41 protein-coding genes (2 of these 41 running past the window's edge) are annotated in these 57,671 nt (G+C 72.8%); 23 read left to right on the top strand and 18 right to left on the bottom strand.

Translation table 11 applies throughout. The features are described from left to right. Nucleotides 1-1,614, bottom strand: partial view of a phosphate acetyltransferase gene (pta, locus tag ACH4UK_RS08570; protein WP_398355284.1) — the 5' portion only. The gene continues 468 nt to the left of window position 1, outside the view; 1,614 of the gene's 2,082 nt are visible here — the first part of the coding sequence; it begins with the start codon at nucleotides 1,612-1,614; its stop codon lies beyond the left edge, outside the window. Between the two features lie 340 nt (nucleotides 1,615-1,954). Between pta and ACH4UK_RS08565 the strand changes: the two genes are divergently transcribed. Then, nucleotides 1,955-2,980 carry an ATP-dependent 6-phosphofructokinase gene (locus ACH4UK_RS08565; RefSeq protein WP_398355283.1) on the top strand — a complete coding sequence of 342 codons (1,026 nt, stop codon included), beginning with the start codon at nucleotides 1,955-1,957 and terminating at the stop codon, nucleotides 2,978-2,980. A 16-nt stretch (nucleotides 2,981-2,996) separates the two neighbouring features. On the opposite strand, the gene ACH4UK_RS08560 is transcribed toward ACH4UK_RS08565, so the two are convergent. The 3 genes from ACH4UK_RS08560 to ACH4UK_RS08550 all read right to left on the bottom strand — a co-directional run bounded on the left by ACH4UK_RS08560 (nucleotide 2,997) and on the right by ACH4UK_RS08550 (nucleotide 6,268). Continuing rightward, nucleotides 2,997-3,701, bottom strand: coding sequence for a helix-turn-helix domain-containing protein (locus ACH4UK_RS08560; protein ID WP_398355281.1), 705 nt, complete (start codon nucleotides 3,699-3,701; stop codon nucleotides 2,997-2,999). Between the two features lie 180 nt (nucleotides 3,702-3,881). Next, nucleotides 3,882-4,556, bottom strand: coding sequence for a response regulator (locus ACH4UK_RS08555; protein WP_398355279.1), 675 nt, complete (start codon nucleotides 4,554-4,556; stop codon nucleotides 3,882-3,884). After that, nucleotides 4,553-6,268 carry an ATP-binding protein gene (locus ACH4UK_RS08550; protein WP_398355277.1) on the bottom strand — a complete coding sequence of 572 codons (1,716 nt, stop codon included), beginning with the start codon at nucleotides 6,266-6,268 and terminating at the stop codon, nucleotides 4,553-4,555. The genes ACH4UK_RS08555 and ACH4UK_RS08550 overlap by 4 nt, the downstream gene beginning before the upstream one ends. Nucleotides 6,269-6,423: 155 nt before the next feature. Between ACH4UK_RS08550 and ACH4UK_RS08545 the strand changes: the two genes are divergently transcribed. From ACH4UK_RS08545 to ACH4UK_RS08525, 5 genes are all read left to right on the top strand, one after another. Next, the gene (locus ACH4UK_RS08545; RefSeq protein WP_398355276.1) at nucleotides 6,424-7,791 is read left to right on the top strand and encodes a cation:dicarboxylate symporter family transporter; all 1,368 of its coding nucleotides are present in this window, start codon (nucleotides 6,424-6,426) and stop codon (nucleotides 7,789-7,791) included. A 251-nt stretch (nucleotides 7,792-8,042) separates the two neighbouring features. Next, complete coding sequence (locus ACH4UK_RS08540) at nucleotides 8,043-9,329, top strand: LAETG motif-containing sortase-dependent surface protein (RefSeq protein WP_398355274.1); 1,287 nt, start codon at nucleotides 8,043-8,045, stop codon at nucleotides 9,327-9,329. Nucleotides 9,330-9,458: 129 nt separating this feature from the next. Further along, the gene (locus ACH4UK_RS08535) at nucleotides 9,459-9,869 is read left to right on the top strand and encodes a MerR family transcriptional regulator (RefSeq protein ID WP_398355272.1); all 411 of its coding nucleotides are present in this window, start codon (nucleotides 9,459-9,461) and stop codon (nucleotides 9,867-9,869) included. After that, nucleotides 9,866-10,207, top strand: coding sequence for a thioredoxin (trxA, locus tag ACH4UK_RS08530; protein WP_398355271.1), 342 nt, complete (start codon nucleotides 9,866-9,868; stop codon nucleotides 10,205-10,207). Before ACH4UK_RS08535 ends, trxA begins: the two co-directional genes overlap by 4 nt. Nucleotides 10,208-10,355: 148 nt before the next feature. Beyond that, nucleotides 10,356-11,246: an NAD(P)-dependent oxidoreductase gene (locus tag ACH4UK_RS08525; protein ID WP_398355269.1), complete on the top strand. Its 891-nt coding sequence runs from the start codon at nucleotides 10,356-10,358 to the stop codon at nucleotides 11,244-11,246. 94 nt (nucleotides 11,247-11,340) lie between these two features. Here the strand turns inward: ACH4UK_RS08525 and glgB are convergent, their stop codons facing one another. From glgB to ACH4UK_RS08505, 4 genes are all read right to left on the bottom strand, one after another. Further along, complete coding sequence (gene glgB, locus ACH4UK_RS08520) at nucleotides 11,341-13,740, bottom strand: 1,4-alpha-glucan branching enzyme (RefSeq protein WP_398355267.1); 2,400 nt, start codon at nucleotides 13,738-13,740, stop codon at nucleotides 11,341-11,343. Nucleotides 13,741-13,852: 112 nt separating this feature from the next. After that, nucleotides 13,853-15,274 carry a phosphotransferase gene (locus ACH4UK_RS08515; protein WP_398355265.1) on the bottom strand — a complete coding sequence of 474 codons (1,422 nt, stop codon included), beginning with the start codon at nucleotides 15,272-15,274 and terminating at the stop codon, nucleotides 13,853-13,855. Between the two features lie 230 nt (nucleotides 15,275-15,504). Then, complete coding sequence (gene treS, locus ACH4UK_RS08510; protein WP_398355264.1) at nucleotides 15,505-17,211, bottom strand: maltose alpha-D-glucosyltransferase; 1,707 nt, start codon at nucleotides 17,209-17,211, stop codon at nucleotides 15,505-15,507. Further along, complete coding sequence (locus tag ACH4UK_RS08505) at nucleotides 17,208-19,226, bottom strand: alpha-1,4-glucan--maltose-1-phosphate maltosyltransferase (RefSeq protein WP_398355262.1); 2,019 nt, start codon at nucleotides 19,224-19,226, stop codon at nucleotides 17,208-17,210. Before ACH4UK_RS08505 ends, treS begins: the two co-directional genes overlap by 4 nt. Before the next feature lie 685 nt (nucleotides 19,227-19,911). On the opposite strand from ACH4UK_RS08505, the gene glgP reads away from it, so the two are divergent. After that, entirely contained in the window at nucleotides 19,912-22,581 is a 2,670-nt protein-coding gene (gene glgP / locus ACH4UK_RS08500) for an alpha-glucan family phosphorylase (RefSeq protein ID WP_398355260.1), read from the top strand. Nucleotides 22,582-22,811: 230 nt separating this feature from the next. Beyond that, entirely contained in the window at nucleotides 22,812-24,032 is a 1,221-nt protein-coding gene (locus tag ACH4UK_RS08495) for an alginate lyase family protein (protein ID WP_398355259.1), read from the top strand. A 75-nt stretch (nucleotides 24,033-24,107) separates the two neighbouring features. On the opposite strand, the gene ACH4UK_RS08490 is transcribed toward ACH4UK_RS08495, so the two are convergent. Continuing rightward, complete coding sequence (locus tag ACH4UK_RS08490; RefSeq protein ID WP_398355257.1) at nucleotides 24,108-26,153, bottom strand: M4 family metallopeptidase; 2,046 nt, start codon at nucleotides 26,151-26,153, stop codon at nucleotides 24,108-24,110. Nucleotides 26,154-26,560: 407 nt separating this feature from the next. Further along, nucleotides 26,561-27,151 carry a TetR/AcrR family transcriptional regulator gene (locus ACH4UK_RS08485; protein WP_398355256.1) on the bottom strand — a complete coding sequence of 197 codons (591 nt, stop codon included), beginning with the start codon at nucleotides 27,149-27,151 and terminating at the stop codon, nucleotides 26,561-26,563. 135 nt (nucleotides 27,152-27,286) lie between these two features. On the opposite strand from ACH4UK_RS08485, the gene ACH4UK_RS08480 reads away from it, so the two are divergent. The 4 genes from ACH4UK_RS08480 to ACH4UK_RS08465 all read left to right on the top strand — a co-directional run bounded on the left by ACH4UK_RS08480 (nucleotide 27,287) and on the right by ACH4UK_RS08465 (nucleotide 33,823). Continuing rightward, complete coding sequence (locus tag ACH4UK_RS08480; RefSeq protein ID WP_398355255.1) at nucleotides 27,287-28,378, top strand: FAD-dependent oxidoreductase; 1,092 nt, start codon at nucleotides 27,287-27,289, stop codon at nucleotides 28,376-28,378. Between the two features lie 121 nt (nucleotides 28,379-28,499). Further along, the gene (locus tag ACH4UK_RS08475) at nucleotides 28,500-32,414 is read left to right on the top strand and encodes a CHAT domain-containing protein (RefSeq protein ID WP_398355254.1); all 3,915 of its coding nucleotides are present in this window, start codon (nucleotides 28,500-28,502) and stop codon (nucleotides 32,412-32,414) included. A 42-nt stretch (nucleotides 32,415-32,456) separates the two neighbouring features. Beyond that, nucleotides 32,457-32,870: a hypothetical protein gene (locus tag ACH4UK_RS08470; protein WP_398355253.1), complete on the top strand. Its 414-nt coding sequence runs from the start codon at nucleotides 32,457-32,459 to the stop codon at nucleotides 32,868-32,870. Further along, nucleotides 32,867-33,823 carry a hypothetical protein gene (locus tag ACH4UK_RS08465; RefSeq protein WP_398355251.1) on the top strand — a complete coding sequence of 319 codons (957 nt, stop codon included), beginning with the start codon at nucleotides 32,867-32,869 and terminating at the stop codon, nucleotides 33,821-33,823. Before ACH4UK_RS08470 ends, ACH4UK_RS08465 begins: the two co-directional genes overlap by 4 nt. Nucleotides 33,824-33,879: 56 nt before the next feature. On the opposite strand, the gene ACH4UK_RS08460 is transcribed toward ACH4UK_RS08465, so the two are convergent. Both ACH4UK_RS08460 and ACH4UK_RS08455 read right to left on the bottom strand, forming a co-directional pair. After that, nucleotides 33,880-35,760: an ABC transporter ATP-binding protein gene (locus ACH4UK_RS08460; protein ID WP_398355250.1), complete on the bottom strand. Its 1,881-nt coding sequence runs from the start codon at nucleotides 35,758-35,760 to the stop codon at nucleotides 33,880-33,882. Continuing rightward, the gene (locus ACH4UK_RS08455; protein WP_398355248.1) at nucleotides 35,757-37,607 is read right to left on the bottom strand and encodes an ABC transporter ATP-binding protein; all 1,851 of its coding nucleotides are present in this window, start codon (nucleotides 37,605-37,607) and stop codon (nucleotides 35,757-35,759) included. The genes ACH4UK_RS08460 and ACH4UK_RS08455 overlap by 4 nt, the downstream gene beginning before the upstream one ends. A 172-nt stretch (nucleotides 37,608-37,779) precedes the next feature. Here ACH4UK_RS08455 and ACH4UK_RS08450 point away from each other — a divergent pair, with 172 nt between their 5' ends. The 4 genes from ACH4UK_RS08450 to ACH4UK_RS08435 are packed head-to-tail and all read left to right on the top strand — an operon-like array spanning nucleotide 37,780 to nucleotide 41,518. After that, nucleotides 37,780-38,697 carry an ABC transporter ATP-binding protein gene (locus tag ACH4UK_RS08450; RefSeq protein WP_398355247.1) on the top strand — a complete coding sequence of 306 codons (918 nt, stop codon included), beginning with the start codon at nucleotides 37,780-37,782 and terminating at the stop codon, nucleotides 38,695-38,697. 1 nt (nucleotide 38,698) lies between these two features. Beyond that, the gene (locus ACH4UK_RS08445; protein ID WP_398355246.1) at nucleotides 38,699-39,505 is read left to right on the top strand and encodes an ABC transporter permease; all 807 of its coding nucleotides are present in this window, start codon (nucleotides 38,699-38,701) and stop codon (nucleotides 39,503-39,505) included. 14 nt (nucleotides 39,506-39,519) lie between these two features. Further along, complete coding sequence (locus ACH4UK_RS08440; RefSeq protein WP_398355245.1) at nucleotides 39,520-40,809, top strand: histidine kinase; 1,290 nt, start codon at nucleotides 39,520-39,522, stop codon at nucleotides 40,807-40,809. 55 nt (nucleotides 40,810-40,864) lie between these two features. After that, a complete protein-coding gene (locus ACH4UK_RS08435; RefSeq protein ID WP_398355244.1) occupies nucleotides 40,865-41,518 on the top strand; it encodes a response regulator in 654 nt (217 codons plus the stop codon). A 15-nt stretch (nucleotides 41,519-41,533) separates the two neighbouring features. Here the strand turns inward: ACH4UK_RS08435 and glgX are convergent, their stop codons facing one another. Continuing rightward, complete coding sequence (gene glgX / locus ACH4UK_RS08430) at nucleotides 41,534-43,852, bottom strand: glycogen debranching protein GlgX (protein WP_398355243.1); 2,319 nt, start codon at nucleotides 43,850-43,852, stop codon at nucleotides 41,534-41,536. 153 nt (nucleotides 43,853-44,005) lie between these two features. On the opposite strand from glgX, the gene ACH4UK_RS08425 reads away from it, so the two are divergent. From ACH4UK_RS08425 to ACH4UK_RS08395, 7 genes are all read left to right on the top strand, one after another. Continuing rightward, nucleotides 44,006-45,247 carry an Ig-like domain-containing protein gene (locus ACH4UK_RS08425; protein WP_398355242.1) on the top strand — a complete coding sequence of 414 codons (1,242 nt, stop codon included), beginning with the start codon at nucleotides 44,006-44,008 and terminating at the stop codon, nucleotides 45,245-45,247. A 205-nt stretch (nucleotides 45,248-45,452) separates the two neighbouring features. Beyond that, on the top strand, nucleotides 45,453-46,700 hold the full coding sequence (locus tag ACH4UK_RS08420; protein ID WP_398355241.1) for an Ig-like domain-containing protein: 1,248 nt from the start codon (nucleotides 45,453-45,455) through the stop codon (nucleotides 46,698-46,700). 95 nt (nucleotides 46,701-46,795) lie between these two features. After that, nucleotides 46,796-47,563: an enoyl-CoA hydratase/isomerase family protein gene (locus ACH4UK_RS08415; protein ID WP_398355240.1), complete on the top strand. Its 768-nt coding sequence runs from the start codon at nucleotides 46,796-46,798 to the stop codon at nucleotides 47,561-47,563. Nucleotides 47,564-47,837: 274 nt separating this feature from the next. Next, nucleotides 47,838-48,353 carry an ATP-binding protein gene (locus ACH4UK_RS08410; RefSeq protein WP_398355238.1) on the top strand — a complete coding sequence of 172 codons (516 nt, stop codon included), beginning with the start codon at nucleotides 47,838-47,840 and terminating at the stop codon, nucleotides 48,351-48,353. Nucleotides 48,354-48,734: 381 nt separating this feature from the next. Next, nucleotides 48,735-49,517 (top strand): polysaccharide deacetylase family protein, encoded by a 783-nt coding sequence (locus ACH4UK_RS08405; protein WP_398355237.1) that lies wholly within the window; start codon nucleotides 48,735-48,737, stop codon nucleotides 49,515-49,517. A 113-nt stretch (nucleotides 49,518-49,630) separates the two neighbouring features. Beyond that, on the top strand, nucleotides 49,631-49,846 hold the full coding sequence (locus ACH4UK_RS08400) for an EF-hand domain-containing protein (protein ID WP_398355236.1): 216 nt from the start codon (nucleotides 49,631-49,633) through the stop codon (nucleotides 49,844-49,846). Between the two features lie 165 nt (nucleotides 49,847-50,011). Further along, nucleotides 50,012-51,079, top strand: coding sequence for a CopD family protein (locus tag ACH4UK_RS08395; protein WP_398355235.1), 1,068 nt, complete (start codon nucleotides 50,012-50,014; stop codon nucleotides 51,077-51,079). On the opposite strand, the gene ACH4UK_RS08390 is transcribed toward ACH4UK_RS08395, so the two are convergent. The 5 genes from ACH4UK_RS08390 to ACH4UK_RS08370 all read right to left on the bottom strand — a co-directional run. Then, nucleotides 51,076-52,557, bottom strand: coding sequence for a carboxylesterase/lipase family protein (locus ACH4UK_RS08390; protein WP_398355233.1), 1,482 nt, complete (start codon nucleotides 52,555-52,557; stop codon nucleotides 51,076-51,078). The genes ACH4UK_RS08395 and ACH4UK_RS08390 overlap by 4 nt on opposite strands. A 177-nt stretch (nucleotides 52,558-52,734) precedes the next feature. Beyond that, on the bottom strand, nucleotides 52,735-53,712 hold the full coding sequence (locus tag ACH4UK_RS08385) for a terpene synthase family protein (RefSeq protein WP_398355231.1): 978 nt from the start codon (nucleotides 53,710-53,712) through the stop codon (nucleotides 52,735-52,737). A gap of 444 nt (nucleotides 53,713-54,156) precedes the next feature. After that, complete coding sequence (locus ACH4UK_RS08380; RefSeq protein WP_398355230.1) at nucleotides 54,157-55,566, bottom strand: NADase-type glycan-binding domain-containing protein; 1,410 nt, start codon at nucleotides 55,564-55,566, stop codon at nucleotides 54,157-54,159. 4 nt (nucleotides 55,567-55,570) lie between these two features. Continuing rightward, nucleotides 55,571-56,164 (bottom strand): phage tail protein I, encoded by a 594-nt coding sequence (locus ACH4UK_RS08375; RefSeq protein ID WP_398355229.1) that lies wholly within the window; start codon nucleotides 56,162-56,164, stop codon nucleotides 55,571-55,573. Beyond that, a protein-coding gene (locus ACH4UK_RS08370; protein ID WP_398355228.1) for a putative baseplate assembly protein crosses the window boundary here: on the bottom strand, nucleotides 56,161-57,671 show its 3' portion. The gene runs 451 nt beyond the window's last position; only the last 1,511 of its 1,962 coding nucleotides appear in the window; the start codon falls outside the window, past its right edge; its stop codon occupies nucleotides 56,161-56,163. Before ACH4UK_RS08370 ends, ACH4UK_RS08375 begins: the two co-directional genes overlap by 4 nt.

The following is a 57,671-nucleotide window of genomic DNA, read 5'->3' as shown; positions in this document are numbered from 1 at the left end:
GTTCGGGTCCGGGTTGACCGCGCAGTCCCCGTACACGAGCACCTTGTCGGCCAGGCACATGAAGAAGACCGACGAGACGATGGCGGCGTCCGGCTTGGTCTTGATGATCTCGAAGGCCGGGCGGATGGTGGCGGCGGTGGAGTGGACCGACCCGGACACCATCCCGTCGGCCAGCCCCTCCTGCACCATCAGCGTGCCGAAGTAGTTCACGTCCGCCACCACGTCGTGCGCCAGCTCCACCGTCACCCCGCGGTGCGCGCGCAGTTCGGCGTACCGCTCGGCGAAGGCCTGGCGCAGCTCCGAGGTGTGCGGGTCGATCAGCTGGGTGTCCGCGAGGTCGATGCCGAGGTCGGCGGCCTTCTTGCGGATCACGTCCACGTCGCCGAGCAGCGTGAGGTCGCAGACGTCCCGGCGCAGCAGCACGTCGGCGGCGCGCAGCACCCGCTCCTCGGCGCCCTCAGGCAGCACCACGCGCTTGCGGTCGGAGCGGGCCTGCTCCAGCAGCTCGTGCTCGAACATCATCGGCGTCACCCGTCCGCTGCGGGCCACCGAGATCCGCTCCAGCAGCGCGCCGGTGTCGACATGACGCTCGAACAGGCCGAGGGCGGTCTCCGCCTTACGGGGTGTGGCGGCGTTCAACTTGCCTTCGAGGGTCAGGAGTTCGGTCGCGGTGGGGAAGGAGCCGCCGGCCACCGACACCACCGGGGTCCCCGGTGCGAGCCGCGCGGCCAGCGTGAGTATCTCCTCGCCGGGGCGCTCGTTCAGGGTCAGCAGCACACCGGCGATCGGCGGGGTGCCCGCGCTGTGCGCGGCGAGGGAGCCCACCACCAGGTCGGCCCGGTCCCCGGGGGTGACGACCATGCAGCCGGGGGTCAGCGCGTTCAGGAGGTTCGGCAGCATCGCCCCGCCGAACACGAAGTCCAGCGCGTCGCGCGCGAGCCCCGAGTCGTCGCCGAGCAGCACCGTGCCGTCCAGCGCCGCGGTGATCTGGGCGACCGTGGGGGCCGAGAGCGCCGGGTCGTCCGGCAGCACCGAGACGGGGACCGGCAGCCGGGCCGAGAGCCGCTCCGCGATCACCGCGCGGTCCTCGGACGCCACCCGGTTCACCACCATGGCCAGCACGTCGCAGCCGAGGCCCGCGTAGGCGCGGTAGGCGTTACGGGTCTCGGCGCGCACGGACTCCGCGGTCTGGCCCTTGCCGCCGACCACCGCGATCACCGAGGCCCCGAACTCGTTGGCCAGCCGGGCGTTCAGCGCCAGCTCGTCGGGGAGCTGGGTGGCGGCGAAGTCGCTCCCGAGGACGAGCACCACCTCGTACTCCCTGGCCACCTGATGGAAGCGCTCGACGAGCCGCGAGACCAGCTCGTCGGTACCCTTCTCCGCCTGCACGGCGGAGGCCTCGTGGTAGTCCAGGCCGTAGACGGAGGCCGGGCTCTGGGAGAGCCGGTAGCGGGCCCGCAGCAGCTCGTAGAGCCGGTCGGGTCCGTCATGGACCAGCGGGCGGAAGACGCCGACCCGGTCCACCTGACGCGTCAGTAGCTCCATGACTCCCAGCTCGACGACCTGTCGGCCGTCCCCCCGGTCGATCCCGGTCACGTACACGCTGCGCGCCACGCGTGGTCTCCCGTCCATGTTCGGTGCCGCGACCCGCGGGGCGTCCGGACGTACGGTGATGCCCCCGTGCCCGCCCGGTGTTCGCCGGTTGCGGCGTTGGCCTGCATTGCCTCTTGACGATACCTGCGGGGGCCGCTATACCGCCCGCCGGAGGTCCCGTCGGGACCGGGCGGAAGGCCCCCGATCCCCGGGGCCTTCCGCCCGCCCGCACCCCCCGGGCCCGGCCGAAAGCGCGGGGTCGGCGCCGGGCGTGGGACAATCGTCCTGGTTCAGGGCACGGGGACCGCCTCGGTCGGTCCCCCGGAAAGCGCGGTTACTCACGAGCAGGAGACACACCTCGATGCGCATCGGAATTCTCACCGCGGGCGGCGACTGCCCCGGCCTGAACGCAGTGATCCGGTCGGTCGTGCACCGGGCCGTCGTCGGCCACGGCGACGAGGTCATCGGCTTCGAGGACGGCTTCAAGGGGCTGCTCGACGGCCACTTCCGCCCCCTGGACCTCAACGCGGTCAGCGGCATCCTCGCCCGCGGCGGCACCATCCTCGGCTCGGCCCGCCTGGAGCGCGACCGGCTGCGCGAGGCCGCCGAGAACTGCGAGGAGCTGGCCCGCCGTTACGGCATCGACGCGCTCATCCCGATCGGCGGCGAGGGCACGCTCACCGCGGCCCGGATGCTCTCCGACGCGGGCATGCCGGTCGTCGGCGTCCCGAAGACCATCGACAACGACATCTCCGCCACCGACCGGACCTTCGGGTTCGACACGGCGGTGGGCGTCGCGACCGAGGCCATAGACCGCCTCAAGACCACCGCCGAGTCCCACCAGCGCGTGATGGTCGTCGAGGTCATGGGCCGGCACGCGGGCTGGATCGCGCTGGAGTCCGGGATGGCCGGCGGCGCCCACGGCATCTGCCTGCCCGAGCGCCCCTTCGAGGTCGACGACCTCGTCAAGATGGTCGAGGAGCGCTTCGCCCGCGGCAAGAAGTTCGCCGTCATCTGCGTCGCCGAGGGCGCGCACCCGGCCGAGGGCTCCATGCCGTACGCCAAGGGCGCGATCGACCAGTTCGGCCACGAGCGCTTCCAGGGCATCGGCAACCGCCTGGCCGTCGAGCTGGAGACCCGGCTCGGCAAGGAGGCCAGGCCCGTCATCCTCGGCCACGTCCAGCGCGGCGGCACGCCGACCGCCTACGACCGGGTGCTCGCCACCCGCTTCGGCTGGAACGCCGTGGAGGCCGTGCACCGCGGCGACTTCGGCCGGATGACCGCGCTGCGCGGCAACGACATCGCCATGGTCCCGCTCGCCGACGCCGTCACCCAGCTGAAGAGGGTGCCCACCGAGCGGATGTACGAGGCCGAGTCGGTCTTCTAGGGCCGGTCGCGGGGGTTCACACCCCGGCGGTCCGCCAGAACTGCTCCACCACCCGGGCCAGGAACGCCCGGCCCGCGTCGCCCGTCGACCCGGAGCGTTCCTGGCCCGTGCTGCTCCAGCTCAGGGTGGAGACCATCAGGGCCTGGTAGTCGGTGTGCAGCTGTTCCAGCACGTCCTGGATCAGCACCCGGTCCAGCGGGACGATCTTGGCCACCGGGCGGACGTACGCCTGCCAGCGCGTGGTGACCGCGCTGCTCAGCAGCTCCGCCAGCTCCTCGTCGCGCCCCGTCGCGGTGAGGAACTGCGCCGCCGACAGATCCAGCGCCCGGCACAGCGCCGCCGACTGCCTCTCGTTGCCCCGCCAGCGCCCCGACTCCTCCATCCGGAGGTACGAGGCGCCGGTCATCCCCAGCAGCCGGGCCAGGTCGTCCACGGCCACATCCCGGGTCATCCGGTGCTCGCGCAAGGTGGCGGCAGCCGCCAGCAGCTCTCCCGGGGCGCACCAGAGGACGCCGGCGAGGGCGGTCAGCTCACGCTCCCCGGGCGTCGCGAGGCCGCGCTCCCAGGCGATGACGGTCTCTGCGCTGATCCGGAGTCCGTACTGGGCGGCGAGCCCGTAGGCGACATGGCCGGGAGCCATCCCCAGAGCCTCGCGGAGACGGCGCGCGGCAGGGGCGTTGAATGGCGGGGTGGGGTGCACGGGCCCACCGTAGAAGTCCATTTCGGCCCTGGCTACGGTACGTTCCCCAAAGAACACGCTTCGTAGGAACCTCCAGCTGCGAACCGCGCGGGCGGTACGCGAACACCGTCCCACCAGCGCTTTCTTTTCCACCTCCGCCGGACCCCGCCGAGGCCCCGAAACCGACCGGCAAGCGCTTGTCGGCCCACCGGCCCCATCCGGTCAGCGCCCCGCGGCCCGCCAGCTGTAGTGCAGCTCCGGTCGGCCGACCTGCCCATAATGCGGACGCCGCGCGGCGCTGCCCACGGTCACCAGATGCTCCAGGTACCGCCGGGCCGTGATCCGCGAGATGCCCAGCCGCTCCCCGGCGGCGGCCGCCGTCACCCCCTCCGGCGACTCCTTCAGGACCCGGGTCACCCCCTCCAGCGTCGGGCCGCTCAGCCCCTTGGGCAGCGCGGCCGGATGCGCGACCCGCAGCGCGCCCAGCGCCCGGTCCACCTCCTCCTGCCCGCTCGCCTCCCCGGCGGCGCCCCGGAACTCCGCGTACCGCACCAGCCGGTCCCGCAGCGTCGGGTAGGTGAACGGCTTCAGCACGTACTGCACGACGCCGAGCGACACCCCTTCCCGCACCACCGCGAGATCCCGAGCCGAGGTCACCGCGATCACGTCCGCCCCGTGCCCGGACGCCCGCAGCGAGCGCAGCAGCCCGAGCCCGTGCCCGTCCGGCAGGTAGAGATCGAGGAGCAGCAGATCCACCGGCGTCCGCTCCAGCGCCCGCACCGCCGCCGCGCGGGTGTGCGCCACCGCCGTCACCGTGAAGCCCTCCACCCGCTCCACGTACATCTGGTGGGCGTCGGCGGCCACCGGATCGTCCTCCACCACCAGCACCCGGATCATGCCGTGACCTCCTCGGACGCGGACGCGGACGCGGACCCGGACGGCGAACCGGCCGTCCGGGCGGGGAGCGGCAGCCGTACGGTGAACCGCGCGCCGCTGTCCGGACCCGTGTCCAGCTCCACCGTGCCCCCGTTGCGGTGGGCGGCCTGCCGCACCAGCGCCAGACCGAGGCCGCGCCCCGCCCCGTGCGTCGACCAGCCGCGCCGGAACACCTCGTCCGCCGCCTCGGGGCCGATGCCCGCCCCGGTGTCCGCGACCCGCAGCAGCAGTTCCCGCTCGTCCGCGAGCGCGGTGACCGTGACCACCCTGGCACGCCCGGCCGGGCCCCCGGCCGTACGGGGCGCGGGCATGACCGCCCCGGCGTCCTCCGCGTCCCCGGGGCTCTCCGAGGCGGCGTCCACCGCGTTGTCGATCAGATTGCCCAGGATCGTCACCAGGTCGCGCTGGGCCAGCGAGGGCGGCAGCGCCCCGTCGTCGATCAGGCTGTCCTCCGCGAGCACCAGCTCCACGCCCCGCTCGTTGGCCTGGGCCGCCTTGCCGAGCAGCAGAGCGGCCAGCACCGGTTCCTCCACCGCCCCCACCACCCGGTCGGTCAGCACCTGGGCCAGCTCCAGTTCCGCCGTCGCGAAGTCCACCGCCTCCTCCACCCGGCCCAGCTCGATCAGCGACACCACGGTGTGCAGCCGGTTCGCCGCCTCGTGGGCCTGCGAACGCAGCGCCTGCGTGAAACCGCGCTCGGAGTCGAGCTCACCGGAGAGCGCCTGGAGCTCGGTGTGGTCCCGCAGGGTCACCACCGTGCCGCGCTGCTCACCGCCCACCACCGGACGGGTGTTGACCACGACGACCCGCTCCGCCGTCAGGTGCAGCTCGTCCACCCGCGCCTCCGACGCCAGCAGCGCGCCGGTCAGCGGCGCGGGCAGGGCCAGCTCGGCGACCGTGCGGCCGACCGCCTCCGCGGCCGGGTCCAGGCCCAGCAGCTCCCGCCCCGCGTCGTTGATCAGCGCGATCCGCCGCCGCCCGTCCAGCATCAGCAGCCCCTCGCGCACCGCGTGCAGGGTGGCCTGGTGGTAGTCGTGCAGCCGGCTCAGCTCGGCCGCGTTCATCCCGTGGGTGTGCCGCCGCAGCCGGGCGTTGACCACGTACGTGCCGATCCCGCCGAGCGCCAGCGCCCCGCCCGCCGCGAGCGCGAGGGCGCCGAGCTGCTCCCGCACCTGCGAGGAGACCCGGTCCACGGTGATGCCCGCGCTGACCAGGCCGACGATCCGCCCGTCGTCGTGGATCGGGGTCACCACCCGTATCGAGGGGCCCAGCGTGCCGGTGTACGTCTCGGTGAAGGTCTGCCCGAGCAGGGCCTTCGCGGTGTTCCCGAGGAAGGTGTCCCCGATCTGCGCCGTGTCCGGGTGCGTCCAGCGGACCCGCTCGGTGTTCATGATCGTGACGAAGGCGATCCCGGTGTCCTCGCGCACCCGCTCCGCGTACGGCTGGAGTACGGCGGACGGGTCCGGGGTACGGATGGCCTCCCGTACGGAGGGGGAATCGGCCACGGCGAGGGCCGCGACCCGCACCTGCCGGGCGGCCGTCTCCTCGGCCTGCGCGCTGCCCGAGACATACGCGAAGACGGCGCACCCGGCCACCACCGCGGCGATGAGCACGACCTGCATGGCGAAGAGCTGGCCCGCCAGGCTGCGAGGAAGGGTACGGGGGAGGCGCATACCTCACAGTCTGCCTGGCCCGGCCGGGCATCTCCCGGATGGCCGGAATACGACCGTGAACGATATGAACGCAAGGGTGACCGGGGTCACAGGGCGGTGGATAGTCGCCGGAGCCCCCAGGGACGGGGGCGCATGACCGAGCCGAGGAGCCAGCCGTGGCAGTGGCAGCCAAACAGCGGGACCGAACCCACTATCTGTACATCGCCGTCATCGGTGCCGTCGCGCTCGGCATCCTCGTCGGCTTCGCCGCCCCCGGGGTGGCCGTCGAGCTGAAGCCCATCGGCGCCGGCTTCGTGAACCTGATCAAGATGATGATCTCGCCGATCATCTTCTGCACGATCGTCCTGGGCGTCGGCTCGGTGCGCAAGGCCGCGAAGGTCGGTGCGGTCGGCGGTCTGGCGCTCGGCTACTTCCTGGTCATGTCGACGGTGGCCCTCGCCATCGGCCTGCTGGTCGGCAACGTCCTGGAGCCCGGCTCCACCCTCCACATCACCGAGCAGGCGCGGGCCGCCGGCGAGGCGCAGGCTTCGGGTGCGAGCGAGTCCACCGCGGACTTCCTCCTCGGCATCATCCCGACCACGATCGTCTCCGCGTTCACCGCGGGCGAGGTCCTCCAGACCCTGCTCGTCGCGCTGCTCGCGGGCTTCGCGCTCCAGGCGATGGGGTCCACCGGTGAGCCGATCATCCGTGGCATCACCCACATCCAGCGCCTCGTCTTCCGCATCCTCGCCATGATCATGTGGGCCGCCCCGGTCGGCGCGTTCGGCGCGATCGCCGCGGTGGTCGGGGAGACGGGCCTCGACGCCCTGAAGTCCCTGGCGATCATCATGATCGGGTTCTACGTCACCTGCGCGTTGTTCGTCTTCGTGGTGCTCGGCGCGATCCTGCGGCTGGTCGCCGGGGTGAACCTGTTCTCGCTGCTGAAGTACCTGGGCCGCGAGTTCCTGCTCATCCTGTCCACCTCCTCCTCCGAGTCGGCCCTGCCGCGGCTGATCGCGAAGATGGAGCACCTGGGCGTCAGCAAGCCCGTCGTCGGCATCACCGTGCCGACCGGCTACTCCTTCAACCTCGACGGCACCGCGATCTACCTCACGATGTCCTCGCTGTTCATCGCCAACGCGATGGGTGACCCGCTGAGCGCGAGCGAGCAGATCTCGCTGCTGGTCTTCATGATCATCGCCTCGAAGGGCGCGGCCGGCGTGACCGGCGCGGGCCTGGCGACCCTGGCCGGCGGACTCCAGTCGCACCGCCCCGAACTCGTCGACGGCGTCGGCCTGATCGTCGGCATCGACCGCTTCATGAGCGAGGCCCGCGCACTCACCAACTTCGCCGGCAACGCGGTCGCCACGGTCCTGGTCGGCCACTGGACCAAGGAGATCGACAAGGACCGGGTGAACGAGGTGCTGGCCGGCCGGGTCCCGTTCGACGAGAAGACCCTCGTGGACGACCACGCCCCGGCAGGCGGCTCCGGCGAGGTCCCCGAGCAGCGGGAGACCGCCGACGAGCAGCCCGCCAAGGTCTGATCCGCGCCACCCTCCAGGACCGTCGCGGCACCCCCCACGGCCGCCGCGGACCCCCAAGGACACCCGTATCCCACGGTACGGGTGTCCTTGCGTTGCCTGTGCCCCTTCCTCACCCTTGTGGTCTTCGGACGGTCGTCGTGCACCCCGTGGCAGAGATCCGGGCGGCCGGTGCAACCCTCCTTGCCCGGCAAGGGTCTTGAGTGGTGAAGGACCGCAGTCCGCCCCACGCGCCCCACAACCGAAGGACTTCCATGCGCATCACCCCCTCCCGCCGCCGGACCCTCCGCGGCGGGACCGCCGCCATAGCCGCCGCCGCACTGGTGGCGCTGGGCGCCGCGCCGGCGCTCGCCGCCGAACCGGAGCCGGACCTCGGCGTCGGGACGATCGCGCCGATCAAGGGGGTTCAGCCCGGAGCCGCGTTCTCCACGCCCCTCACCTTCCTCAACAAGGGGACGGAGGCGGTCCCCGTCTCCTACGTGACGTACGCCGTCTCGCCCGGCCTGAAGGCGGACGAGATGCACAAGAACTGCAGCTACTACACGATCCCCTCCTACGACGAGATGCCCGACGCGCATGTCGCCGCCTGCCGGATCGACCAGCCGCTGGCGCCGGGCGTCGTCTACAGGACGGAGAAGCCCCTCTCCCTGAAGGCGCTCGACTCCGCGCTCTACGACAACCTGCGGGTGACGATCGGCGTCACCGAGCCGGACCCGGACGCGGGCGACAGCGGCTCCACGGACCCGGTGCAGGGCACCGGCGACCCGCTCACGCTGGTCGAGGGGGACCCGGCCACCGACGCCGACCGCGAGAACCACCCGGAGTCCGACGCCTCGGCCGACGTCACCGCGGCGAACACCGCCGACTTCGCGCTGACCGGCGCCGAGCTGAAGGGCGAGGTCGGCGACAAGGTCACTGCGACGGTGAAGTTCGCCAACAAGGGCCCCGCCCGGGTGCAGGGGACGATCGACCAGAGCGTGGCCACCGTCGACGTCCACATCCCCAAGGGCACGTCCGTCGTCAAGGCGCACGGATACTGCGACGCGGTCACCAAGACGCACTACCGCTGCGGAACCTCGCAGTCCTGGGTCGACGTGGACGGCGGCGAGAGCTACCCGTTCGTCCTGCGCATCGACAAGGCGGTGGGCCCCACCACGGGTGAGGTCTCCTTCGGCGGCGCCGACCGTCCCTTCGACCGGAACGCGGCCAACGACACCGCGCAGATCGTGCTCGACACCGGCAAGGGCTCGGACACCTCCGGATCCTCCGGCTCCACGGGCGGTTCCTCGTCCACCGGAGGCGGCTCCGGCACCACCGGTTCCACGGGCGGCACCGGCGGCTCGGGCGCCTCGGGCGGCTCCGCCGACACGGGCGGCTCGGCGACCGGCGGCGTCACCCCGCAGACGGCCGGCAGCGGAAACCTCGCGGCGACCGGCTCGGACTCCACCGTCCCGCTCGCGGGCATGGCCGCCGCGGCCGTGGCGGCGGGCGGCGGCATCGTCTGGGCCATGCGCCGGAGGTCGGCGGCCCGCGCGAGCTGACGGCGCGAGCCGGCGGCGCGGATCCCGGTGTGACGCCCGCGCCCAGGCCCACGCCCCTGCTCTGCCCTGCCTTGACGCCGACGCCGACGCCCTTGCCTTGACGTCGGCGTCAAGGAATACCGTCGTCCCATGCGAATCGGGGAGCTGGCCCAGCGGGCCGGGACGACGACGCGGACGCTCCGCTACTACGAGTCGCGCGGGCTGCTGCCCGCGCGGCGCGCGGAGAACGGCTACCGCAGCTACGACGAGGGGGACCTGGGTCTCCTCCAGCAGATCCGGACCCTGCAGGACTTCGGGTTCGACCTGGAGGAGACGAGGCCCTTCGTCGACTGCCTGCGCGCCGGCCACCCGGCCGGCGACTCCTGTCCCGCCTCGCTCGCCGTCTACCGGCGCAAGCTCGACGAGCTGGACGCGCTGATCGGTCAGCTCGCATCGGTGCGCGCCGAGGTCGGCGCGCAGCTCGCCCGAGCCGAACTGGAGGCGTCGGCCGACCTGCCCGGTGGTCCGGCGCCCCGCTGCGAACTGGGAGGACCATCATGATCCGGATCGAAGGCGTCACCGACGTCACCGAGGAGACCTTCGCGTCGGAGGTGCTGGAATCCGCACGGCCCGTGCTGGTCCAGTTCACCGCCGACTGGTGCGGCCCCTGCCGCCAACTGGCCCCGGTCCTGGGGGAGATCGCCCGCCAGGAGGCCGACCGGATGCGGATCGTCCAGCTCGACGTCGACCGCCAGACCGCGATCGCCGTCCGGTACGGCGTGCTGGCGACGCCGACCCTGATGGTCTTCCGGGCGGGCGAGCCGGTGAAGTCGATCGTCGGCGCGCGACCGAAGCGGAAACTGCTCCAGGAGCTGGCGGACGTCCTCGTCACGGACTGACGGACTGACGGGCCGGAGGGCTGCCGGGATGCGGCGAACCGATCCTGACCAGGCAGAACGCCCTGAGCTGGATCCTTTCCCGAAAGTGCGTATCTGACAGTCAAGTGGGTTCTGGGCAAGCCGCCTCCGCCCGCCCAGCATGGTCCCCATGACGCAAGCGAACACACCGAATCCCGCACCTGTCACCGTTCTCGGCCTCGGCGACATGGGCCGCGCCCTGGCCGGAGCCTTCCTGGCCGCCGGCCACCCCACCACCGTCTGGAACCGTTCCCCCGGCAAGGGCGAGGACCTCGTCGCCCGGGGCGCGGTGCGGGCCGCGTCCGCCGAGGAGGCCGTGCGGGCGAGCGGACTCGTCGTGGTCTGCCTCGTCGACTACGACGCATCCGACGCGGTCCTGGAGCCGCTGGCCGGGGCCCTGGAGGGGCGGGTCCTGGTCAACCTCACCTCGGACACCCCGGCGCGCTCGCGGCAGGCCGCCGCCTGGGCCGAGAAGCACTCCCTGGCCTACCTCGACGGGGCGATCATGGTGCCGGTCGACGTGGTCGGATCGGCGCAGGCGCTGGTGTTCCACTCCGGCGACCGGGCCGCGTTCGAGGCCCACGAGCCGGCCCTCAAGGCGCTCGGCGCGCCCGCCACCTTCCTCGGTGCGGACCACGGGCTGGCCGCCGCCTACGACATGGCGATGCTGGACTTCTTCTACGGGGCCATGGGCGGCCTCGTCCACGCCTTCGCGCTGGCCCGCGCGGAGGGCATCGACGGCGCGTCGCTCGCCCCGTACCTCAACACGATCGCGGGCATCCTGCCGCCGATCGCCGCGTACACGGCGACCGACATCGACACCCGCAGCTACGTCGGCGAGGGCGCGAACCTCGCCATGATGGCGGCGAGCGTCGAGCACATCCTGCACACCGCGAAGGACCGGGGCCTGGACGTCTCGCAGCTGGCGGGGCTCAAGTCCGTGACCGACCGGGCGATCGCCCGGGGGCACGGCGCCGCGTCCTGGTCGAGCATCGTCGAGGTGATCGCCGCCGGACACTGAGGCACGCCAGGAGCAGGGCCTGAACGGGGGAGGGGCCGGCGCCGCGTCAGGGGAGACGCGGCGCCGGCCCCGGCCGTTCACCGGCCCGTCCGGGCTACGCCGGACGGAACCACACCGTCGCCAGCGGCGGCAGCGTCAGCGAGATGCTGGAGGGCCGGCCGTGCGCGGGGACCGCCTCCGCCTTCAGCGGCTCCTCGTTGCGCACGTCGCCGCCGCCGTAGCGGGCCGCGTCGGTGTTCAGGACCTCCACCCAGCCCTCCGTGCCGGTCTCCGGCACCCCGAGGCGGTAGTCGCTCCGGACCGCCGGGGAGAAGTGCGAGACCGCCAGCAGCGGGGAGCCGTCCGCGTCGTACCGCAGGAACGCGAACACGTTGTCCTCGGCCGCGCCGCCGTCCACCCAGCTGAACCCCTCCGGCACGGTGTCCCGCTGCCACAGCGCGGGCACCGCCCCGTACACCGCGTTCAGGTCGCCGACCAGGGTCCGCACCCCGCGGTGGTCGTCGGACGCCCCGTAGGAGGGGTCCAGCAGCCACCAGTCCGGCCCGTGCCCCTCGGACCACTCCGCTCCCTGGGCGAACTCCTGCCCCATGAAGAGGAGTTGCTTGCCGGGGTGGGCCCACATGAAGCCCAGGTAGGCGCGGTGGTTGGCACGCTGCTGCCACCAGTCGCCGGGCATCTTCGACACCAGCGCCTGCTTGCCGTGCACCACCTCGTCGTGCGAGATCGGCAGCACGTAGTTCTCGCTGTAGGCGTACACCATCGAGAACGTCATCTCGTTGTGGTGGTACTTGCGGTGCACCGGCTCCTTCGCCACGTACTGCAGCGAGTCGTGCATCCAGCCCATGTTCCACTTCAGTCCGAAGCCCAGGCCGCCGCCGTCGGTGGGCCGGGTGACCCCGTCCCAGGCGGTGGACTCCTCGGCGATGGTGACGACGCCGGGGTTGCGGCGGTAGACGGTCGCGTTCATCTCCTGGAGGAACGCGACCGCGTCCAGGTTCTCCCGCCCGCCGGACTCGTTGGGCGACCACTGGCCGTCCTCGCGGGAGTAGTCGAGGTAGAGCATCGAGGCCACCGCGTCGACCCGCAGCCCGTCGATGTGGAACTCCTCGCACCAGTACGTGGCGTTGGCGACGAGGAAGTTGCGGACCTCGGTGCGGCCGTAGTCGAACTCCAGCGTCCCCCAGTCCGGGTGCGCGGCGCGCTGCGGGTCGGAGTGCTCGTACAGCGGCCGTCCGTCGAACTCCGCCAACGCCCAGTCGTCGCGCGGGAAGTGGGCCGGAACCCAGTCCATGATCACGCCGATGCCCGCCCGGTGCAGGGCGTCCACCAGGAAGCGGAAGTCGTCCGGGGTGCCCATCCGCGAGGTCGGTGCGTAGAACCCGGTGACCTGATAGCCCCAGGAGCCGCCGAAGGGATGCTCCGACACCGGCATCAGCTCGACATGCGTGAAGCCCAGATCCTTGACGTACGCCGGGAGCTGCTCCGCCAGTTGACGGTACGTCAAGCCCGGTCGCCAGGAAGCGAGATGGATCTCGTACACCGAGAACGGCGCCTCGTGGACCGGTCGGTCGCCGCGGTGCGCCATCCAGTCCGCGTCCTGCCACTCGTGGTGCGCGGCGGTGACGATCGAGGCGGTCGCGGGCGGGACCTCGGCGCGCCGGGCCATCGGGTCGGCCCGCACCGTGTGCGAACCGTCCGGGCGGCAGATGTCGTACTTGTACAGGGCGCCCTCGCCGACCCCGGGCACGAACAGCTCCCACACCCCGGTCGAGCCGAGCGAACGCATCGGGAAGCCCGTGCCGTCCCAGTAGTTGAAGTCACCGGTGATCCGCACGCCCCGCGCGTTCGGCGCCCACAGGGTGAACCGGGTGCCGGCCACTCCCTGGTGCTCCATCGGCTCCGTGCCGAGCGCCCGCCACAGCTCCTCGTGGCGGCCCTCGCCGATCAGATGCAGATCGAGTTCGCCGATCGCGGGCCAGAAGCGGTACGGGTCCTCCGCCTCGACGGTGTTGTCGTCGTAGACCACTTCGAACCGGTACGCGGGCGCCTCCGGCACCGGCAGCACGCCGGAGAAGAAGCCGTCGCCGTCGTCGTGCAGCTCGGCCCGCAGCCCGGTCGCCAGCACCGTGACGGACCGCGCGAACGGCCGCAGCGCCCGGACCAGCACCCCGCCCGGGACCGGGTGCGCGCCGAGCACGTCGTGCGGCGCGTGGTGGTCGCCGGCCAGCAGCCGGCCGCGGTCCGCGCCGTCCAGGGCCGGGGCGGGCCGTGCGCCCTGGCCGTCGCCGGCCTGCCGGGGGCGCGGCGGGCCCGCGTCCGCCCGCCGGGGCCGGACGCGCTTGGCCGGTGCGGCCTTCGTGGTGGTGGGAGCGGGCGCGGGCGTCGGCGCGGCCGCTACGTCCACGGCGGCTTCGACGGCGGCTTCGACGACGGTCTCGGCGGGGACTTCGGCGGTCTTGCGGGATGCCTTGCGGGACGGCTTGCGGGCGGTCACAGGGACTGCCTCCTCGGAGGGTGAGAGGGAAGCGCGGGCGGAGGGGAGCGGCGAGAGGAGAGGAGAGAGGGGAGAGCGGGGAGAGAAGGGAGGAGCGAGAAAGGAGCCCGGCTCAGGCGGCTGCGGACTGGGCCAGCCGTTGGATGGCCGCCATCGGAACCGGCAGCCAGTCGGGGCGGTGCCGGGCCTCGTACAGCACCTCGTACACGGCCTTGTCGGTCTCGTGGGCGCGCAGCAGCTCCGGTTCGCCGCGCGGATCGCTGCCCGACGCCTGTGCGTAGCCCTCGCAGTAGGCGGCACGGCAGCGGGCCGCCCACTCCGGGTTCCACGGGCGGTGCGAGCGGGCCGCGTAGTCGAAGGACCGCAGCATGCCCGCGACATCGCGCACCGGAGGCGCGGGCCTGCGGCGCTCGGGCAGCGGGCGGGCCGGTTCGCCCTCGAAGTCGATCAGCGACCAGAACCCGTCGGCGGAGCGCAGCGTCTGTCCGAGGTGGAGATCGCCGTGCACCCGCTGCTGGGCCCAGCCGCTGCCCCGGACCCCGAGATCCGTCACCGCCTCGAACGCGGCGCGCAGCCCGGGGACGTACGGCACGAGTGCCGGGACGGCCTGGGCGGCGGCCTCCAGACGCTGGGTCATCTGGGAGACGAGCTGCCGGGTCTGGGTGCCGCGCAGCGCCGGGGTCGGCAGTGCGGCGGCGAGCGCGGTGTGCACCTCGGCGGTGGCCCGGCCCAGCGCCCGCGCCTCCGGCAGGAAGTCGCGGCCCGCGGCGAGGGCTGCCAGCGCGAGCTGCCAGCCGTCGCGCGCTCCGTGCAGGAACGGCTGGAGGACTCCGAGGGTGAGCGGTTCGGCGCCCGGGGCCTCGAACCAGGCGACCGGGGCCGGTACCCGCTCGCACCCCTCGCCGGTGAGCGCGAGGGGCAGCTCCAGGTCCGGGTTGGTGCCCGGGAAGACGCGCCGGAAGATCTTGAGGATGAACGCGTCCCCGTAGACGAGCGAGGAGTTGGACTGCTCGGCGTCCAGCACCCGGGGCGCGAGACCGGCCGGGAGCGCGCCGGTCCGCTCGAAGCGCAGCGAGCCGAGGCTCCCGGGGCGGCGGAAGCGCTCCAGCAGCAGATCGGCCAGCCGCGGGTCGTGCAGCGCGTCGTAGACGGTCCGTCCGGCGAGCGGCCCCCGCTCCACCCGGCCGATCAGAGCTCCCGCGAGCAGCGGCGGCAGTGACGTTCTTGCACCCAGGAGCAGTTGGTAGCAGTCCTCGGCCGGATGCACCGGCACGGTGGACTGCTGGACGCGCAGCAGGAGATGGAGCAGTCCCGGACCCGCCGCGCCGTCCAGCGGCAGCATCTCGGTGGCCGAGACCAGGGAGAAGCCGGTGACCGGCCGGCCCTTGCCGGCGAACCACCGCTGTCGGGGCAGCCATTCATGGAGCAGCGGGGCGAGGGACGGGAGCAGGGCCCCGTCCGGCGTACCGCTGTGCGTTGCGCTGTTCCTCGTGCTCTTCGCCAGGGCGACGTGAGTGGATGCAGCCTCCGACATGGCATCGCGTCCTTTCCCCGGGCACACCACAGGATGCGAAGAGTGTCCCGGATTGCGGCAATGGCTGTCCGGCTGTGCGGGACGTGTCGGGAGAGGAAGGTCCGTACGGACTCGAACGGCGGAACCGTGACGGCCGAAGGCGCCGGAGCCGTGAAGGCCCGAGGCCTTTCTGGGGTCAGGGTGCCCCGTGCGGGACGGCGGAAACCGTCCCGCACGGGGCCGGCCGGGCATCAGGCCGGCGGCGCGTCCTTGCGCAGCCGGAACCAGTAGAAGCCGTGTCCCGCAAGGGTCAGCAGGTAGGGCCACTGACCGATGGCCGGGAAGCGTACCCCGCCGATCAATTCCACCGGATGACGTCCGTTGAACGATCGCAGGTCCAGTTCCGTCGGCTGGGCGAACCGCGAGAAGTTGTGCACGCACAGGACGAGGTCGTCCTTGTACTCGCGGGTGAACGCCAGCACCGCCGGGTTGGAGGACGGCAGTTCGGTGTACTCGCCGAGACCGAAGGCCGGATTCTGCTTCCGGATCTCGATCATCCGCCGGGTCCAGTGCAGCAGCGAGGACGGCGAGGCCATCGACGCCTCGACGTTGGTGACCTGGTAGCCGTAGACCGGGTCCATGATCGTGGGGAGGTAGAGCCGCCCCGGATCACTGGAGGAGAACCCGGCGTTGCGGTCGGGCGTCCACTGCATCGGGGTGCGCACCGCGTCCCGGTCGCCCAGCCAGATGTTGTCGCCCATCCCGATCTCGTCCCCGTAGTAGAGGATCGGGGAGCCGGGCAGCGACAGCAGCAGCGCGGTGAACAGCTCGATCTGGTTGCGGTCGTTGTCCAGCAGCGGGGCGAGGCGCCGGCGGATGCCGATGTTGGCGCGCATCCGCGGGTCCTTGGCGTACTCCGCGTACATGTAGTCGCGCTCTTCGTCCGTGACCATCTCGAGGGTGAGCTCGTCGTGGTTGCGCAGGAAGATGCCCCACTGGCAGTTCTTCGGGATCGCCGGGGTCTTCGCCAGGATCTCGGAGACCGGATAGCGGCTCTCGCGGCGCACCGCCATGAAGATCCGCGGCATCACGGGGAAGTGGAACGCCATGTGGCATTCGTCGCCGCCCTGCTCGTAGTCGCCGAAGTAGTCGACGACGTCCTCGGGCCACTGGTTGGCCTCGGCGAGCAGCACGGTGTCCGGGTAGTTGGCGTCGATCTCCTTGCGGACCCGCTTGAGGAAGTGGTGGGTCTCGGGGAGGTTCTCGCAGTTGGTGCCCTCGCGCTGGTAGAGGTAGGGCACCGCGTCGACCCGGAAGCCGTCGATGCCCAGGTCAAGCCAGAAGCGCAGGGCGGCCATGATCTCTTCCTGCACGGCCGGGTTCTCGTAGTTGAGGTCCGGCTGGTGCGAGAAGAAGCGGTGCCAGTAGTACTGCTTGCGCACCGGGTCGAAGGTCCAGTTCGACGTCTCGGTGTCGACGAAGATGATCCGGGCGTCCTGGAACTGCTTGTCGTCGTCGGCCCAGACGTAGTAGTCGCCGTACGGCCCGTCCGGGTCGGTGCGGGACTGCTGGAACCACTCGTGCTGGTCGCTCGTGTGGTTCATGACGAAGTCGATGATGACGCGCATGCCCCGCTGGTGCGAGGCGTCCACGAACTCCACGAAGTCGGCGAGATCGCCGAACTCCGGCAGGACCGCGGTGTAGTCGGAGACGTCGTAGCCCCCGTCGCGCAGCGGCGACTTGAAGAACGGCGGCAGCCAGAGGCAGTCGACGCCGAGCCACTGGAGATAGTCCAGCTTGGCGGTGATGCCCTTGAGGTCGCCGATTCCGTCGCCGTTGGAGTCCTGGAAGGACCGGACGAGCACCTCGTAGAAGACGGCGCGCTTGAACCAGTCGGGATCGCGGTCCTTGGCGGGGGTGTCCTCGAACGTGTCGTGGACGGGCTCATTGACGATCATGGTGTGGGTGACCCTCCGGTCGGCGGGGACGGTCGCAGGACGGCGATGTGCGCGGGCGTGATGCCCGGCTCTAGGCGCACATAGAAGGCCCTGCCCCAGTGATAGGTATCGCCGGTGAGCTCATCGCGCACCGGTACGCGCTCGTGCCATGAGAGGCCGAGCCGCTCCATGTCCAACGAGACCGTGGCCTCCTGGGTGTGGTGCGGGTCGAGGTTCACGACCACCAGCACGGTGTTCGTTCCGGAGCGCTTGCTGTAGGCGATCAGCGCTTCGTTGTCGGTGTGGTGGAAGTGGACGTCGCGCAGCTGCCGCAGAGCGGGGTTACGCCGGCGGATCCGGTTCAGCGAGGTGATCAGGGGCGTGAGCGTGCGGCCCTCGCGTTCCGCCGACTCCCAGTCCCTCGGGCGCAGTTCGTACTTCTCCGAGTGCAGGTACTCCTCGCTCCCCGGCGCCGCCGGAGTGTTCTCGCACAGCTCGAATCCCGCGTACACGCCCCAGGAGGGGACGAGCGTCGCGGCCAGGACCGCCCGTGCCTCGAAGGCCGGGCGGCCGCCCTCCTGGAGGTGTCCGGGAAGGATGTCGGGGGTGTTCACGAAGAAGTTGGGCCGCATGTACGAGGCGGCCTCGCCGGCCAGCTCCGTGACGTACTCCGTCAGCTCCTGCCGGGTGGTGCGCCAGGTGAAGTACGTGTACGACTGCTGGAAGCCGACCGCGCCCAGGGTGTGCATCATCGCCGGGCGGGTGAACGCCTCCGCCAGGAAGATCACATCGGGGTCGGCGCCGTTGATCTCCTCGATGACCTTCTCCCAGAAGACCACCGGCTTGGTGTGCGGGTTGTCGACCCGGAAGATACGCACTCCGTGGTCCATCCAGAAGCGCAGGATCCGTACGGTCTCCGCCACCAGACCGCGCATGTCCTTGTCGAAGGCGATCGGATAGATGTCCTGGTACTTCTTCGGCGGGTTCTCGGCGTACGCGATCGAACCGTCGGGGCGGTGGTGGAACCAGTCCGGGTGCTCCTTGACCCACGGGTGGTCCGGCGAGCACTGGAGCGCGAAGTCCAACGCGATCTCCATCCGCAGATTGCGGGCCACCGACACGAAGTGGTCGAAGTCCGCCAGGGTCCCCAGCTCCGGATGGACCGCGTCGTGCCCGCCGTCGGCCGAACCGATCGCCCACGGCACGCCCGGATCGTGCTCACCGGGCGTCAGGGAGTTGTCCGGCCCCTTGCGGTGGGTGGTCCCGATCGGGTGGACCGGGGGCAGATACACGACGTCGAACCCCATCGCGGCGACCGCGGGCAGCCGCTCGGCGGCCGTCCGGAAGGTGCCGCTGACCAGCCGGGTCTCCGCGTCCGGTGAGGTGTCCGCCGGGTCCACCGGCACCCGGCGCGCCCCCTCCGAGCGCGGGAACAGCTCGTACCACGACCCGAACAGCGCCCGCTCGCGCTCCACCCGCACCGCCAGCGGCTTGGAGCGGGTGACCAGTTCGCGCAGCGGATACCGGGCGAGGACCGCGTCGGCGGCCGGGGTCAGCGCCGCGGCCAGCCGGGCGGCCGGCGGGTGGGCGGTGTCGCGCAGCGCGTCCACGGCGGCCAGCACCGCCTCGCGGCCGTGCTTCTTCGGGACGCCCGCGGCGGCCCGCTCCAGCAGGGCCGCGCCCTCGGCCAGCACCAGGTCCGTGTCGATGCCCGCCGGGATCTTGATCGCGGCGGTGTGCCGCCAGGTGGTGACCGGATCGCTCCAGGCCTCCACCGTGTACGTCCAGCGGCCCTCGGACCCCGGGGTGACCTCGGCCCCCCACCGGTCCGTCCCCCGGGCCTGCTCGCGCATCGGCGTCCACGGCCCGACCCGTCCGCTCGGATCGCGCAGCACGACATTGGCGGCCACCGCGTCGTGGCCTTCGCGGAAGACGGTGGCGGTGACCTGGAAGGTCTCACCGACGACGGCCTTCGCCGCCCGTCTGCCGCAGTCGACGAGAGGACGGACGTCCAGGACGGGAATACGACCGATCATGGAATCACCTGGGGGCTGGAGGAGCTCGGCGTACACGGGGGACGGCACGGGCGCGGAGGACCGACCGCGCGTGCCGCGAAGACGGGGATCTGTCCTTTGTAGCTGCTCAGCTGTCCGCTGACGGGCTGTGGGCATGGCCGCTCCTGTCCGCGTTCACTCGAATGGCACTCGAATGGGTGGGTCGCGGGGGTTTCATGCATGTTTCGGAATGCACGGAGAACATCTGCGGGCCGGGTCGTGACGTGTACCGGGGAAGCCTTCCCCGCGTCCGCGGGTGGGAAATGCGGTGCCGTGTTAACTACTCGGTCGTAGCCGGCGGATCGGCCCCCGCCGTGCGCGGCGCGCACGCCTCCGGTGGGCGCAGGGGCCCGAGGCGCCTCCACGGATTCCGGATACCCGCTCTGCGGCGCCACACGGCAGCCTTCCCTGTGTCAGGGAGGTCCACAAGGCTGCGTACGGGGGTGATATCGGCCAAACCCCCAGGTGAGCGAAGTGACGAGAGGTCACGGACGGGGTGCGTGGTGCGGCTGTGAGGAGGCGCGCGGCGACCGGTCCCGGACCCCGCGCGCCGTCCGCGCGCCGTGGCAGGCGGCCACGGACGGCCGCTACCGTCAGGGGTGACGGAAGGGGCGCACACCGTGGTGCGTCCGCTCGGATGCGCAAGTCCCCTGTAAAGGTGGAGTACGTGAAGGCCATTCGTCGATTCACCGTGCGTCCTGTCCTCCCCGAACCCCTCCGACCCCTGCACGACCTCGCGCGCAATCTGCGCTGGTCGTGGCATAACGAGACCCGAGAGCTCTTCCGGTCCGCCGACCCCGAGGGCTGGCGGCCCGCGGACGCCGACCCCGTACGCCTGCTCGGCTCGCTGTCCGCCGGGCGGCTCAGCGAACTGGCCCGGGACGAGGAGTACCTCGGCCGCCTGGCCGCGGCCTCCGCCGACCTCGCCGAGTATCTGGACGGCACGCGCTGGTATCAGGAACAGCGGGCCGCCGGAGCCGAACTCCCCTCCGCCGTCGCCTACTTCTCACCGGAATTCGGCGTCACCGCGGCGCTGCCCCAGTACAGCGGCGGCCTCGGCATCCTGGCCGGCGACCACCTCAAGGCCGCCAGCGACCTCGGCGTCCCGCTCATCGGCGTCGGGCTGCTCTACCGGCACGGCTACTTCCGCCAGACCCTCTCGCGCGAGGGCTGGCAGCAGGAGCACTATCCCGTCCTGGACCCCAACGAGCTCCCGCTCGACCTGGTCCGCGAGGCCGACGGCACCCCCGCCCGGGTGGTGCTCGCCCTGCCCGGCGGACGCTCGCTGCACGCCTGCGTCTGGCTGGCCCGGGTCGGCCGTGTCCCCCTGCTCCTGCTCGACTCCGACGTCGAGGAGAACGCCCCCGGCGAACGCGACGTCACCGACCGGCTGTACGGCGGCGGCAGCGACCACCGCCTCCTCCAGGAGATGCTGCTCGGCATCGGCGGCGTGCGCGCGGTACGCACCTGGTGCCGGCTGACCGGCACCCCGGAGCCGGAGGTGTTCCACACCAACGAGGGCCACGCCGGCTTCCTCGGCCTGGAGCGCATCCGCGAACTGATCCCCACCGGCCTCGACTTCGACGCCGCCCTCGAGGTGGTCAGGGCCGGGACCGTCTTCACCACCCACACCCCGGTGCCCGCCGGGATAGACCGTTTCGACCGGGGGCTCGTCGCCCGCCACTTCGGCGACGACGGCGAGCTGCCCGGCGTCGGCGTCGAGAAGATCCTGCGGCTCGGCACCGAGACCTACCCCGGCGGCGAGCCGGAGCTGTTCAACATGGCGGTGATGGGCCTGCGCCTGGCCCAGCGCGCCAACGGCGTCTCCACCCTGCACGGGGCCGTCAGCCGGGAGATGTTCTCCGGGCTCTGGCCGGGCTTCGACCCCGCCGAGGTGCCGATCACCTCCGTCACCAACGGCGTCCACGCACCGACCTGGGTCGCCCCCGAGGTGTTCCGGCTCGGTGCGGGCCAGGTCGGCGAGGGCCGCGCCCACCAGGTGCTGGCGGGCGGTCCGGTGGCCGGCGAGGCCGACGGGGCCACCGGCACCCCCCGCCGCTGGGACGCGGTGACCGGCATCGGAGACCAGGAGATCTGGGACCTGCGCCGGGACCTGCGCGGACAGCTGGTGACCGAGGTCCGCCGCCGGCTCTACGCCTCCTGGCGGCGGCGCGGCGCGGGCACCGCCGAGCTCGGCTGGATCGACGGCGTCCTCGACCCGGACGTCCTGACGATCGGCTTCGCCCGGCGGGTCCCCTCGTACAAGCGGCTCACGCTGATGCTGCGCGACCGCGACCGGCTGCGGGAGCTGCTGCTGCACCCGACGCACCCGATCCAGATCGTCGTCGCGGGCAAGGCCCACCCCGCCGACGACGGCGGGAAGCGGCTGGTCCAGGAGCTGGTGCGGTTCGCGGACGACCCGCGGGTGCGCCACCGCATCGTCTTCCTCCCGGACTACGGCATGGGCATGGCGCAGAAGCTCTACCCGGGCTGCGACGTCTGGCTCAACAACCCGCTGCGTCCCCTGGAGGCCTGCGGCACGAGCGGGATGAAGGCGGCCCTGAACGGCTGTCTCAACCTGTCCGTGCGCGACGGCTGGTGGGACGAGTGGTTCGATCCGGACTTCGGCTGGGAGATCCCCACCGCCGACGGCTCGGCGGTCGACGAGGACCGCCGCGACGAGCTGGAGTCGAACGCCCTGTACGCCCTGATCGAGGACCGGGTCGCCCCGCGCTTCTACGACCGGGGGGCCGGGGCCCTGCCCGACCGCTGGATCGAGATGGTCCGCTCCACCCTGGTCAACCTCGGTCCGCGGGTGCTCGCGGGGCGGATGGTGCGCGAGTACGTGGAGCGTCTGTACGCCCCCGCCGCGCAGTCCCGGCGGGCCCTGGAGCCCGCGGTCGCGCGGGATCTCGCCCAGTGGAAGGCCAGGGTCCGGGCGGCCTGGCCGGAAGTCGCCGTCGACCATGTGGAGTCGGTCACCGACACCGCGGCGGGCGGCTCGGCCGAGCTCGGCGCCACCCTGGCGCTGCGGGTGCGGATCGCGCTGGGCGGCCTGGACCCGGACGACGTGGAGGTCCAGGTGGTCGCGGGCCGGGTCGACTCCGGCGACGCCATCGCCGATGCCCAGGTCTTCCCGCTGAAGCCGGCGGGCGGCCAGGACCTGGAGGACCGCTGGCTGTACGAGGGGCCGCTCGCCCTGGACCGGACGGGACCGTACGGCTACACCGTGCGCGTCCTGCCCGCCCACGCGCTGCTGGCCACCAGCGCCGAACTGGGCCTGGTCGCGCTGCCGACCGAGGCGACGGGGGAGGGCGCGGGCGTGCTGATGCGCTGAGCGCGCGTCACGGCGGACCCGAAGGGCCCGGCACCGCACCGGTGCCGGGCCCCTGCGCGGATGCCGGTGGGTTCCTTCGTGCAATGAACACAGAGTCTTGACGTGTCCATGGAATGGCTTTACGTTCCTGACTCATCGCAGGGTTCAGCATGCGGCCTGTTGTTCATATCCATGAACTCCCGCGTCGGGTCGGGCCGTTGAACCGCCACCGCACCGGAAGGCACCCCCACATGCGCACCGGCACCATTTCCCGCGTTCTCGGCACCGCCGCAGGCCTGGCCGCGCTGCTCACCACCGCTCTCGCCGCACCGGCCCTCGCGCAGCGGGCCACGGCGCCGCCCGAGGCTCCCGTCACGGCCGCCGCCCCGGCGAACTTCACCCACCCCGGCGTGCTCGTCAGCCGCCCGCAACTGGACTTCGTCCGGGGCCGGGTACAGGCGGGCGCGCAGCCCTGGAAGAGCGCCCACGACCAGATGATGGGAAGCAGGTACGCCTCGCTCTCCCGCACCGCCAAGCCGCGCGCGGTCGTCGAGTGCGGCTCCTACTCCAACCCCAACATCGGCTGCACGGACGAGCGCGAGGACGCCATCGCCGCGTACACGCTCTCCCTGGCCTGGTACATCACGCAGGACAGCAGGTACGCGCAGAAGGCCATCGAGATCATGGACGCCTGGTCGGCCGTGATCAAGGACCACACCAACAGCAACGCGCCGCTCCAGACCGGCTGGGCCGGCTCCTCCTGGCCGCGCGCCGCCGAGATCATCAAGCACACCTACAGCAGCTGGCCCAACTCCGGCCGCTTCGGCACGATGCTGCGCGACGTCTATCTGCCCGAGGTGACCAACGGCTCCCACTCCAACGGCAACTGGGAGCTGTCCATGACGGAGGCGGCGATCGGGATCGCGGTCTTCCTGGAGGACCGCGCCGCCTACGACAAGGCCGTCGGCAAGTTCCGCGGACGTGTCCCCGCGTACATCTATGTGACCGCCGACGGGTCGCTGCCCAAGGTCGCGCCGGGCAGCGGGCTCGACACGCGGGCCAAAGTCATCAACTACTGGCAGGGCCAGTCCACCTTCATGGACGGGCTCTCCCAGGAGACCTGCCGCGATCTGACCCACACCGGCTACGGCATCTCCGCCATCTCCCACATCGCCGAGACCAGCCGCATCCAGGGCCAGGACCTCTACCCGGAGATCGCCGACCGGCTGCGGCACGCGATGGGGCTGCACGCCAAGTACCAGCTGGGCGCGGCCGTGCCGTCCTCGCTGTGCGGCGGCTCGCTCAAGGACAGCCTCGGTCCCATCACGGAGGTCGGCTTCAACGCCCTGTCCAACCGGCTCGGTCACGCGATGACCAACACGCAGACGCTGACCGAGCGGCAGCGCCCCGCCGGATCCAACAACCTGTTCGTCGCCTGGGAGACACTGACCCACGCGAACAACCCCGCCTGACCCGGCGGCACGTGTGACGACGAACGGCCCGGGAGGGGGTGAACCCCTCCCGGGCCGTTCGTCGTCACGGGTGGATCAGAAGGTGAGCTTGAAGCTGTTGATCCGTCCGGTGTCCTGGCGTGCGACGTCCTGGACGCGGAGCTTCCAGACCCCGTTGGCCACCTCGGACGAGGCGTTGACCGTGTAGGTCGCCACCACGTTGTCCGCGGAGTCGCCGGAGGAGGAGTTCTTCAGCCGGTAGGCCGTGCCGTCCGGGGCCACCAGGTCGACGACCAGGTCACCGCGCCAGGTGTGCGTGATGTTCACGTCGGCCTTGAGGGTGCTCGGCGCGTTGCCGGTCACGCCGGAGACGGTGACCGAGCTGGTGACGGCCGCACCGGCGTCCGGGATGGTGACCGCGGTGGTGTTCTCGAACACCTTGCCGCCCGGGTCCGGGTCGCCGCCGCCGGGGCGGGCGCCCACGTTGATGCCGGCCCAGGCGTGGGCCACGGCCGCGTACTCGGGGCTGGTGGCCCCGTACAGCTCACTGGCGACCGCGAGCGTGCCGGTGCGGGCAGCGGCGTAGTTGGTCGTCGAGGTGAACTTGGTGGTGAGCGCCTTGAACCAGATCTGCAGCGCCTTGTCCCGGCCGATGCCGGTCACCGGGAGGCCGTCGGAGGTCGGCGAGTCGTAGTTGACGCCGTTGACGGTCTTGGCGCCGCTGCCCTCGGAGAGCAGGTAGAACCAGTGGTTCGCCGGACCCGAGGAGTAGTGGACGTCGACGTTGCCGATGCCCGAGTACCAGTAGTCCTTGGACGCGCCGTCCCTGGAGGGCTTGTCCATGTAGCGCAGCGGGGTGCCGTCGCCGTTGATGTCGATCTTCTCGCCGACCAGGTAGTCGCCCGGGTCCTGCGTGGTGTTGGAGTAGAACTCCACGCCCGCCGCGAAGATGTCGGAGGTGGCCTCGTTGAGGCCGCCGGACTCGCCGCTGTAGACCAGCCCGGCGGTGACCGAGGTCACGCCGTGCGACATCTCGTGCGCGGCCACGTCGAGCGAGGTCAGCGGCTTGACGTTGCCGCTGCCGTCGCCGTACGTCATGCAGAAGCAGCTGTCCTGCCAGAACGCGTTGACGTAGTTGTTGCCGTAGTGGACGCGGGAGTACGCGCCGACGCCGTCACCGCGGATGCCGGAGCGGCCGTGCACGTTCTTGAAGTAGTCCCACGTCTCGGCCGCGCCGTAGTGGGCGTCCGCGCCGGCCGTCTCGGCGTTCTGCGGAGTGCCGTCGCCCCAGACGTCGTCCGGGCCGGAGAACAGCGTGCCGGTGCCGGAGCTGCCCCGGTTCAGGTTGTACGTCTTGTGGTTGCCGCGCGTGGTGTCGGTCAGGGTGTACGAGGGCGCGGTGCCCAGGGTGACCTGGCCGTTGTACTGCGTGTTGCCCGTGCCGTTGTGGACGGCCTGCCACGTGTAGAGCTGCTCGCCGGAGGCGGCGTCGGTGACCACGTGCAGCTCGTTCGGGGTGCCGTCGTGCTGGAGCCCGCCGACCACGGTCTCGTACGCGAGCTGCGGGGAGCCGCTGCCCAGCCAGACCACCTTGCGCGGGGCCTCACTGGGCTTCTTCGCCTCGGACCCCTCGGCCTTCGCCGCGCCGAGCGCCTGCTTCTCGGCTGCGGCCGGGGCCACGTCGGCGGTGAGGCCGACGGCCTTCAGCTGCGCGCTGGTCGCCTTCGACGCCTTGCTGACGCTCTGGGTCGCCCCGGCCGCCGACTCCTTGACCACGAGGTCGCCGCCGAGGACGGGGAGCCCGTCCAGGGTGCGCTCGTAGCGGGTGTGCGTGGTGCCGTCGCGGTCCTGGACGACATCGCGGACCACGAGCTTCTCGGTGGACCCGAGGCCGAGCGACTTGGCGGTGGCCGCCTTGGTGGCGTTGGCCTCGCGGAGCAGCTCGGCGCGCTGGGCGGGGGAGAGCTTGGCGGGCAGGGCGCCCGGGTCGGCCTTGGTGCCGGCGGTGATGCCGCCGAGCGGGGCCGAGGCGGGAGCGGAGGTGGCGGTCGCGGCGCCGGACGGAATGGCGACGGCTATGAGGGCTGCTGCGGCTATCAGAGCGCCGGTCGCGGTGGCGCGACGGCTGGGCGTGGATCTCACGCGGACTCCTTCTGCGAGGGGGGTACCGGCGGCGCTGGACGGGCCGTCCGGACGGTGCAGGCGGTGCGCAGAACGGGGTGAAGAGTGTCAGCAGATGACCGTGTCTGTCAGGACCGCGTCAACAACTTGGCCGGTTTTCGTTCGTTGCCGGAAAGGTCATGTTCGTTAAGCGGACGTTTCACCGATCATTGCCACCGTGTTACCGGGCGTTGCAGAGCCCGGTATTCACAGGGTGGTCACAGGTTTCATGCGCGAAGGTCACCGGGTCCTCGCGGGCGGGAAGAGGTGTGATGACCGCCTGTTGAGACAGCGTCGGGTTCTGGCCAGATCCGCACATCGGAATGTGCCGGTCCGTCAGGATGCGGCAACGGGCCGGCCGGGATGTTCGGGCGCTCGCGTCCGTGCGCTCAGGAGGTTGCGTCCGGCGGGTACACCGCGTCCAGGAGGTCGCGCACGAAGCGGTCCGGGTCGTCCAGTCCCGCCGCCGCGAGCGTGCCGGGGCCGTTCGTCAGCAGATGCGGGATCGCCGCGTGCAGCGCGAGGGTGACGACGGCGGCCCGCTGCGGGGTGACGGGCAGTCCGGCGGCGCGCTGGGCCAGCTCGAAGCCCGCGAAGTCCCCGCTCGCCATCGGATCGAGGATGCCGGAGAGCCAGGGGCGCCGGGTCGCCTCCGCCTGGAGCTCCAGCACCGCCAGCAGTCGGGAGCGGCCCGGCCCCGCCACGTTCTCCAGGAGCGAGCGGAAGAGGGCCGTCAGCTCTTCGCGGTCCGCCGGCCCGGGAGTCGCGGCCAGCTGTCCGGTGAGCGCGAGGTACTGCTCCAGGCAGCGCTCCGCCACCGCGCGGAGCACCGCGTCCCGGGTCGGGAAGTAGTTCTTCGCGGTGCCCGGCGGCACCTCGGCGGCCCGGTCCACGGCCCGGTGGGTCAGCCCGCGCCCGCCGTCCCGGGCCAGCACCTCGATGGCCGCGTCCCGCAGCCGGTCCCGCCGGTCCGGATTCACCCGCGCTCCCCACTCCCGTACCGCTGCCGTCCCCGCTGTCCTTCCTTGCCGATGTTACCCCAGCTGTGGTACCACGGATGTGGTAGTCCCTTCATGGCCCGGCCCGTGCGGCCGGACGAGCTCCGGGAGTGCGACATGACAGGAACGGCGACCGTGGTCGGCGCGGGCATCGGCGGTCTGGCGACCGCGATCGGGCTCCGCCGCGCGGGCTGGAGCGTGACGGTGCTGGAGCGGCGCACCGAACTGGAGCGGTACGGTGCGGCCTTCGGCATCCACCCCACCGCACAGTCCGCGCTCGACCGGCTCGGCGTCGGCGACGCGCTGCGCGAGGACGCCGTCCCCTACCGCGACGCGCACATCCGCACCCCGGACGGCACGACCATCGCCCGCCTCCCGCTGGAGCGCATCGAACGCAGGGCGGGACGACCCGAACTCCTCATCTCCCGCCCCTACCTGCTCGACGCCCTGCTCGCCTCCATCGAGGCCTTCGGCGACGTCCCGCTCAAACTCGGCGAGCGGGTCACCGACGTGGACGCCCTCGCCGCCGGAGCGGACCTGGTGATCGGCGCCGACGGCATCCGCAGCGCCGTCCGCACCGCCCGCTTCGGCGACCGCAGCGGCCCGCGCCGGATCGGCACCGTCGCCTGGATCGGCATCGCCGACTTCGAGAGCCCGGTGCACGGCGAGACCTGGGGCAGCGGCCGCTTCTTCGGACTGACCCCGGTCGAGCCGGGCCGCACCAACTGGTACGCCACCGTGCCCGAGGCCACCACCGCCGAGGAACTGGGCGGCTTCTTCGCCGACTGGCACGACCCGATCCCCCGCATCCTGAACGAGAGCGACCCGGCCGGGTGGATCCGCTACGAGCTGCGCCACCTCCACCCGGCGCTGCCCTCGTTCGTCTCCACCGACGCCCGGCCCGCCTCCTCGTCCGCCACCGACGCCCGGCCCGCCCCCGTGGCCCTGGTCGGCGACGCGGCCCACGCCATGACGCCCAACCTGGGCCAGGGCGCCTGCACCGCGATCCTGGACGCGGACGCCCTGACCCGCGCGCTCGCCGCCGCGCCCCCGGGCCCGGCCGGCGTCGCCGGGGCCCTGCGCGCCTACGACCGCGAACGCCGCCGCAGCGCCCAGCGGACCGCGTTCGGCTCCCGGACCCTGCACCGCTTCATGAGCACCGAGCGCACCCGGCTGCGGGACGCGGCGGTGCGGCTGCTGCCGGGGTGAGCCGCACGGGGGGCCGGGGCCTTCGGCATCGCCTTCGGCCGTGCCCGTCGCCGAACCTCGGCCTTTCGGCCAAGGAGCCGACGCGACAGCGCTGTTGACGGGGACCTGAGAGACTTGGGCCATGGCGACGGGGGGCGGCGAAGCCGCGCGGCAGGATGTGTACCGGGAGATCGAGGAGAGCGCCCTCGCGCTGGTGGCCGACTTCCGGCGGGAGGACCCCGAACGGGGCGCCGCGGCCAGAACCCGCTTCGCCCAGGCGTTGGACGCACGTCCCCGGGAAAGCGGCGACCTCACCGGAACCTCCTGCGCGCTGCGTGCGGCGGTGCGACGGGTGGCCGACCCGGAGACCCGCAGAGTGACGCACAGGGGGCTCGCGAGCCTCATGCTCGTACTGACCCTGAGCTCAGGGGACGCCGAGGACATGAGCGGCCTGCTCGGCCTGTGGACGGACGTCCCGGTGGAGCCTGGGCAGGAGCAGCAGCGCGATCTGGGGACCGGCGTGGTCGCCGTCTGGCTGCCGCATGCCGGACGGTTCCTCCGCGACGACCGCTTCAGCCGACGTGAACTGTTTCTGATGATGGGGCTCCTGCTCCGGGCGTACCGGGAGGAGGGTGCTGCGTCCGGCCTCCGGCAGCAGGTCATCGACGTCTTCCCGGCCATGATGTCGGCCTGGTTCACCAGGGAGAGCGAGGTGACCGCGGACGAACTCACCGGAGCCATCGAGGTCCTGGCCGGCCTGGTCGAGGAGCTGCCCCCGGATGAGGAGTCGACGCACATCCTGATGATGTTGCTGAGCGCCTACCACGTGGAGCGCGGTCGGCGTTCGGGGCTCCGCGTCCATGCGGACCTCGCTGTCGACGGCTACGCGCACGTGGCCGCACGGTCGGGCCCCGGGCTGCGGGCCCACCTCCGGTTCAGCCTCGGGGCCGCCGAGTACGAGCGGTACCGGAGCTTCGGGGAACGCCCTGACCTGGATGCCTCCATCGAGCACCTCGCGCAGAGCCGTGCGGAGACCGGCGAGGAGGACCGGGAGCAGGGCGCCGACCATCTGCTGATCGCAGGGCTGTCGGAGCGGGCCCGCCTGGACGACAGCGCCGAGGACATCCTGGCCGCCCTGCGGATCTGGCCGGCGCCCGCGGCCGTCGACGTCGACGGGAGCGTGTTACCGGGCGCCGTGCTCGATGGACTGGCGTCCGACCTCACCTCTGCCGCGCAGGCAGTGGTGCTGAGCCTGGACCCGGAGCGCCCCGAGGACGTCACGACGCTGGGGCGGTTGTGGGACGCCGCGGCGGGCTGGATCGACCGGTCCGACGACAGAGTGGCGGGCCCGCTGCTGGGTCCGCTGCACTGGCAGGCGCGGATGGCCCACCACCAGTTCTCCCTTACGCACGCCCTGGCCGCCCTCGACCGCTGTGTCGCCGCGCTGCGGGCCGCGTCGGGGCGGAGCGAGGAGGGGTCCGCCAAGGCGCAGTTCCGGGGCGAGGCGGCAGTGGCGCACCTGGAGAGGTACGGGTACACGGGCCTGGCGAGCGACCTGGACGAGAGCATCGCGGCGCAGCACGACTATCTGGCAGCCCAGAACGACCCCCTGCGGCAGGCGAACGGGCTCTCCAACCTCTCCTCCGCGCTCATGCTGCGCGCCGAAGCCACCGGAAGCCATGAGGACCTGGACGCATCGGTCGCCGCCATGCGCGATGCGCTCGCCCTGGACAACGGCGACCAGCTCGGCGCGCACGGGCTGCACTTCGCCGACAACCTGGTGAGCAAGCTCATCGCCCGATGCGACCGGCTGGGCACCGTCTCGGACCTGGACGAAGCACTCACCTTGGGAGAGGCGGCCGTCGCCGGGTTGCGGGCCCTGGAAGGGGCCGCGGCAGCTGAGCGCCTCGGCGTGGCGCTCAGCAACCTCGGGGGTGCGCATCGCTACCGCTTCGAGGCTCTGCGCCGCGAAGCGGATCTGGACGCGGCGCTGGAGGCGCTGCGAGGTGCTGTGGCCGCCGTCCCGCCCGAGCACCCCCACCACACGCGGTACCTGTTCAACCTCGGTTCCTGCCTCACCATCGCCCATCGGCACGGCCGGGAGACGCTGGAGGAGGCGTTGGCCCACCACCGCGCCGCCGTGCGGGCCACCGCGGCAGATCACCCGGGCCGGGCTCGCCGCGTCGCCAGCCTGTCCAGCACCCTTCTGACGAGGTGGGCCCGGACCGGTGACGAGCAGCCGGCCGAGGAGGCGCTCTCTCTGCTGCGTCAGGTCCACGACGATCCGAGGAACTCGGCCGAAGGCCGTCTGGACGCTGCGCACGCACTGGCGGCCGCCCTTCGCGAGACCGGACTGCGCCATGCGGACGAGGCGGCGCTGCGCGAGGCCGTACGGCTCGATGCCGAGGTCGCCGGGGCGTCCACCGGAGCCGTGACCCGCCGCATCGTCGGGGCAGAGCGGAGCGCGCTGCTCACGGAGCGGCTCGACGGTCCCGCCGCCGCGCTGCCCGGGTGGGAGCGCACGGTCGAGCTGCTCTCACAGGTCGCCTGGCGCGGGTTGTCACGCATGGACCAGGAGCGTTCGCTCGTCGGCTGGAGCGGTGCCGGTCGCAGCGCCGCCGCGTGCGCCCTCGACGCGGGAGAAGGGAGGCGCGCCGTGGAGTTGCTGGAGCAGGGCAGGTCCGTGCTCTGGACCCAGTCGCTCGAATCCCGGGCCGAGGACACCCCGCTCGACCACGCCGATCCCGAGCTGGCGACGGAACTGAGGCAGGTGGGAGCAGCGCTGGAGGCTGCTACGGCGGGCCAGGCGTGGCACGGGCCCGAAGAACCGGCGCGGCAACCATCCGTGGACCAACAGGTCCTGCTCGGGCGGCGATGGGACGTTCTGGTCGAGCGGGCCACCGGGGTGCTGCGCGGGGAGAGCCCCTTTCACGGCGTCGGCTACGACGAGCTGGCCGAGGCCGCGGCCGACGGCCCCGTGATCCTGGTGAACCTCGCCCCGCGCCGCTGCGACGCGTTGATCGTCCGCCACGGCCGACGGGAACCACTGATCGTCCCTCTGGGGCTGATCCTGGCGGAGGCCGCGGAACGGGCCGAGGGGCTCCATGACGCCCTGCGCGCACTCGAAGCGGGCCGGAGCTCCGCGGAAGGCTATGTACACGCTCAGATGGTCCTCGCCGACACGCTCGACTGGCTCTGGGAGAGGGTGGTCCGTCCGGTGCTGGACGCCCTGGGGTTCGCGGAGCCGGTCGAGGACCCCGGGGCCGGGGCGGGGCCCGCGGAACGCCCGCGGGTGTGGTGGTGCCCCACGGGCCCGCTCACACTGCTGCCCCTGCACGCCGCCGCACCGGGAGGCGTCGGGACGGACGACGGCTCGCTGCGGCGCACGATCCCCTCCTACACGTCCACGGTCCGGGGGCTGCGACGTGCCCGCACGCGGGAGCCGGGACCGGCGGCCGAAGGGCAGCAGGAACGGGTGCTGACGGTGGCCACCCCCGCGACACCGGGCTATCCTCCGCTGGCGCATGCAGCCGAGGAGGCGACGGCCGCGGCGTCCGTTCTCGCGGACCGGCTCGGTCTGGGATCGACGACGCTCGTCGGTGAGGACGCTACGCGCCGACGGGTGAGGGAGGGGCTGGAGCGTTGCTCCAGGGCACACTTCGCCTGCCACGGCGGGCGGCAGGAGGGCCTGCCGTCCAGCAGTTCCCTCCAACTCCACGACGGGCCGCTGACGGTTCTCGACATCGCCCGACAGCGCCTGGCCCACGCGGATCTCGCGTTCCTCTCCGCCTGCAGCACGGCGGTGGGCGATGCCACGTTGCAGGACGAGGCGCTGCACGTGGCCGCAGGACTGCAACTGGCCGGCTTCCGCGAGGTGGTGGGCACCCTGTGGTCGGTGACGGACGATCACGCCGTGGACATCGCCCGGCAGTTCTACGGTGCGCTCGGCAACGGGACGGGTGCCGCCGAGGCGATCGTCGAGGCCGCCGAGCACATGCGTCGGCGCTTTCCGCTGGAGCCCGTCCGATGGGCCGGTTACCTGCATTTCGGTCCGTGAACGGCGATGCGCCGCGTCCGAACAGATCTCCCAGGGAGTGCCATGAACGACCCCAGCCCCTTCTTCGCACTGGTCGTCGACCCGACGGACCTGCGCCCCGCGGCCACCGTGGTCGAGCTGCCGTCGGGTGCGGCCCCCACCCAGGCGGCAGCTGTGCTCTCCGCCGTCATGGCAGCGTATCCGGCCCTGGACCGCGTGGTGGTGACGCTGGGCGGCGAACCGATCGGCAGTGCCGACCGCACGCGCCTCGCCGCGCTTCCCGGCAGCGGCGTCTCGCGCGACATGGGCGCCGCCGACCACGCGTCTCTCCCCGGCCGGTCCACCCGCTACGAACTGCTGCGCTTCCGGTGCTCCCGACAGGACTGCGCGCACACCGTGCTGAGGGTGCATGTCGACGAGGACGACCTGCCCTCCTGCCCGGCGCACGGACTCATGGAGTTGGAGCTGTCCGGATGAAGCCGGATGCCTTGGGCAAGAACGCCGCGGACGTCTTCTCCGGGCGCTTCTTCCTCGTCAGTTATGTACCCACGCTCGCCTTCGGGGTCTTCCTTCTCGTCCTGGTGTGGGCGGGCGCTCCCGGCGCGCAGGTGGACTTCTCCGCGGCATGGCGTACGGCAGCCAGGCTGCGCGCGGGGGAATGGCTTCTGCTCGTTCTCGGCATCACCTTGGCCGCTCTGCTGACCCACCCGCTTCAACTCGCCCTGGTGCGTGTGCTGGAGGGTCACTGGCCGGCTGCCGTACGCCTGCCGGCCGCGCTCGGGCTGCGGCGCCAGCGCCGGCGCCGTGCACGGCTGGCACGCGCCTCGGAGCCGGCGGGCGGGGCGCCGGACGACGCCCGGATCCAGGCCGCGGGCGTGGCGGGCGCGCGGCTGCGGGAGCTGTTCCCCCCGGCCGACCGGCTGCTTCCGACCGCCCTGGGAAACGTGCTCGCGGCCATGGAAGGCCGGGCGGGCAGCGGCTACGGCTGGGACGCGCCGGTGGCCTGGCCACGGCTGTACCCGGTGCTCGGCGAGCAGATGAAGGCGGTCGTGGACGACCGCCGCAACACCCTGGACGCCGCCGTCAGGCTCTCCGCCACAACCCTGTGGAGCGGTCTGGTCACCCTGATCCTGCTGGCGAGGGCGGGGTGGTGGCCGTTGCTGGCGCTCCTGCCGCTCACGGCCTCCTGGATCGCCTACCAAGGAGCGGTGCGCGCAGGGGTCGCCTATGGGGAGGCCATTACCGCCGCTTTCGACCTGCACCGTTTCGACCTGCTGACCTCCCTGCACCTGCCCCTGCCCGCAGACCGGGACGAGGAGCGCCGACAAGCCGCGGACCTGTGTGCGCACTGGCGGCAGGGGAAGCCTCTCGCGCTCGTGTACGACCACCCCGACAACGGGGGAGTTCCCGACGGACACCGCTGCTCCTGATCGCGGCGGTGGGACGCTTCCATGATCCTGGGCGGACTTCGCCCGCGCCGCCGCTCTCAGGCCAGGCTGTCCTTCCACGTCCGGTGCAGCCCCGCGAACCGCCCCGTCCCACCGATCAGTTCGGCGGGCGCGCCGTCCTCGACGATCCGGCCGTGCTCCATCACCAGCACCCGGTCCGCGATCTCCACCGTGGAGAGCCGGTGGGCGATCACCACCGCCGTGCGGCCGTGCAGCACCGTGTCCATGGCCCGTTGCACGGCCCGCTCGCCGGGGATGTCCAGGGAGCTGGTCGCCTCGTCCAGGATCAGCACCGCCGGGTTGGCCAGCAGGGCGCGGGCGAAGGCCACCAACTGCCGCTGGCCCGCCGAGATCCGCCCGCCCCGCTTGCGTACGTCGGTGTCGTAGCCGTCCGGCAGGGCCGCGATGAAGTCGTGCGCGCCGATCGCCTTCGCGGCGTGCTCGATCTCCTCGCGGGTGGCGTCCGGGCGGCCGATCGCGATGTTCTCCGCGACCGTCCCGGAGAACAGGAACGCCTCCTGCGTCACCATCACCACGCCCCGGCGCAGCTCGGCGGTGTCCAGGTCGCGCAGGTCCGTGCCGTCCAGCAGGACCCGGCCCTCGGTCGGGTCGTAGAACCGGGCCAGCAGCTTGGCGAGCGTCGACTTGCCCGCGCCCGTCGAGCCGACGACCGCCACCGTGCGGCCCGCCGGGATATGCAGGTCGAAGGTGGGCAGCACCTCGCCGCCCGTACGGTAGGCGAACCGCACCGCGTCGAACGTGACGTCCCGGCCCGGGAGTTCACCGGAGCGCGGCGGCAGTTCCCTGGGGCGGTCGGTCTCCGGGACGTTCGGCGTCTGGGCCAGCAGACCGGCGATCTTCGTCAGCGAGGCGGCCGCCGACTCGTAGGAGTTGAGGAACATCCCGAGCCGGTCGATCGGGTCGTACAGCCGGCGCAGATACAGCACCGCCGCCGCCAGCACCCCGAGCGCCAGCGTCCCCCCGGCCACCCGGTAGGCGCCCCACAGGACCATGCCGGCCACCGCCGTGTTCGCGATCAGCCGCGAGCCGACGACATAGCGGGCCATCTCCAGGATCGCGTCACCGTTCCGCCGCTCGTGGTGGCGGTTCAGCGCGCCGAACACGGCGTCGTTGCTCCGCTCCCGGCGGAACGCCTGGACCGGGCGGATGCCGTTCATCGTCTCCGCGAACTTCACGATCACCGCCGCGATGGCCGTCGACCGCGCCGTGAACGCGACGGACGCCCGCCGCCGGTACATCCGGACCATCAGATACAGCGGTACGAAGGAGAGCGTGGCGATCGCGCCGATCCCCAGGTCCAGCCAGAGCAGCACCAGCGAGATCGACACGAACGACAGGACCACGCCGATCAGTTCCTGGAGCCCCTCGCTCAGCAGCTCCCGCAGCGACTCCACATCCGTCGTGGAGCGCGAGATCAGCCGGCCCGAGGTGTAGCGCTCGTGGAAGTCGACGCTGAGCGCCTGCGCGTGCCGGAAGATCCGGCCGCGCAGATCGAGCAGCACGTCCTGATTGATCCGTGCGGAGGCCCGGATGAAGCCGTACTGGAGGATGCCCGCGCCGACGGAGCACAGCGCGTAGGCGACGGCGACCGCCATCAGCGGCCCGTAGTCGTGGTCCCGGAACGCCGGAACCCCGCTGTCGATCGCGTACGCCACCAGCAGCGGGCCCGCCTGCATCGCGATCTGCTGGACCAGCAGGAGCAGGGCCGCCCGCGCGACCCGGCCGCGCATCGGGGCCAGCAGGGAGAACAGCAGCGCCCGCGTCGCCCCGGGCGGCGCGGGAAGGTCGTCCTGGTCGAACGGGTCGTCGGCTAGCGGCCGTTCGGGCGCGGCCGTGCTCTTCGGCGGGCCGTCGTCGTCGGCCGTCGGGAGCGAGGCGTCGTCGGTGGTCGTGGTCATCGGGCACTGCCCTCCTCGGCGGGGACCTGCTGGACGGGGGCGCTCCCCGGTTCCGCGGGCGGCTTCCCGTCGTGTGCGGGACCGTGCCCGGCGCCCGACATCAGCCACGCGTACTCCGCGCTGTCGCGCAGCAGCTCCTGATGGGTGCCGACCGCGACGATCCGGCCCCCGGACAGCAGCGCCACCCGGTCGGCCAGCATCACGGTGGAGGGGCGGTGCGCCACGACCACCGCCGTCGTCCGCTCCAGGACCTGCCGCAGCGCGGCCTCCACCAGCGTCTCGGTGTGCACGTCCAGCGCGGAGAGCGGATCGTCCAGCACCAGGAAGCGCGGCTGTCCGACCACGGCGCGGGCCAGCGCCAGGCGCTGGCGCTGGCCGCCGGAGAGACTCAGGCCCTGCTCGCCGACCTCGGTGTCCAGACCCCGCGGCAGCCGGTGCACGAAGTCCGCCTGGGCCACCGACAGGGCCCGGCGGACCTGCTGCTCGTCCGCGTCCGCCGCGCCCATCGTCACGTTCTCGCCGACCGTCGCGGAGAACAGCGTCGGCTCCTCGAACGCCACCGACACCAGCTCCCGCAGCCGCGAGCGCTCCATCGTGGCGATGTCCTCGCCGTCCAGCGTGATCCGCCCGCCGGTCGCCTCGTGCAGCCGGGGCACCAGGGCGGTGAGCGTCGTCTTGCCCGACCCCGTGCCCCCGACGAGGGCCAGCGTCTCGCCGGGCCGGATGTGCAGATCGATCCCGGCGAGGACCGGCGGCGACGCCGGATCCGCGTCCGGGTAGCGGAACTCGACGCCCTCGAAGACCATGCCGGGGGCGGTGGCCGGCGCGTCCTTCCGGACGGCGAGGGCCCCGGGCTCCTCCGCCACGTCCATCACCTCGAAATACCGGTCGGTGGCGGTCGCCGACTCCTGGCTCATCGCCAGCAGGAAGCCGATCGACTCCACCGGCCAGCGCAGGGCGAGCGCCGTGGACAGGAACGCCACCAGCGTCCCCGCCGACAGCGACCCGTCCGCCACCTGGATGGTGCCGAGGACCAGCGCCGCGCCGATCGCCAGCTCCGGGATGGCGGTGATCAGCGCCCAGATCCCGGCCAGCAGCCGGGCCTTGCCCAGCTCCGTGGTGCGCAGCCGGTGCGACAGCGCCCGGAACGCCTGCGCCTGGCTGCGGTGCCGGCCGAAGCCCTTGACGATGCGGATGCCCAGCACGCTCTCCTCGACGACCGTGGTGAGATCGCCGACCTGGTCCTGGGCCCGCCGCGCGACCACCGAGTACTTCGTCTCGAACAGCGAGCACAGGACCACCAGCGGCACCGCGGGCGCCAGCAGCACCAGACCGAGCGTCCAGTCCTGGGCGAACAGGATGACGAACCCGACCAGGATCGTGGCCGTGTTGACGACCAGGAAGGTCAGCGGGAACGCCAGGAACATCCGCAGCAGCATCAGATCCGTCGTCCCGCGCGACAGCAGCTGACCCGAGGCCCAGCGGTCGTGGAAGGCGACCGGCAGCCGTTGCAGATGGCGGTACAGATCCGCCCGCATCGACGCCTCGACCCCGGCCAGCGGGCGCGCCACCAGCCACCGCCGGAACCCGAACAGCAGCGCCTCCGCGATGCCCAGCAGCAGCAGATACAGCGCCCCCAGCCACACCCCGCCCGGATCGCGGTCGGCGACGGGACCGTCCACCATCCACTTCAGGACCAGCGGGATCACCAGCCCCAGGCAGGACGCCAGGATCGCCACGAAGGCGGCGCTGAACAGGCGCACCCGTACAGGTCGGACATAGGGCCACAGGCGCAGGAGGGAGCGCACGGCGGACCGGTCCGTGCGCTCTGCAGGCTTTTCGGGCATCAGGGCCGACCCTACGGTTCACCACTGACATCGGTCCTCCCAATTTCGGCCGGACCGCCCCGCGTCCCCGACCGGCCGCCGGGGTCGTACCCCGGGTCAACCGATCGGCTGATGGGCCGTCGAGCGTGACGGCGGATACCGCCCGCGCCCGCCCGCCGGAACCCTGGGGGACATGGCAATCATCGAAGTCAACGGGGTGCGCAAGACCTACGCGGGCCGCGACGTCGTCGACGGCGTCTCCTTCTCCGTCGAGGAGGGGGAGATCTTCGGCATCCTCGGCCCCAACGGGGCGGGCAAGACCACCACCGTCGAATGCGTGGAGGGCTTGCGCATCCCCGACGCGGGCACGATCAGGGTCGCCGGGCTCGACCCCGTCGCCGACCACGACCGGGTGACACACCTGCTCGGCGCCCAGCTCCAGGAGAGCGAGCTCCAGGCCAAACTGACCGTACGGGAGGCGCTGGAGCTCTACACCGCCTTCTACCCGGCCCCCGCCGACTGGCGGCCGCTCGCGGACCGGCTCGGCCTGGCGGACCGGCTCAGCGCCCGTTTCGCCCAGCTCTCCGGTGGCCAGAAGCAGCGCCTGTTCATCGCGCTCGCCCTGATCGGCGATCCGAAGGTCGTCGTGCTCGACGAGCTGACCACCGGCCTCGACCCGCGCGCCCGCCGCGACACCTGGAAGCTCATCGAGGAGATCCGCGACGACGGGGTGACCGTCCTGCTCGTCACCCACTTCATGGAGGAGGCCCAGCGCCTCTGCGACCGGATCGCCGTCATCGACCGGGGCAAGGTCGTCGCCCTGGACACCCCGGCCGGCCTGATCCGGCAGGCCACCGGCTCCACCGTCATCTCCTTCGGGCCCTCCCGGCCGCTCACCGGCCCCGAGCTCACCCGGCTCACCGCGCTTCCCGGCGTCGCGTCCCTGACCCCGCCCGACCGCGAGGGGACGCTCGCGCTGCACGGCACCGACGAGACGGTCACCCCGTTCGTCGCCCTGCTCGCCGAACTCGGCGTCACCGCCCGGCGGCTGCGCATCACCGAGACCAGCCTCGACGAAGCCTTCCTCGACCTCACCGGACAGGACGCCTGACATGCGGACCGAGACCACCACCGCCGCCGCACCGGCCACCGCCCCCGGGCCCCGCACCGCCCGGCGGAGCGGTCCCGCGACCGCCGTCCTGATCGCCGAGACCAGGCTCTTCCTCCGCGAACCGGGCAGCCTGTTCTGGGTCTTCGCCTTCCCCTCCGTCCTCCTGGTGATCCTCGGCTTCGTGCCCGCCTTCGGCGAGGCCCGGGACGACCTCGGCGGCCGGCGGGTCATCGACCTGTACGTCCCCATCTCGATCCTGCTCGCCATGATCACGGCGGGGATCCAGGCGATGCCGCCGGTCCTCACCTCCTACCGCGAGCGCGGCATCCTGCGCCGGATGTCCGCCACCCCGGTGCGGCCCTCGGCCCTGCTCACCGCCCAGATCGTGCTGCACGGCACGGCCTGCCTCGGCTCCGCGCTCCTGGTCACCGTCATCGGCCGGATCGCCTACGGGGTCCCGCTGCCCGGACACCTCGCCGGCTTCGCGGTGGCGCTGCTGCTCGCCGTCGCCGCCGCGCTGACCCTGGGCGCCACGATCTGCGCCCTGTCCCGGACGGCGAAGGCGGCCACCGCGGTCGGCTCGGGCGCCTACCTCGTGATGATGTTCACCGCCGGGGTCTGGCTGCCCGTCCAGGCGATGCCCGACATCCTGCGCCGCATCGTGACGATCACCCCGTTCGGGGCCGCCACCCAGGCGCTGGAACAGGCCGCCTCCGGCCACTGGCCGAGCTGGGCGTACCTCGGGGTCGTCGCGCTGTGGACCGCGGTTCTGGGCACCGCCGCCGCTCGACTCTTCCGGTGGCAGTGACGGAGACTGCCGGCATGACGCCGCCGCCCCGCGCCCCGTACCCGTCGGGTGCGACGATGCCCCGCACGATCGAGGACCGCTGGGAGCAGTTCTACCGGTACGGGCCCTACGCCGTCCTCACGCTGTCCGCCCTCGTCGGGGGCGTCGCCGCCGACCTGGTCATGACCCGTACGGAGATGTACGCCGCCGGGGTCCTGACCGCGGCGGCATACGGGCTGCAGATCTGGTGGGGCCGGGCTCGCCCGCGTACCGCTCCGCGCGCCCCGGCCGGGGTGGCCTACTACACGGTGAGGACCGTCCTCGCCTTCGCCCTGACCTGGCTCAACCCGTTCTTCGCGATCTACGCGGCGCTCAACTACTTCGACGTCGAACCCCTGCTGCCCCGGCGCGCCGTCCGGATCGCGCTGCTCACCACCGCCGTCACGCTGGCCGGTTCGCAGAGCGGGGGCCTGCCGCCCGCCTCCTTGACGAACTGGGTCGCCTTCGGCGCGCTGTACGTCGTCAACGCCACCCTCGCCCTCTTCTTCTGGCACGTGGGGATGCGCGAGGAGGAGAAGGCCCGGATCCAGGTCGCGACCATCGCCGAGCTGGAGCGCACCAACCTCCGGCTGGAGGAGGCCGTGGCGGAGAACGCGGCCCTGCACACCCAGCTCCTCGTCCAGGCCCGCGAGGCCGGGGTCGACGACGAGCGGCGCCGGCTCGCGGCCGAGATCCACGACACCCTCGCCCAGGGTCTCACCGGGATCATCGCCCAGCTCCAGGTCGTCACCTCCGTCACGGAGCGCGACCCGGCCACCGCCCGCCTCCACCTGGAGCGGGCCGCCACGCTCGCCCGGCACAGCCTCGGCGAGGCCCGCCGCTCCGTGCACAACCTGGCCCCCGTCGCCCTGGAGCACGACGAACTGGCCGGGGCGCTGGAGAAGACGGTGGCCGGCTGGGCCGAACAGCACCGCGTCCGGGCCGACTTCACCGTCACCGGCACGGTCGAACCGGTCCACGACGAGATCGCCGCCACCCTGCTGCGGATCGCGGGCGAGGCCCTCGCCAACACCGGGCGGCACGCCGGGGCCTCGCGGGTCGGGGTGACGCTGTCCTTCATGGACGACGAACTGACCCTGGACGTACGCGACGACGGCCGCGGCTTCGACCCCGCGGCCGCCGCCCCGGCCGACCGCACGGGAGGGTTCGGCCTCGGCGGCATGCGGGCCCGCGCGGAGCGCATCGCGGGCGCGGTCGTGGTCGAGTCGGAACCGGGCGGCGGCACGGCGGTCTCGGCGCGGGTTCCCCTGGTCAAGCACCCGTGAACAGCCCCGCGGCGGCCGCTGGCCAGGCACCCGTGCGCCCCCGTACGGTGCCGTCATGACCGAGACCCGAGCCCGCCCCGTCAGCCTCGTCGTCGTCGACGACCACCCGGTCGTCCGCGACGGGCTGCGCGGCATGTTCGCCGCCGCCCCCGGATTCGAGGTCCTCGGCGAGGCGTCGAACGGCGTGGACGCGCTCGCGGTCGTCGAGCGCCTCGACCCCGACGTCGTCCTGATGGACCTGCGGATGCCCGGCGGCGGGGGAGTGGCGGCCATCGCGGAGCTGACCCGGCGCGGCGCGCGCTCGAGGGTCCTGGTGCTGACCACGTACGACACCGACTCCGACACGCTGCCCGCGATCGAGGCGGGCGCGACCGGCTATCTGCTGAAGGACGCCCCGCGCGAGGAGCTGTTCGCGGCCGTCCGGGCCGCCGCCGACGGGCGCAGCGTCCTGTCGCCCGCCGTCGCCTCCCGGCTGATGACCCGGGTCCGCACGCCCGCCGCCGATCCGGCCGGGGCCGCCCTGTCGGCCCGCGAGCGCGAGGTGCTGGCCCTGGTGGCGCGGGGCACCACCAACCGGGAGATCGCCGCCGAACTGTTCATCAGCGAGGCGACCGTGAAGACCCATCTCACCCATGTCTTCGCCAAGCTGGGCGCCAAGGACCGGGCCGCGGCCGTCGCCGTCGGCTACGACCGGGGCATCCTCGGCTGATCCCCGCGCCCCCGCTCAGGCCGCCACCCGCAGCAGCAGCACCGAGCGGGCCGGCACCGTCACCTCCGTTCCGCCGTCGAGGACCGTGCCGGGAGCCTCGGCCTGCTCCTCCAGCGAGGTGTCCAGGACCAGTTCGTAGCGGGCCGCCCACGGCGCTCCCGGCAGCGCGAAGGCGACCGGCTCCGCGCCCGCGTGCAGCACCGCCAGGAAGCTGTCGTCGGTCACCGGCTCGCCCCGCGCGTCCCGGCCCGGGATGTCCCGCCCGGAGAGGTAGAGGCCGAGGGTGGCGGCGGGGGCGTACCAGTCGCCCTCCGTCATCTCCCGTCCGTCCCGGGCGAACCACGCCAGGTCCCGCAGCCCGTCCGGGGCCTGCGCCCGGCCGGAGAAGAACGCCCGCCGGCGCAGCACCGGATGGGTCCGGCGCAGCGTCAGCACCCGGGCCGTCAGCTCGGTCAGCTCCCGCCACTCGGGCTGGTCGAGGAGCGACCAGTCCAGCCAGCCGGTCTCGTTGTCCTGGCAGTAGGCGTTGTTGTTGCCGCCCTGCGTCCGGCCCATCTCGTCGCCCGCCACCAGCATCGGCACCCCGGTGGACAGCAGCAGAGTGGTCAGCAGGTTACGGAGCTGACGGCGGCGCAGCGCGTTGATCTCCGGGTCGTCGCTCTCGCCCTCCGCCCCGCAGTTCCACGCCCGGTTGTCGCTCGTCCCGTCCCGGTTGCCCTCCCCGTTCGCCTCGTTGTGCTTCTGCTCGTAGCTGACCAGGTCGCGCAGCGTGAAGCCGTCGTGCGCGGTGACGAAGTTGACCGAGGCGTACGGGCGGCGGCCACCCCAGGCGTACAGGTCGCTGGAGCCGGTCAGCCGGTAGCCGAGATCCCGTACGTCGGGGAGCGCGCCGCGCCAGAAGTCGCGCACCGCGTCGCGGTAGCGGTCGTTCCACTCGGTCCACAGCGGCGGGAAGGCCCCGACCTGATAGCCGCCGTTGCCGACGTCCCACGGCTCGGCGATGAGCTTGACCCGGCGCAGCACCGGGTCCTGGGCGATCACCGCGAGGAACGGGGAGAGCATGTCGACGTCGTGCATCGAGCGGGCCAGCGCCGCCGCCAGGTCGAAGCGGAATCCGTCGACGCCCATCTCGGTGACCCAGTAGCGCAGCGAGTCGGTGAGGAGCCGCAGCACCTGGGGCTGCACCACGTGCAGGGTGTTGCCGCAGCCGGTGTAGTCGGCGTAGCGGCGGGGGTCGTTCTGGAGGCGGTAGTAGCCCCGGTTGTCGATACCGCGCAGCGACAGCATCGGGCCCAGCTCGCCCGCCTCCGCGGTGTGGTTGTAGACGACGTCGAGGATCACCTCGATCCCGGCGTCGTGCAGCGCGTGCACCATCCGCTTGAACTCGCCGACCTGCTGGCCCGCCGTGCCGGAGGCGGAGTAGTCGGCGTGCGGGGCGAAGTAGCCGATGGAGTTGTAGCCCCAGTGGTTGTGCAGCCCGCGCCGCAGCAGATGGTCCTCGTGGGCGAACTGGTGCACCGGGAGCAGCTCGACGGCGGTCACCCCGAGCCGCGTCAGATGCTCGATGGCGGCCGGGTGCGCGAGCCCGGCGTACGTGCCGCGCAGCTCGGGCGGGATGTCCGGGTGCAGCTTGGTGAAGCCGCGCACGTGCAGCTCGTAGATGACCGAGTCGGCCCACGGGGTCTTGGGGCGGCGGTCCTCCACCCAGTCGTCGTCATCGTTGACGACCACGCCCTTGGGCACGAAGGGCGCCGAGTCCCGGTCGTCGCGCACGGTGTCGGCGACATGCTGGTCCGGCCAGTCCCGTACATGGCCGTAGACCTCGGCCGGCAGACCGAAGGTCCCGTCGACCGCACGGGCGTACGGATCCAGCAGCAGCTTCGCCGCGTTCCAGCGGGCCCCCGTCCACGGGTCCCAGCGGCCGTGCACCCGGTAGCCGTAGCGCTGACCGGGCCGCACCCCGGGGACGAAGCCGTGCCAGATCTCATGGGTCAGCTCGGTCAGCGGGCAGCGGGTCTCCGCGCCCAGCTCGTCGAACAGGCACAGCTCGACGGCCTCGGCCCCGCCCGCCCACAGCGCGAAGTTGGTCCCGGCCACCCCGTCCGGGCCGACCCGGAAGCGGGCCCCCAGCGGCATCGGGGCCCCGGGCCACACGGCGGGAGCACCGGCCCGCGCCCGCACGGCCTCGGCGAGATCGGCCCGGCGCGTCCGGGCGACCTCCGCGCGCAAGGCGTCCTCGACGGCGGGTGGCCCGGCCGGTCCCGGTGGCTCCCCGGACCCCACCGCCGCCCCCGCCGGATCCTGTACTGCCTCCTGATCGGCTGCGCTCGACACCGTGTAGCCTCCCGCGGCTCGTGGGACGGGCACCGGAGAAGGGGCGCGCGGCGTCCCGGCCGCGGCCCGTTCCAGGTAGTCCTCCCCTCTGTTCTGCCCACCAGTGGCCCCGCACTCACGTTTCCCCCGACCGGCCCTGGTCGTTGGGGGAGCGTGAACCACACAGCGAAGAGCGCACGGGCCGTCCCGGCCGCCGTGCTGACCTGGGCAGGACTGCTGACCGTGCTGGCCCTCCTGACCGGCTGCACCGAGACGCGGGAGGCCGTGCTCAACGGCAAGGCGCGGTCCTCCGGCGACGCGATCAGCGTCTTCCCCGAGGACGGCTCCAAGAACGTCGACGAGGAGACCCGGATCGCGGTGAAGGTCCCCGACGGGCGGCTGGAGAGCGTGAAGGTGATGCGGATCGAGGACGCGCAGCAGCAGACGGTGGCGGGGCGGATCGCCGAGGACGGGCGCTCCTGGGCCCCGGAGCCCCGGGTGGCCCGGCTCGCCCTCGCCGCGAAGTACAGCGTCGACGCGGTGGCCGTGGACGCGGCGGGCCGCCGCTCCGCCCGGCACGCCACCTTCACCACCCTCGTCCCCGAGCACCGCTTCATCGGCTACTTCAAACCGGAGAACCGGTCCACCGTCGGCACCGGCATGATCGTCTCCTTCTCCTTCAACCGTCCGATCGCCGACCGGGCGGCGGTGGAGAAGGCCATCCGGGTGACGTCCGATCCGGTGGTCGAGGTCGCCGGCCACTGGTTCGGCAAGGACCGGCTCGACTTCCGGCCGAAGACGTACTGGAAGCCCGGCACCGAGGTCACCGTCGACGTCGGACTGCGCGACGTCGAGGGCGCTCCGGGGGTCTACGGCAGCCAGGACAAGACCGTCGTCTTCACGGTCGGCCGCTCCCAGATCTCCCGGGTCGACGCGGAGGCCAAGACCATGGAGGTCCGCCGGGACGGTGAGCTCGTCAGTACGGTCCCGATCACCGCGGGGGCCCCGAAGACGACCACGTACAACGGGAGGATGGTGGTCACCGAGATGCACGAGGTGACCCGGATGGACGGGGCCACCGTCGGCTTCACGGACAAGAAGGGCAAGGGCGAGTACGACATCAAGGACGTGCCGCACGCGATCCGGCTCACCGAGTCCGGGACCTTCCTGCACGGCAACTACTGGGCCGACGAGTCCGTCTTCGGCGAGGAGAACGTCAGCCACGGCTGCGTCGGGCTGCGCGACGCGAAGGGCGGCAGCGGCTCCACCCCCGGCGGCTGGTTCTTCGACCGGACCCTGATCGGCGACGTGGTCGAGGTGGTCAACTCCAAGGACAAAAAGGTCGCACCGGACAACGGGCTCAGCGGCTGGAACCTCGGCTGGAAGAAGTGGAAGGCCGGCTCCGCCCTGCGCTGAGGCCCTCGGCCGCTCCTCACGCCCCGGCCGGCCCCGGCACCCCGCGCCACCTGCGCAGCTCTCCGGACCACTTGGGACGGAACGGTGACATTCCGGAGGGAGTTCGCCGCGCTCGCGATGTGATTATCTTGCGGCGGCGCGCATGTTCGGCGCGCGGGGGAGCGGGCCATGGCGGTGCCAGGCCGTGCGAGGGGAGACGACCACAGTGAACGGGCAGCCGATATCGGGGGCATCGGCCGGGGCGGGCAGGAAGCGGCGCGGCGGACCGGGGCTGCTGGCCCTGGTTCTGGGAGCACTGCTGTTGCTGGTGACGGCGTGCGGCGGCGGCGGTGCCGCCCCGGGGGACAAGGACAAGCCGGCGGGCAGTACGGGGAAAGAGGACACGACCGCCTCGCAGGCGGTGGTGACCATCGCGCCGAAGGACGGTGCGGAGTCCGTGGCGACCAGCGGTGCGCTGAAGATCGGCGCCGCGCAGGGCAAGCTGACCACGGTGAAGGTCGCCGACCCCAAGGGCAACGAGGTCGCGGGCGAGATCGCGGCCGACGGGGCGAGCTGGGCGCCGGAGCGGCACCTCGCCGCCGCCACCAAGTACACGGTGCACGCGGTCGCCAAGGACGCCGAGGGCCGTGAGTCGGCCAAGGACACCACCTTCACCACGCTGGTGCCGCAGAACACCTTCATCGGGCAGTACACGCCGGAGGACGGCTCGACCGTCGGGGTCGGCATGCCGGTCTCCATCCACTTCACCCGGGGCATCACCGACCCGGCCGCGGTGGAGCGGGCGATCAAGGTGACGGCCGAGCCGGCCGTCGAGATCGAGGGCCACTGGTTCGGCAACGACCGGCTCGACTTCCGCCCGGAGGACTACTGGGCGGCGGGCACCGAGGTGACCGTCGACCTGGACCTCGACGGCGTCGAGGGCCGGCCGGGCGTCTATGGCAAGCAGGCCAAGACGGTGAAGTTCACCATCGGCCGGAGCCAGGTCTCCACCGTCGACGCGAGCGCGAAGCGGATGAAGGTGGTCCGCGACGGCAAGCAGATCAAGGACATCCCGATCTCCGCGGGTGCTCCGGCGACGACCACGTACAACGGTCAGATGGTCATCAGCGAGAAGCTCAAGGTGACCCGGATGAACGGCGACACCGTCGGCTTCGGCGGCGAGTACGACATCAAGGACGTGCCGCACGCCCTGCGGCTGTCCACCTCGGGCACCTTCCTGCACGGCAACTACTGGGGCGCGTCCTCCATCTTCGGCAACACCAACACCAGCCACGGCTGTGTCGGTCTGCGCGATGTGCGCGGCGGCTACGACAACCAGACGCCGGCGGCGTGGTTCTACAACAAGTCGATGATCGGCGACGTGGTCGTCGTGAAGAACTCCCAGGACAAGCAGATCCAGCCGGACAACGGCCTCAACGGCTGGAACATGGACTGGGAGGAGTGGAAGAAGTAGGACTTCCCTCCGCTCCTGGTAGTGACCCCGGCGGACCCGGTGCTGTGACCAACGGCACCGGGTCCGCCCGCGTTAGCGGTGGTTAACATCTCGGCATGACTGTGAGCCTCGAAGTACGCGACGACGTCGGCACGATCCGGTTGGACCGGCCGCCCATGAACGCCCTGGACGTGGCGGTCCAGGACCGGCTGCGGGAGCTGGCCGAGGAGGCGACCCGGCGCGAGGACGTGCGCGCCGTGATCCTCTACGGCGGCGAGAAGGTGTTCGCGGCGGGCGCGGACATCAAGGAGATGCAGGCGATGGACCACGCGGCGATGATCCTGCGGTCCAAGGGCCTCCAGGACGCCTTCACCGCCGTCGCCCGCATCCCCAAGCCGGTCGTGGCCGCGGTCACCGGCTACGCGCTCGGCGGCGGCTGCGAGCTGGCGCTCTGCGCCGACTACCGGATCGCCGCGGACAACGCCAAGCTCGGCCAGCCGGAGATCCTCCTCGGACTGATTCCCGGCGCGGGCGGCACCCAGCGGCTCGCCCGGCTGATCGGCCCCTCCCGGGCCAAGGACCTCATCTTCACCGGCCGCATGGTCAAGGCGGACGAGGCCCTGACGCTGGGCCTGGTCGACCGGGTGGTCCCGGCCGCCGAGGTCTACGAGCAGGCGCTCGCCTGGGCCGCCAGGCTGGCCAAGGGGCCCGCGCTGGCGCTGCGCGCGGCGAAGGAGTCGGTGGACGCCGGACTGGAGACGGACCTCGACACCGGGCTCACCATCGAACGGAACTGGTTCTCCGGCCTGTTCGCCACCGAGGACCGCGAGCGGGGCATGCGCAGCTTCGTCGAGGAGGGGCCGGGCAAGGCCACGTTCCTCTGATCGATAGTCGAAATGGGTGGCCCGGTAGTCGGGTCGGGCGGTCCCGCGCGGGGAGTTCATCCGTCAGGGCGGATTATCCGGGCCTTAAGACAACCTTAAGGCCCGGTGTCCTCGTCGGCCGGGCAACTCTCGCCGGGCGGGGCATCGCCGCAGCTCAGTGAGGCCGTTCGGGGCGCTGGTCTGCCAGTGGCATATGCCGAGAGCCTGCTGCGGAACGGGTCGTTCCGGGGAGCGGATTCCCGCGGAACCGCCCCGGAGGGCGATCCGTGCGGCCATGATGGTGGGCATGGCGGGCCTGGAGGGTGTGGATCAGCCGCGACCGCGCAGCAGCGCGACCGCGGCGCGCTGGACGTCGACCATGGATGACGAACAGGCGTTCAAGGCGCTGGAGTTGTTCGGAAATCCGACCGAGGAGGAAGTCCGGCTGCCGTCGCGCCCGGAGTCGGCGGCGACGGCCCGTCGGCTCACCTCCTGTGTCGTGCTCCGGCAGTGGGCCCTCTCGCCGCAGACCGCCGAGTACGCGGTGCTCCTCGTCTCCGAGCTCGTCGGCAACGCGGTGCGCCACACCGGGGCCCGGGTCTTCGGGTTACGCATGGTGCGCCGCCGGGGCTGGATCCGCATCGAGGTGCGTGACCCCTCGCGCGGCCTCCCCTGTCTGATGCCGGTGCGCGAGATGGACGTCAGTGGCCGGGGGCTCTTCCTCGTCGACAAGCTGTCCGACCGCTGGGGCGTGGACCTGCTGCCGCGCGGCAAGACCACCTGGTTCGAGATGCGGATCTCCGACCGCTGATACACAGAAGCCCCCGGTCGGCCGTGGTGCGGCGCTCGGGGGGCTGCTGTGGGGGGCCGTGACATGGGGGGTGTGTTCACGGCCGCTTGTGACGACCTGGCCCGGGTCGATGGGGGTCGTGGCCCCGACTATGGCAGACGGGCGACCTCGGTGCCAAAGCGACTTATCGGTACATTTAAGGACCAAGCAGGCGCCTGTTGGTTGAATCGTAGGTGGGCTCGATCACTTGCCTGGCATTTCATGCATCCCTGTGGTGACGCTTGAATGATTCATAGATCATCCGGTGAACATCTCAATCGCCTCATTACGCCCATTTCGCCTCTACTGTGGCCCGGAAACCGGTGGGACCGGTGAAATCCGCGGAACGCGAGGTGGTCGGGCATGGACGGACACAGGGCCACGATGGGCCGGCGCGACGCGCTGGGCGCGGGGGCCGGGGCACTGGCCGCCGCCCTCGCCGCCGGCTGTGCCCGGGGCGACGGGGCGGGCGGAGCCCCCGGGCCCGCCGTCGTCACCCGCGCTGCCCGCCCGGCCGCCGCCCCCGCCCCGCGCCGCTTCCCCGGGCTGCCCGTGCAGATCGCGCACGGCCCCCGCGACCGGCCCCGCGTCGCCCTCACCTTCGAGGGGCGGGGCGACCCGGACCTCGCCCGCACCGCCCTCGCCCGGTGCGAGCGGGCCGGGGCACGCGTCACCGTGCTCGCCGTCGGGGCCTGGCTCGCCGAACACCCAGGACTGGCCCGCCGGATCCTCGACGGGGGCCACGAGATCGGCAACCACACCGAGCACCACCTCGACCTCGCGGCGCTGGACGAGCGCGCGGCGTACGAGGAGATCACCGCCTGCGCCCGGCGGCTGCGCCGGCTCACCGGGTCCATCGGCACCTGGTTCCGCCCCTCGCCCACCCCGTACGCCTCCCCGCTCGTCCAGCGCCTCGCCCAGCGGGCCGGGTACCCCCATGTCCTCGCCCGTGACGTGGCGTCGCTCGACCACGCGGCCACCCACGTCGCCGCCGTCACCCGGAAGGTCGCCGGTGAACTCCGCAACGGATCGGTGGTGGAGCTGAGTCTCGGCCGCCCGGTCACCGTCGCCGCGCTGCCGTTGCTGCTCGCCGAGATCGGCCGCCGCGGGCTGCGCGCGGTGACGGCCACGGAGCTGGTGGGCTGACCCGGCGACCTCGGCCAGGGGCCCCCGGACCGGCCCGTCCGGCCGCCGCCGACGTCACCCGGACGGCCCGATAATCTGACCCCTGACATTCGGCATCACGAAGGGGCGGAACAGTGGCGGACATCGAGTCGGCGCGGACGGCATTCGAGCGGTTCGACAAGAACGGCGACGGCCTGATCACGGCCAACGAGTACAAGAGCGCGATGGCCCAGCTGGGCGACCCCTTCGTCACCGAGACGGTGGCGCAGGCGATCATCAACGCCCACGACGCCAACGGTGACGGCATGCTCACCTTCGACGAGTTCTGGGCCTCGCAGAACAAGGCCTGATCCCCGGAACAGGGCCTGACCCGCCGTGGCAGCCGGTCCCGCGCCGTCGGGGGCCGGCCGCCGGCGGGTACGCGCCCAAGGCCCCTTCTCCGGGTGCCTTCCGGCCCTCCGGCCCGCCGTGCGCGGCTTGCTGTGTCCTGGTCCACCGGCGAGGATCGGGCCGTGATGTTCTCCGGACCCCCTGCCGACCCGGCCGCGCCGACCGGACCCGGCATACCCCTCGCGGCGGCCGCTGCGCGGTCGGCGGACGACGCGCCGCCGGTCGGCGCGATACCCGGGGGACCGCCCGAACCGCCGGCCGGCCGCTCGTGGACCACGCCGCTCCTGCTCTGCGCCGCGGGCGTCCTCGCGCTTCTCATGGCGCTCCTCGGCCCCGGCCTCGTGGCACGCGGCACCGGAGAGCTGCGCATCCCCGCCGCAGGACTCACCACCGTGCTCCGCACCGTCCTGTTCGCCGCCCTCGCCGTCCACCTGGGCGAACTGCTCGCCCCCCGGATCGTCCGGCCCGTCCGGGGCCGCCCCCCTGCCGCCGTACGGAGCTGGGCGGTCGCCGCCTCGGTCGCCGGGGCGGCCGCCGCGGCCGGGCAGATCGTCCGGCTCGCCGCCGTCAGCGACCTCGGGATCACCGAGACCTACGGCACCCGCGAGGGCGGACTGCTCCTGCTCATCGCCAACGGCCTGGTCCTCGCCGCCTTCTGCGCCGCGAGCCGGCGCCCGGCCCTCGCGCTCGCCCCGCTCGCCGTCGTCATCGGCGCGGAGGCCCTGCGCGCGCATCCGGAGGCGTACAGCCCGGAGTTCGGCGCGGCCCTCACCGTCGTCCATCTGACCGCCGCTTCGCTGTGGACCGGTGGTCTGCTGCACGTCCTGCGGACCATGTGGCTCTGGCGCGGCTCGCCCGTCGCGGCCCGCGCGCTGCTCGGCCGGTACGCGCGCCTGGCGATCTGGCTGTACGCCGCCCTCGCCGCCACCGGAACGGTCTCGACCCTGCGCCGGCTGCCGCTGGACGTGGTGCTCACCTCCGCCTACGGGCGCACCCTGCTGGTCAAGCTGGCGCTGGTGGCCGTGGTCAGCGTGCTGGCGGTGGCGGCCCGGCGGCGGATGCTCCGGGACGCCGACCCGACGGTCGCGCACCGGCTGGCCCGCCGCGAACAGGTCGTGCTGGGCCTGGTCGTGGTGGTCTCGGCGGTCCTGACGGTCGTCCCCGACCCGCACTGGATCTCCCTGCGGCCCTAGGGTCTGTCGTCCGAGCGGTACGGCTCCCAGCCGCGCAGCTCGTCGTCGCGCGGGGCCAGGACCAGCTCCGGAGCCCCCGGACCGAAGACCGTCACCGGCCGCCGCGCGTCCCAGGACGGCCACCCCGGGTCTCCGCTCGTCGCGAAGTCCACCCACGCCCGGTGCATCGCGTCCGCCAGCTCCTGCGGGGCGTCGGGGCCGGTCAGGGCCATCGTGTCGGGGTGGGCGAGCGTGTCGAAGACGAAGCCCAGCTCCAGCGCGTGACAGGCCCCCAGCCGCTGTACGGGGGTGGGCCAGCCGAACTCGTACACATGCGTGGAGCCCGGCCCGCCCGCCCTGGCGTCGGCCAGCCGGTTGAGCGGGACCCGCAGCAGCAGGTCCGTCGCGAGCGCGCCGAGCAGCTCGCCGGGGGTGGCGTCCGGCCGGTTGGCGCGGTAGACCCGGGCGGTGGCGCCCGGCACCTGGAACTTCAGCAGCGCCAGGCGGAGCCGCAGCCGGCCGATCCGCTCGGTCAGACCGCCGGGCACGAACCAGAGCCGGTACTCCTCGGTGTTCGTCCCCAGCAGCAGGTCGACCCCTGCGGACGCGCCCGCGTGCAGCGCCTCCACGGGGTCGCGGGGCAGCAGTTCGCCGTCCACGACCACCTGGAAGGAGTGCCGGCCGGTCAGCGGGTTCCCGCCGCTGGTGACCTCCGTCTGCGCGGTCAGCAGCGCCTCCGGGTCCACGGCGGCCAGCGCGGCCGCCGTGGCGGGCACGCCGAGCCGCTGGGCGATCAGCCCGGTCGTCCCGCGCCCGGTGGCCGGGGGCAGCGCGGCGGGCGCCCCGCTCTGGAGCACCGCCCGCCGCAGCAGCCCCGCCGACCGGTCCGCGGCCAGCAGGGCGGCGATGCTGATCGCCCCCGCCGACTCCCCGGCCACCGTCACCCGGTCAGGGGCGCCGCCGAACGCCGCGATGTTGTCGCGCACCCACTCCAGGGCGGCCAGCTGGTCCAGCAGCCCCCGGTTGGCGGGCGCGTCCGGGAAGACCCCGAAGCCCTCGACGCCCAGGCGGTAGTTGACCGAGACCAGGACCACCCCGTCCCGGGCGAACGCGGACCCGTCGTACACCGGCACCGCCGAGGAGCCGTGCACCAGGGAACCCCCGTGGATCCACACGAGCACCGGCAGCCCGGCCGCACCCGGCGCGGGCGTCCACACATTGAGGTTCAGCCAGCCGTCGCCCGGTACCGCCGGATCGGGCAGCAGCCGGTCGAGCGGCGGGGCGTAGGGCCGTTTGGGGGCCGTCGGACCGTACGCCACGGCGTCGCGCACCCCCGCCCACGGCTCGGGCGGCACGGGCGCGCGGAATCGGTGCGCCCCCACCGGCGGAGCCGCGTACGGGATGCCGCGGAAGACCGCGACGCCCCGCTCCACCGCACCGCGCACCGTGCCGTGGGCGGTCGTCACCTGCGGGGAGGTTCCCGCCACGATGTCGGACATGATGCCTGCCAACCTCTCTCGCGGGGAGGACGTCAGGTCCACCGTGGCGGCCTTCCCGCCGTCGGCACATGCCTGCCCCGAAGCGGTGGTCCGCGACACCACCCGGGCGGCCGATCGGCCGAAGAGCGTCCGGGCCGGGCCGGGCCGGCGTCTGGCGGCTCAGGCGTCTCAGCCGGCTCAGGCGGCGAAGTGCCGGGACAGCGAGTCCCGTTCGTCCAGCTCCACCAGGTCCGGTCGGGTGTAGCGCTCGGCGCGCGCGTGGTAGTCGAAGTCTCCCCGCACGAGCCCCCGGTAGTCCTGGACGCAGCGTTCCAGTGCGGCCCGGGTCGCGCCGCCGATGCCCGCCGCCTCGATCTCCTCGATCAGCTCCCTTTCCGCCCGCTGCACCCGTTCGGCTATCCGGGCCAGCTGGATACCGGCCTCGTCGACCGCCTCCTGGAGCGTGGATCCCCGGTCGCGCTGAATCAGCCGTACGGCGTTGTGCTCGTACCCGAGAGCGGCTTCCTTCTCGAAGGAGCAGATGTCGTTGCAGAGTCCCGAATGGTCGGTGACCGCGTTCCGCAGGGCGATATAGGCGGGCAGGCTCCGGGCGGAATCCGGGAGATCGATTCCGGCGGTGATCTCGTGCAGACAGAGAAAGGGCTGCATGGCGACCGAATCACGGCGGTGCTTGGCGAATTCGGCGCGGCTCGGCACCTGTCCGGCGGCCCGCTCGACGGCCTCGGCGTAGTACGTCCACAGCCAGGCGGCGGTGTCCCGCCGGAACTGCCGGTTCCACTGCGGCGAGCGGCTCCGGCAGGTCCGCTCCCGCAGCCCGGCGAGCGCCCGCTCCATCGGCCCGTTCGGCGCGGCCCCGTCGAAGACGTCCACCAGGCGGGTGATCGCCCTCTCGCACATCAGCGGATCGCGTCCGGCCGGCCCGTCGTCGAACTCGTCGTCCACCAGGAAGGCCCAGAAGAGCCATTGACAGAACAGGTCGAGTTGCTCCTGCGTGGCCTGCGGGAAGATGAGGGATATCCAGAGTTCCGGACGGGTCCGGATCATCTTCCGCCGGGCCGGGACGGAAAGGTCGAGCCCTTCGGATTCGGCCCATTCCCAGGCGGACTCCCGGGTTTTCGCCAGGCCCGGATGGCACCCGGCACTCTGGAACGGCATGTGAAACGCCGGTAACGTGATCTGGCTCATTGCTGCCCCTCGTCTGATGAATACGGGCGGACGATGCGAACGGCGTGTTCCGGGTGATCGAGCAGGGGACGGGCTCGTCGGGAAGCGGCGGCCGGAGCCCGGAGGGCGGGCGGCGGGAAGACCGTACGAGGTGAGAGGGCCATCGCTGTCCTCCTTCCTCCGCCGGGAGCCGCGGCGTCAGGGCAGGCTCGGTGAGCCGGTGGGCGAGCACGTCACCATGTGTAATGCCCAGTCAACCCCCTGTGGGGGCGTCGAGGGAAGCCATTTGTGACCGGAATTGTTTGATCGGCATCAACTCTCTGATCGCTCCTGGGTAGTTGGTGAACTTCTGGGGCTGCCCGTGACGGAGGTGGCAGGGTGACGGAGGTGGGGCGGCGGGGGCCGAGTGAACCGGCCGGAGCGCCGCCGTCCGGCTCAGGTGCGCCGGAAGAACTCGACCTCGCCGATCGCGATCGGCCGCCCCTCGCCCCGGCCGACCGCCTCCCGCAGCACCATGCGGACGGACACGACGTCACTGATGCCGGTCCGAATCGTCTGCTTGCCGGGCTTGTCGTTGAACGTCACCGTCTTCTCGTGGACCTTGTCGTCCTTCGTGGTGATGAACAGGTCCGCCCGGGTCGGCCGCGCGCCTTGCCGGAACTCCTGGGGCTCCTTCGACACACCGGTGTGCACGACGACGCCGACCAGCCGGAACGGCGTCTCGAAGGAGCACGTCAGCGACGCGTCGAGGGCGGGCGCGCCCCAGTACTTGTTCGTCAGGCCGTCGGTCGCCGCGCTCGCCGGGTGGCCGGGAGCCGCCGCGCTCGCGGACACCCCGGTGGGGCTGATCTCCGCCGTGCCGCCGAGCTTGTCCCGGACGTCCTCGAAGAGGTAGCGCCCCAGCGGGAAGAACAGGAAGCCCGCCACCAGCAGCCCGGCCACGGCCAGGACCAGCAGCGTCCGCCGCAGCGCCCGGCCCGAACCGCCGCGCACCCGCCGGCGGAACGGCCACACGGTGCGCCACCACGGCAGGGCGGCCGACTGCTCCCGGGGCCGCAGCGGAGCGGCGCACCGCCGGCAGAACTGCCGCCCCGGCAGGTTCGGCGTGCCGCAGGCCGGGCAGGGCGGACCGTCCGGCGTCTCGTCCGCCGCCACCGGCCGCACGACCGGCCGCCGGGTCACCGGCTTGGCCGGCTGAACCGCCCCGACCTGCTCCGCCGGTTCGGCCGCGGGCCTGGGCACCGGTGCGGACGCCGGGATTCCGGGACGTACGGGAGCGGGGGCGGGCCGCCCGGGGGGCACGGGCGGCACAGACGGCTTCGCCGCCGCGGGCGTTGGCTGCGCGGGCGGCGTGGCGGGCTGCGGCGGCACGGGTGCGGGTGTGGGGGGCTTCGGGGGCGCGGGATCCGCCGGTGGCGTGGGAGCCGGCCGGGGCGGGCCCGGCGGCTGTTCGGGGCGCGCCGGGGCGGGCCGTGCCGGAGCCTCGGGGCGCGCGGGCGGTGCGGGCGGTGCCTGAGCCTCGGGGCGCGCGGGCGGTTCGGGCCGCTCCTGCGAGGGCGCCGGTGCGGGCCGCTCCGCGTCCTCGGGGGCGGGGCGCGCCGGTCGGGGGGACGGGGCGGCATCCGGCGCGGGCGTCGTCGTCGGCCCGGCCGGTTCCGGCTCCGGCGTGGGCTCGGCCGCCGTCACCGGGGCGTCCGGCTCCGCCACCACCTCCGCCTCGGGCTCCGGATCCGCGGGCCGGGCCGGCCGCGCGGGCCGGGAGGACCAGCCCAGGTAGCCGCCGCAGTTGCCGCAGAAGTCGTCACTCTCGCCATTGGCCGTACCGCACGCCGGGCACGAACGCATCACGTCAGCCTCCTGTCTGTTCGGAAGCTTCGGGAGCTTCGGGAGCCGCGGGCGGGCCCGGCAGGACCTCCACCCGGCAGGTGAGGTGGACGGGGCACGAGGCCGTGGCGACGTCCAGGACGCGGCGGGCGTCCACCGCGACGCCCTCGCGCACCGGCCAGACCCGGACGAGCAGTTCACCGGTCGGCGGCGGCGGGAGGGCGGCCCCCGGCTGGGCCGACCAGGTGGCGCCCCCGCCGTCCCGGACGTCCGCGTGCACACCGCAGCAGAGCCGCAGCCGCTCGACGAGACCCCGCCGGGTGCCGCGCCACCGGTGCAGCTCCACGGCGCGGGCGACGACCGCCCGGCGCAGCTCCACCGGCCACGCCGGATCGGCCTCGACGCCCACCCAGGACGCCAGCCAGGGCAGGAAGTCCTCCGGCGCGAGCGACGGGTCGAAGTAGGCGGGCAGATTGTCCAGCGTCGACAGGACCGGTGCCAGCACCGTGTCCAGGCCCGCTGTGAAGCGCTGCGCCAGGTCGTCGTCCGCGTACAGGGCGGGCAACAGGCCGCCGATCGGGTACCGGCTCGGCAGCCCGGGTATCGCGGCCCGGGTCATACGCCCTCACCGGCCCCGTTCGCGGTGACCACCACCTGGTGCTGGTGGGAGAAGACCAGGGCCCCCGGCGCGACGTCGACGCGGTCGACCGCCGCCCCGCGCCGGCCGGTGATCGGGTCCGCCGGGAACAGCCGGACGTCCTCCACCAGGCCGGCCCCCTCCACGTTCTGGAGCACGGCGAAGACCTCCCCGTACTGCACCGGCCTGCCGAACGGCCACCCCTGGCCGTCCGCCCCGCCGCGCAACGGGTCGATGTGGCGGAACAGCGCCTCCAGCGCCTCCGCCCGGACCCGGTCCACGTCCCCGGGGGCGGCCACCAGCCGGGCGACGACCGTGACGCCCTGGTAGGCGGGCGGTTCCACGACCAGCCGGGTGCCGACCAGCCGCCGTTCGTCGAGCCGCGCGGTGACCGCGGCCAGCACCGGGTCCGAGGGGATCAGCTGCTCGAACCGCAGCTGCCCGTCCTCGTCGGCGACCGCGTCGGGCACCACCAGCACCCGGACCGCACCGGCCTCGCCCGCGACGGCGGGCAGACACCGCACGCGGCGCAGGGACGGCGCGGCCTCCCGGGCGATGACCTCGTAGTCCTCGGCCGTCACCGCCCGTTCCTGCACCCGCAGGATGTTGGGCGCGCGCACCTTCGCGTTCTCGACGGTCTCCCCGTCGACGCCGCCGGTCGCCGCCTCGCGGTTGTTCACGCCCGCGACGTACGGCACCGAACTGCGCAGCACCGAGATCGCGCCCCGGGCCACGTTCCCGGCCGCCCCGCCGCCCGTCCGATAGCGCGGCACGCGGAGCTGGGCGCCCTTCTCCGGCACCGCGCCGTACGCGCGCATCGTGCCGTCCGGCTCCCGCACCTCCGGCGGGAGCGCGAACTCCCCGGAGACCGCGTCGATCCGGACGTGCCGGTCACCGGGCCCGGACGCGCCGAAGTGCTCGACCGGGGTCCAGATCTGCCAGCCCTCGTCCGTCGACACCTGCACCACCGGCGGGTCCCCGTCCAGCAGCAGCGGCGCCCGGCCCACCGAGAACCGCTGCCCGGCGACGCCCTCGGACACCCCGAGCGGCACGTCGACGACGGTCTCCGCGTGCTCCGCCTGCGTCGTGCCGCCGACCGTGAACACCTCGGCCTCCCGGATCGTCGGCGACTCGGAGTAGAACGGCTGGCCCGGCTCCGGTGCGGTGACCCGGCAGCGCAGCCACCCCGCCCGGGTCCCCGCCACGACGGAAGCGGTGTGCCCGGCCGGGACGAACACCACGACCTCGCCGGGCCGGTTCAGCCCGCCGGTGCTGTCGGTGCCGGTCGCACACGTCACCCAGCGCGCCCCGTCCCACGCCTCCCACACCAGCGGCGGCTGACGCGGGTCGACGCCCACGCCCTCCACCCGGCTGTCCAGGCGGACGGCGACGATGCACCGGGGCACGGCCGTCGGCAGCCCGAACAGCAGCGCGTCACCGGGCTCCGGACGGGCCTGGAAGCACGGGATGTCCTTGCCCGCGCCCAGCG

The sequence above is a fragment of the Streptomyces sp. NPDC020884 genome, from assembly GCF_044333935.1.
Classification (GTDB): Bacteria; Actinomycetota; Actinomycetes; order Streptomycetales; family Streptomycetaceae; genus Streptomyces.
The sequence above is the reverse complement of the archived record's forward strand: the minus strand, read 5'-3'. Positions and strand labels throughout refer to the sequence as shown.

Bases quoted from the DNA above. Each gene is read 5' to 3' on its own strand.
- ACH4UK_RS08535 (WP_398355272.1), top strand. From the start codon at position 9,459: ATGCGAATCGGGGAGCTGGCCCAGCGGGCCGGGACGACGACGCGGACG.
- ACH4UK_RS08395 (WP_398355235.1), top strand. From the start codon at position 50,012: ATGTTCTCCGGACCCCCTGCCGACCCGGCCGCGCCGACCGGACCCGGC.
- ACH4UK_RS08460 (WP_398355250.1), bottom strand. From the start codon at position 35,760: ATGACCACGACCACCGACGACGCCTCGCTCCCGACGGCCGACGACGAC.
- treS (WP_398355264.1), bottom strand. From the start codon at position 17,211: ATGATCGTCAATGAGCCCGTCCACGACACGTTCGAGGACACCCCCGCC.
- ACH4UK_RS08465 (WP_398355251.1), top strand. From the start codon at position 32,867: ATGAAGCCGGATGCCTTGGGCAAGAACGCCGCGGACGTCTTCTCCGGG.
- ACH4UK_RS08415 (WP_398355240.1), top strand. From the start codon at position 46,796: ATGACTGTGAGCCTCGAAGTACGCGACGACGTCGGCACGATCCGGTTG.
- ACH4UK_RS08540 (WP_398355274.1), top strand. From the start codon at position 8,043: ATGCGCATCACCCCCTCCCGCCGCCGGACCCTCCGCGGCGGGACCGCC.
- trxA (WP_398355271.1), top strand. From the start codon at position 9,866: ATGATCCGGATCGAAGGCGTCACCGACGTCACCGAGGAGACCTTCGCG.
- ACH4UK_RS08405 (WP_398355237.1), top strand. From the start codon at position 48,735: ATGGACGGACACAGGGCCACGATGGGCCGGCGCGACGCGCTGGGCGCG.
- ACH4UK_RS08455 (WP_398355248.1), bottom strand. From the start codon at position 37,607: ATGCCCGAAAAGCCTGCAGAGCGCACGGACCGGTCCGCCGTGCGCTCC.
- ACH4UK_RS08470 (WP_398355253.1), top strand. From the start codon at position 32,457: ATGAACGACCCCAGCCCCTTCTTCGCACTGGTCGTCGACCCGACGGAC.
- ACH4UK_RS08445 (WP_398355246.1), top strand. From the start codon at position 38,699: ATGCGGACCGAGACCACCACCGCCGCCGCACCGGCCACCGCCCCCGGG.
- ACH4UK_RS08565 (WP_398355283.1), top strand. From the start codon at position 1,955: ATGCGCATCGGAATTCTCACCGCGGGCGGCGACTGCCCCGGCCTGAAC.
- ACH4UK_RS08505 (WP_398355262.1), bottom strand. From the start codon at position 19,226: ATGATCGGTCGTATTCCCGTCCTGGACGTCCGTCCTCTCGTCGACTGC.
- ACH4UK_RS08550 (WP_398355277.1), bottom strand. From the start codon at position 6,268: ATGCGCCTCCCCCGTACCCTTCCTCGCAGCCTGGCGGGCCAGCTCTTC.
- ACH4UK_RS08385 (WP_398355231.1), bottom strand. From the start codon at position 53,712: ATGCCGTTCCAGAGTGCCGGGTGCCATCCGGGCCTGGCGAAAACCCGG.
- ACH4UK_RS08525 (WP_398355269.1), top strand. From the start codon at position 10,356: ATGACGCAAGCGAACACACCGAATCCCGCACCTGTCACCGTTCTCGGC.
- ACH4UK_RS08555 (WP_398355279.1), bottom strand. From the start codon at position 4,556: ATGATCCGGGTGCTGGTGGTGGAGGACGATCCGGTGGCCGCCGACGCC.
- ACH4UK_RS08435 (WP_398355244.1), top strand. From the start codon at position 40,865: ATGACCGAGACCCGAGCCCGCCCCGTCAGCCTCGTCGTCGTCGACGAC.
- ACH4UK_RS08390 (WP_398355233.1), bottom strand. From the start codon at position 52,557: ATGTCCGACATCGTGGCGGGAACCTCCCCGCAGGTGACGACCGCCCAC.
- ACH4UK_RS08480 (WP_398355255.1), top strand. From the start codon at position 27,287: ATGACAGGAACGGCGACCGTGGTCGGCGCGGGCATCGGCGGTCTGGCG.
- ACH4UK_RS08410 (WP_398355238.1), top strand. From the start codon at position 47,838: ATGATGGTGGGCATGGCGGGCCTGGAGGGTGTGGATCAGCCGCGACCG.
- ACH4UK_RS08475 (WP_398355254.1), top strand. From the start codon at position 28,500: ATGGCGACGGGGGGCGGCGAAGCCGCGCGGCAGGATGTGTACCGGGAG.
- ACH4UK_RS08495 (WP_398355259.1), top strand. From the start codon at position 22,812: ATGCGCACCGGCACCATTTCCCGCGTTCTCGGCACCGCCGCAGGCCTG.
- ACH4UK_RS08560 (WP_398355281.1), bottom strand. From the start codon at position 3,701: ATGGACTTCTACGGTGGGCCCGTGCACCCCACCCCGCCATTCAACGCC.
- ACH4UK_RS08380 (WP_398355230.1), bottom strand. From the start codon at position 55,566: ATGCGTTCGTGCCCGGCGTGCGGTACGGCCAATGGCGAGAGTGACGAC.
- ACH4UK_RS08440 (WP_398355245.1), top strand. From the start codon at position 39,520: ATGACGCCGCCGCCCCGCGCCCCGTACCCGTCGGGTGCGACGATGCCC.
- ACH4UK_RS08450 (WP_398355247.1), top strand. From the start codon at position 37,780: ATGGCAATCATCGAAGTCAACGGGGTGCGCAAGACCTACGCGGGCCGC.
- ACH4UK_RS08375 (WP_398355229.1), bottom strand. From the start codon at position 56,164: ATGACCCGGGCCGCGATACCCGGGCTGCCGAGCCGGTACCCGATCGGC.
- ACH4UK_RS08515 (WP_398355265.1), bottom strand. From the start codon at position 15,274: ATGTCGGAGGCTGCATCCACTCACGTCGCCCTGGCGAAGAGCACGAGG.